Origin of the sequence: Arthrobacter bambusae (genome assembly GCF_030812595.1) — a bacterium.
GTDB lineage: Bacteria > Actinomycetota > Actinomycetes > Actinomycetales > Micrococcaceae > Arthrobacter > Arthrobacter bambusae_B.
On the sequence record NZ_JAUSSZ010000002.1, the window covers coordinates 228,827 to 286,497 of the forward strand.

At 64.0% G+C, this 57,671-nt stretch carries 49 protein-coding genes (2 of these 49 running past the window's edge); 28 read left to right on the top strand and 21 right to left on the bottom strand.

Translation table 11 applies throughout. The annotated features are described in order from the left end of the window. Together J2S96_RS04515 and J2S96_RS04520 are read left to right on the top strand one after the other, a co-directional pair. A protein-coding gene (locus tag J2S96_RS04515; protein ID WP_306860338.1) for a TIM barrel protein crosses the window boundary here: on the top strand, window positions 1-452 show its 3' portion. 379 nt of this gene lie to the left of the window's left edge; only the last 452 of its 831 coding nucleotides appear in the window; its start codon lies beyond the left edge, outside the window; its stop codon occupies window positions 450-452. Further along, window positions 449-1,480: a Gfo/Idh/MocA family oxidoreductase gene (locus J2S96_RS04520; protein ID WP_306860340.1), complete on the top strand. Its 1,032-nt coding sequence runs from the start codon at window positions 449-451 to the stop codon at window positions 1,478-1,480. Before J2S96_RS04515 ends, J2S96_RS04520 begins: the two co-directional genes overlap by 4 nt. Before the next feature lie 71 nt (window positions 1,481-1,551). On the opposite strand, the gene iolB is transcribed toward J2S96_RS04520, so the two are convergent. The 4 genes from iolB to J2S96_RS04540 form a co-directional block, all read right to left on the bottom strand. Next, window positions 1,552-2,451: a 5-deoxy-glucuronate isomerase gene (iolB, locus tag J2S96_RS04525; RefSeq protein WP_306860341.1), complete on the bottom strand. Its 900-nt coding sequence runs from the start codon at window positions 2,449-2,451 to the stop codon at window positions 1,552-1,554. Between the two features lie 17 nt (window positions 2,452-2,468). Then, window positions 2,469-3,209: a GntR family transcriptional regulator gene (locus J2S96_RS04530; protein WP_306860343.1), complete on the bottom strand. Its 741-nt coding sequence runs from the start codon at window positions 3,207-3,209 to the stop codon at window positions 2,469-2,471. Between the two features lie 225 nt (window positions 3,210-3,434). Continuing rightward, window positions 3,435-3,872: a hypothetical protein gene (locus J2S96_RS04535; RefSeq protein ID WP_306860345.1), complete on the bottom strand. Its 438-nt coding sequence runs from the start codon at window positions 3,870-3,872 to the stop codon at window positions 3,435-3,437. An 11-nt stretch (window positions 3,873-3,883) separates the two neighbouring features. After that, the gene (locus tag J2S96_RS04540; protein WP_306860346.1) at window positions 3,884-4,279 is read right to left on the bottom strand and encodes a cupredoxin domain-containing protein; all 396 of its coding nucleotides are present in this window, start codon (window positions 4,277-4,279) and stop codon (window positions 3,884-3,886) included. A 178-nt stretch (window positions 4,280-4,457) separates the two neighbouring features. Here J2S96_RS04540 and J2S96_RS04545 point away from each other — a divergent pair, with 178 nt between their 5' ends. Both J2S96_RS04545 and J2S96_RS04550 read left to right on the top strand, forming a co-directional pair. Continuing rightward, entirely contained in the window at window positions 4,458-4,793 is a 336-nt protein-coding gene (locus J2S96_RS04545; RefSeq protein ID WP_306860347.1) for a hypothetical protein, read from the top strand. 103 nt (window positions 4,794-4,896) lie between these two features. Beyond that, window positions 4,897-6,030 carry an LOG family protein gene (locus J2S96_RS04550; protein WP_306860349.1) on the top strand — a complete coding sequence of 378 codons (1,134 nt, stop codon included), beginning with the start codon at window positions 4,897-4,899 and terminating at the stop codon, window positions 6,028-6,030. A gap of 155 nt (window positions 6,031-6,185) precedes the next feature. Here the strand turns inward: J2S96_RS04550 and J2S96_RS04555 are convergent, their stop codons facing one another. The 10 genes from J2S96_RS04555 to J2S96_RS04600 form a co-directional block, all read right to left on the bottom strand. Then, window positions 6,186-7,001 carry an IclR family transcriptional regulator gene (locus J2S96_RS04555; RefSeq protein ID WP_306860352.1) on the bottom strand — a complete coding sequence of 272 codons (816 nt, stop codon included), beginning with the start codon at window positions 6,999-7,001 and terminating at the stop codon, window positions 6,186-6,188. A 121-nt stretch (window positions 7,002-7,122) separates the two neighbouring features. Beyond that, complete coding sequence (locus J2S96_RS04560) at window positions 7,123-8,379, bottom strand: aminopeptidase P family protein (RefSeq protein ID WP_306860353.1); 1,257 nt, start codon at window positions 8,377-8,379, stop codon at window positions 7,123-7,125. Window positions 8,380-8,410: 31 nt separating this feature from the next. Further along, a complete protein-coding gene (locus tag J2S96_RS04565; protein ID WP_306860355.1) occupies window positions 8,411-9,814 on the bottom strand; it encodes an MFS transporter in 1,404 nt (467 codons plus the stop codon). A gap of 276 nt (window positions 9,815-10,090) precedes the next feature. After that, window positions 10,091-11,065, bottom strand: a complete 975-nt coding sequence (locus J2S96_RS04570) for an ABC transporter substrate-binding protein (RefSeq protein WP_306860358.1) — start codon at window positions 11,063-11,065, stop codon at window positions 10,091-10,093. A gap of 43 nt (window positions 11,066-11,108) precedes the next feature. After that, the gene (locus J2S96_RS04575) at window positions 11,109-13,142 is read right to left on the bottom strand and encodes an ABC transporter permease (protein WP_306860360.1); all 2,034 of its coding nucleotides are present in this window, start codon (window positions 13,140-13,142) and stop codon (window positions 11,109-11,111) included. Next, complete coding sequence (locus J2S96_RS04580) at window positions 13,142-14,176, bottom strand: quaternary amine ABC transporter ATP-binding protein (RefSeq protein ID WP_306860362.1); 1,035 nt, start codon at window positions 14,174-14,176, stop codon at window positions 13,142-13,144. The genes J2S96_RS04575 and J2S96_RS04580 overlap by 1 nt, the downstream gene beginning before the upstream one ends. Beyond that, a complete protein-coding gene (locus J2S96_RS04585) occupies window positions 14,173-15,693 on the bottom strand; it encodes an aldehyde dehydrogenase family protein (protein WP_306860364.1) in 1,521 nt (506 codons plus the stop codon). Before J2S96_RS04585 ends, J2S96_RS04580 begins: the two co-directional genes overlap by 4 nt. 8 nt (window positions 15,694-15,701) lie before the next feature. Further along, window positions 15,702-17,444: a choline dehydrogenase gene (betA, locus tag J2S96_RS04590; protein WP_306860366.1), complete on the bottom strand. Its 1,743-nt coding sequence runs from the start codon at window positions 17,442-17,444 to the stop codon at window positions 15,702-15,704. A 54-nt stretch (window positions 17,445-17,498) separates the two neighbouring features. Continuing rightward, window positions 17,499-20,006, bottom strand: a complete 2,508-nt coding sequence (locus J2S96_RS04595; protein WP_306860368.1) for a GcvT family protein — start codon at window positions 20,004-20,006, stop codon at window positions 17,499-17,501. Window positions 20,007-20,138: 132 nt separating this feature from the next. Further along, on the bottom strand, window positions 20,139-20,489 hold the full coding sequence (locus J2S96_RS04600; protein WP_306860371.1) for a bifunctional 3-phenylpropionate/cinnamic acid dioxygenase ferredoxin subunit: 351 nt from the start codon (window positions 20,487-20,489) through the stop codon (window positions 20,139-20,141). A 249-nt stretch (window positions 20,490-20,738) separates the two neighbouring features. On the opposite strand from J2S96_RS04600, the gene J2S96_RS04605 reads away from it, so the two are divergent. The 4 genes from J2S96_RS04605 to J2S96_RS04620 are packed head-to-tail and all read left to right on the top strand — an operon-like array spanning window position 20,739 to window position 24,871. Next, complete coding sequence (locus J2S96_RS04605; protein ID WP_306860373.1) at window positions 20,739-21,935, top strand: NAD(P)/FAD-dependent oxidoreductase; 1,197 nt, start codon at window positions 20,739-20,741, stop codon at window positions 21,933-21,935. Between the two features lie 45 nt (window positions 21,936-21,980). Further along, window positions 21,981-23,117 carry an aromatic ring-hydroxylating oxygenase subunit alpha gene (locus J2S96_RS04610; protein ID WP_306860374.1) on the top strand — a complete coding sequence of 379 codons (1,137 nt, stop codon included), beginning with the start codon at window positions 21,981-21,983 and terminating at the stop codon, window positions 23,115-23,117. Window positions 23,118-23,177: 60 nt separating this feature from the next. Beyond that, window positions 23,178-24,266, top strand: coding sequence for an S-(hydroxymethyl)mycothiol dehydrogenase (locus J2S96_RS04615; protein WP_306860376.1), 1,089 nt, complete (start codon window positions 23,178-23,180; stop codon window positions 24,264-24,266). Next, window positions 24,263-24,871, top strand: coding sequence for an MBL fold metallo-hydrolase (locus J2S96_RS04620; protein WP_306860378.1), 609 nt, complete (start codon window positions 24,263-24,265; stop codon window positions 24,869-24,871). The genes J2S96_RS04615 and J2S96_RS04620 overlap by 4 nt, the downstream gene beginning before the upstream one ends. A 29-nt stretch (window positions 24,872-24,900) precedes the next feature. Here J2S96_RS04620 and J2S96_RS04625 read toward each other — a convergent pair whose 3' ends face one another. Further along, entirely contained in the window at window positions 24,901-25,725 is an 825-nt protein-coding gene (locus J2S96_RS04625) for an IclR family transcriptional regulator (RefSeq protein ID WP_306860380.1), read from the bottom strand. 103 nt (window positions 25,726-25,828) lie between these two features. Here J2S96_RS04625 and J2S96_RS04630 point away from each other — a divergent pair, with 103 nt between their 5' ends. Together J2S96_RS04630 and J2S96_RS04635 are read left to right on the top strand one after the other, a co-directional pair. Further along, window positions 25,829-26,566 (top strand): VOC family protein, encoded by a 738-nt coding sequence (locus tag J2S96_RS04630; protein WP_306860382.1) that lies wholly within the window; start codon window positions 25,829-25,831, stop codon window positions 26,564-26,566. Between the two features lie 303 nt (window positions 26,567-26,869). Then, a complete protein-coding gene (locus tag J2S96_RS04635; protein ID WP_306860385.1) occupies window positions 26,870-27,151 on the top strand; it encodes a hypothetical protein in 282 nt (93 codons plus the stop codon). 301 nt (window positions 27,152-27,452) lie between these two features. On the opposite strand, the gene J2S96_RS04640 is transcribed toward J2S96_RS04635, so the two are convergent. Continuing rightward, window positions 27,453-28,124, bottom strand: a complete 672-nt coding sequence (locus tag J2S96_RS04640) for a GntR family transcriptional regulator (RefSeq protein WP_306860387.1) — start codon at window positions 28,122-28,124, stop codon at window positions 27,453-27,455. 154 nt (window positions 28,125-28,278) lie between these two features. Between J2S96_RS04640 and glyA the strand changes: the two genes are divergently transcribed. The 7 genes from glyA to purU are packed head-to-tail and all read left to right on the top strand — an operon-like array spanning window position 28,279 to window position 37,080. Further along, complete coding sequence (glyA, locus tag J2S96_RS04645; RefSeq protein ID WP_306860634.1) at window positions 28,279-29,646, top strand: serine hydroxymethyltransferase; 1,368 nt, start codon at window positions 28,279-28,281, stop codon at window positions 29,644-29,646. Continuing rightward, complete coding sequence (locus tag J2S96_RS04650) at window positions 29,643-30,863, top strand: sarcosine oxidase subunit beta family protein (protein ID WP_306860389.1); 1,221 nt, start codon at window positions 29,643-29,645, stop codon at window positions 30,861-30,863. Before glyA ends, J2S96_RS04650 begins: the two co-directional genes overlap by 4 nt. 24 nt (window positions 30,864-30,887) lie before the next feature. Then, window positions 30,888-31,208: a sarcosine oxidase subunit delta gene (locus tag J2S96_RS04655; RefSeq protein WP_306860391.1), complete on the top strand. Its 321-nt coding sequence runs from the start codon at window positions 30,888-30,890 to the stop codon at window positions 31,206-31,208. Then, window positions 31,205-34,159 (top strand): FAD-dependent oxidoreductase, encoded by a 2,955-nt coding sequence (locus tag J2S96_RS04660; RefSeq protein WP_306860393.1) that lies wholly within the window; start codon window positions 31,205-31,207, stop codon window positions 34,157-34,159. Before J2S96_RS04655 ends, J2S96_RS04660 begins: the two co-directional genes overlap by 4 nt. After that, entirely contained in the window at window positions 34,152-34,805 is a 654-nt protein-coding gene (locus tag J2S96_RS04665; protein WP_306860395.1) for a sarcosine oxidase subunit gamma, read from the top strand. Before J2S96_RS04660 ends, J2S96_RS04665 begins: the two co-directional genes overlap by 8 nt. Continuing rightward, the gene (locus J2S96_RS04670) at window positions 34,805-36,178 is read left to right on the top strand and encodes an L-serine ammonia-lyase (protein WP_306860397.1); all 1,374 of its coding nucleotides are present in this window, start codon (window positions 34,805-34,807) and stop codon (window positions 36,176-36,178) included. The genes J2S96_RS04665 and J2S96_RS04670 overlap by 1 nt, the downstream gene beginning before the upstream one ends. Before the next feature lie 8 nt (window positions 36,179-36,186). Further along, entirely contained in the window at window positions 36,187-37,080 is an 894-nt protein-coding gene (purU, locus tag J2S96_RS04675) for a formyltetrahydrofolate deformylase (protein WP_370872999.1), read from the top strand. 111 nt (window positions 37,081-37,191) lie between these two features. On the opposite strand, the gene J2S96_RS04680 is transcribed toward purU, so the two are convergent. Further along, window positions 37,192-38,691: a PucR family transcriptional regulator gene (locus J2S96_RS04680; protein ID WP_306860401.1), complete on the bottom strand. Its 1,500-nt coding sequence runs from the start codon at window positions 38,689-38,691 to the stop codon at window positions 37,192-37,194. A 107-nt stretch (window positions 38,692-38,798) separates the two neighbouring features. On the opposite strand from J2S96_RS04680, the gene J2S96_RS04685 reads away from it, so the two are divergent. Together J2S96_RS04685 and J2S96_RS04690 are read left to right on the top strand one after the other, a co-directional pair. Further along, window positions 38,799-40,349, top strand: coding sequence for a purine-cytosine permease family protein (locus tag J2S96_RS04685; protein ID WP_306860403.1), 1,551 nt, complete (start codon window positions 38,799-38,801; stop codon window positions 40,347-40,349). Window positions 40,350-40,360: 11 nt separating this feature from the next. Next, entirely contained in the window at window positions 40,361-41,338 is a 978-nt protein-coding gene (locus J2S96_RS04690; RefSeq protein WP_306860405.1) for a polysaccharide deacetylase family protein, read from the top strand. A 157-nt stretch (window positions 41,339-41,495) separates the two neighbouring features. On the opposite strand, the gene J2S96_RS04695 is transcribed toward J2S96_RS04690, so the two are convergent. After that, window positions 41,496-42,356: a matrixin family metalloprotease gene (locus J2S96_RS04695; RefSeq protein WP_306860636.1), complete on the bottom strand. Its 861-nt coding sequence runs from the start codon at window positions 42,354-42,356 to the stop codon at window positions 41,496-41,498. A gap of 104 nt (window positions 42,357-42,460) precedes the next feature. Beyond that, a complete protein-coding gene (locus J2S96_RS04700; RefSeq protein ID WP_306860407.1) occupies window positions 42,461-43,624 on the bottom strand; it encodes a VIT1/CCC1 transporter family protein in 1,164 nt (387 codons plus the stop codon). 267 nt (window positions 43,625-43,891) lie between these two features. On the opposite strand from J2S96_RS04700, the gene J2S96_RS04705 reads away from it, so the two are divergent. After that, complete coding sequence (locus tag J2S96_RS04705) at window positions 43,892-44,080, top strand: hypothetical protein (RefSeq protein WP_306860409.1); 189 nt, start codon at window positions 43,892-43,894, stop codon at window positions 44,078-44,080. A gap of 131 nt (window positions 44,081-44,211) precedes the next feature. Here J2S96_RS04705 and J2S96_RS04710 read toward each other — a convergent pair whose 3' ends face one another. After that, the gene (locus J2S96_RS04710) at window positions 44,212-45,744 is read right to left on the bottom strand and encodes a sodium:solute symporter (protein ID WP_306860412.1); all 1,533 of its coding nucleotides are present in this window, start codon (window positions 45,742-45,744) and stop codon (window positions 44,212-44,214) included. Between the two features lie 305 nt (window positions 45,745-46,049). Between J2S96_RS04710 and J2S96_RS04715 the strand changes: the two genes are divergently transcribed. From J2S96_RS04715 to J2S96_RS04725, 3 genes are all read left to right on the top strand, one after another. Then, window positions 46,050-46,625, top strand: a complete 576-nt coding sequence (locus J2S96_RS04715; RefSeq protein ID WP_306860413.1) for a cupin domain-containing protein — start codon at window positions 46,050-46,052, stop codon at window positions 46,623-46,625. A 277-nt stretch (window positions 46,626-46,902) separates the two neighbouring features. Next, entirely contained in the window at window positions 46,903-48,315 is a 1,413-nt protein-coding gene (locus J2S96_RS04720; protein ID WP_306860415.1) for an ammonium transporter, read from the top strand. After that, complete coding sequence (locus J2S96_RS04725) at window positions 48,312-48,653, top strand: P-II family nitrogen regulator (protein ID WP_306860417.1); 342 nt, start codon at window positions 48,312-48,314, stop codon at window positions 48,651-48,653. The genes J2S96_RS04720 and J2S96_RS04725 overlap by 4 nt, the downstream gene beginning before the upstream one ends. 61 nt (window positions 48,654-48,714) lie before the next feature. Here J2S96_RS04725 and J2S96_RS04730 read toward each other — a convergent pair whose 3' ends face one another. Then, window positions 48,715-50,703, bottom strand: a complete 1,989-nt coding sequence (locus J2S96_RS04730; RefSeq protein WP_306860419.1) for an amino acid transporter — start codon at window positions 50,701-50,703, stop codon at window positions 48,715-48,717. A 319-nt stretch (window positions 50,704-51,022) separates the two neighbouring features. Between J2S96_RS04730 and speB the strand changes: the two genes are divergently transcribed. The 5 genes from speB to J2S96_RS04755 all read left to right on the top strand — a co-directional run. Beyond that, entirely contained in the window at window positions 51,023-52,087 is a 1,065-nt protein-coding gene (speB, locus tag J2S96_RS04735) for an agmatinase (RefSeq protein ID WP_306860421.1), read from the top strand. Next, entirely contained in the window at window positions 52,084-53,748 is a 1,665-nt protein-coding gene (locus J2S96_RS04740; protein ID WP_306860423.1) for a thiamine pyrophosphate-binding protein, read from the top strand. Before speB ends, J2S96_RS04740 begins: the two co-directional genes overlap by 4 nt. A 172-nt stretch (window positions 53,749-53,920) precedes the next feature. Further along, window positions 53,921-54,403, top strand: a complete 483-nt coding sequence (locus tag J2S96_RS04745) for a MarR family winged helix-turn-helix transcriptional regulator (protein WP_306860425.1) — start codon at window positions 53,921-53,923, stop codon at window positions 54,401-54,403. 11 nt (window positions 54,404-54,414) lie between these two features. Beyond that, window positions 54,415-56,472: an MFS transporter gene (locus tag J2S96_RS04750; protein WP_306860427.1), complete on the top strand. Its 2,058-nt coding sequence runs from the start codon at window positions 54,415-54,417 to the stop codon at window positions 56,470-56,472. Window positions 56,473-56,724: 252 nt separating this feature from the next. Then, window positions 56,725-57,671 carry the 5' portion of an ABC transporter ATP-binding protein gene (locus J2S96_RS04755; RefSeq protein WP_306860428.1) on the top strand. The gene runs 787 nt beyond the window's last position, so 947 of the gene's 1,734 nt are visible here — the first part of the coding sequence; its start codon is at window positions 56,725-56,727; its stop codon lies beyond the right edge, outside the window.

Sequence of the window (57,671 nt, forward strand, 5' to 3'; positions counted from 1 at the left end):
GGGAAAAGCACGGGGTGACGTTCTGCCTGGAGAATCTCAACACCGTGTTGGACCACCCGGGAATTCCGCTGGCCCGTGCCAAGGACACCTTGGCGCTGGTGGAGGCGGCCGCACACCCCAATGTGAAGATGATGCTGGATCTGTACCACGCGCAGCTGGGGGAGGGGAACCTCATTGAGCTGGTCCGCACCGCCTTGCCGCACATCGGCGAGATCCAGGTGGCCGACGTCCCGGGGCGCTGCGAGCCGGGCACAGGCGAAATCAACTACCGGGCCGTGGCCAAGGCGCTCGTGTCTGCCGGCTATGAAGGCACGGTCGGCATGGAGGCTTGGTCCAGTGGCGACGACATGGAGGCGCTTGAGGCGTTCCGCCAGGCCTTCACGCCAGAGGACGAGGCATCCGCGGGCACAGCCCGGAACAGTTCAGCTTTTTCAACGGAGGTAGCCCTATGAAGGACGTCGTTCTCGGGTTGGTTGGCGTAGGGCGGATCGGCGTCATGCACGCCAATAACATCGCCGCCCTCAACGGGGAATTGAAGGCCCAAGGTATCAACGTCGCGCTGCGGCTCACGGATGTCGCTGAAGAACACGCCCGTAACGTGGCGGCCGGCCTCGGCGCCGGATTCCTGCCGACGGTGGATGCCTTGATCGCCTCCGGAGTGGATGGACTGGTCATCGCGACCGGTACGGGCACCCATCCGGAACTGATAAAAGCGGGAGTTGACGCCGGTATCCCGGTGTTCTGCGAGAAACCCGTCGCCATGAATGTGGCGGATTCCCTGCCGGTGCTGGAACATATCCGTGCCAACGATGGTGTGGTGCAGATCGGGCACCAGCGTCGCTTCGATGCCGGTTACCTCGAGGCCAAGCGCGCCTACCAAGCGGGCGAGCTCGGCTGGATCCACTCGCTGCGGGCCGTGACTTGCGACATGACGCCGCCGCCTGTTGAGTTCCTGGCAACGTCCGGCGGGTTGTTCCGAGATTGCTCGGTCCACGACTTCGACATTCTGCGCTGGCTGACCGGCCGCGAGATCGTGGAGGTCTATGCCAAGGGTTCCAACAACGGTGATCCGGCCATCGGCGAAGTCGGGGATGTGGATACGGCCTTGGCTTTGGTCACGTTCGACGACGGGACGGTTGGCACAGTGTCCGCCACCCGCTACAACGGTGCGGGGCACGACGTCCGCCTCGAAATCCAGGGCTCCAAGCGTTCCCTCATGGTGGGCCTGGACGACAGGACAGCCATGGAGTCGGCAGAGGCAGGGATCGCTTTCCCGTCCGGGGAACCGCATAAGACCTTCGCTGAACGCTTCGACCAGGCCTACCGCTCGGAAATGGCGGCCTTCGTTGAACTGGTCCTGGGCCAGCGGGAAAACCCGTGCACACCGGAGGACGCCGTGGCGGCTTCCCGTGTGGCGGATGCCGCGCAGGAATCGCTGATGAGCGGGGCTCCAGTCAAGGTAGCGCTGGTGACCGCCTAACACCTCGAAGTTTGCTACGGATAATGCCCCTTGAACCCGGGTTCAAGGGGCATTATCCGTGCCCGAACTCGTTAGCCGCCAAATGGCAAACGGGGGTCGATGTCCTGTCCTGCCCAGCTCTGCCGCACCCATCCGTGGTGGGGGTCGTCGCTGATGAGCCATTCGCGCACGGGGCCCGGACCGGCCATGACGTTCAGGTAATACAAGTCGTAGCCGGGAGCGGCCATTGCGGGGCCGTGCCAGCCGTAGGGAACAAGAACTACGTCGCCCGTGCGCACTTCTGCGGCCACGTCGATAGGCCGCTTGTCCGAGGCGTAGACGCGCTGGTAGCCGATCGCGTCTGCACGTGAGGGGTCGGGGGCGCCGGAACCGTCAGCCACGCGGGTCTCGAAGTAGTAGATCTCCTCGAGCTGGGTTTCGCCGTCCTTTTCCTCGTCGTGCTTGTGCGGGGGATAGGAAGACCAGTTGCCGGCGGGTGTGAGCACTTCGCAGACGATGAACCGGTCCGCCTCGAGGGCGGCTGGAGTGCCGAAGTTGTGGACCTGGCGCGAGCAATTGCCGGCGCCGCGCAGTTCCACGGGGGTCTCCGCGGCGGTGACCAGCCGGGTGGGATACGACGCGTTGGCCGGGGCAGTGGCGACGGCGACGCGGCCGCCGTCGGGCGAACTGATGGTGACGGCAGCGTTCGTGCCGGAATACAGGACATCGCTGGGGCCATGGAAAACCGACGCCCGACCCGCAAGGGGATACTCGACGTCGTCGACCGTCACCGTAAAGGCGCCGTTGAGCGGCACGATGATCCGCTCTTCGGCTGCGGCGGGCAGCTCGACGGCGGTGCCCGCGGCGAGCGTGGCGACTTTCAGCCCCGTGTGGGCCCAACCGTCCACCGTCAGCGCGGAATCGGAGGTCCCGAGCGAGATGTCCCAATCGCCGTCGTTGGCGGTTCCCAATGGATAGACCCAATTGGCCATGACGTAATGTCCTTGCGTTAGCGCTGTACGAGTGTCATTTCAAAGCTGTAGGAATCGGCCCGGTACACGTGATGGCCGGTCTCCACCATGCGTCCGGTGTCGTCGACGGCGGTGCGCTCCATGGTGACCAAAGCCGATCCGGCTTCTGTCTCCAAGAGCGGTGCCTGGTAGTCGTTGGCGATCATGGCGCCGATCCGCTGGGAGGCGAGGCGGAAGTTGACCCCGCCGCGGCGAAGGATGGCGTAGAGGCCCTCTGTAGCCAGCATCGACTCGTCCATGCTGGTGATATCGTCGCGGACCCAGTTCTCCATGAGTGCCAGCGGTCTGCCGCCCACTTTGCGCAGGCGCGTGAAGTGGTAGACCTTGGAACCGGCCGGAAGCTGGAGAGCGGTCAGCGTGGCCGCATCGGCTTCCATGTGCGAGAAGCTAAGGACCTGCGTGGTGGGCTTCTTGCCATTGTTGCTCAGGTCGTCGTACAGGCTGGAGAGCTCCAAGGGCCGGCGGACCTGGCTCGACACCACCTGGGTGCCGACACCGCGCTTGCGGACCAACAGGCCCGAGCGGACGAGTTCATCCATGGCCTTGCGCATGGTGGGCCTGGACAGGTTGAGCTGCGCGGCGAGGTCTATCTCGTTGTCCAAGCGGCTCCCGGGCTCCAGCACTCCGCTGTGGATGGCTGCCTCAATGCCCTGGACCACCTGGTGGTACAAAGGCACAGGGGAAGAACGGTCGATAGTGAGGCCAAGTCGATTCGCCATTGCATGCTCCCTCGCGTTCCGGGACTGTCCCGGAAGTTGCATGCATGTCCGCTCATGTTCGCTTGATAGGACATACTGCTTTACTGATGATAGCAGGAGCATTGGGGTGGTCAAGGGTGCCGGGGGCGCGCCCCTGACTGCACGGGGTTCCTGCCGGACCGAGACACATGTCTGGACATCAGCAGCAAGGACGCAGCGAGGTGGTTCTTACGGCGTCGGACGCCTTCAGCGGCGCGGCCAGTGGGCCCGGACGCTTTGCCTGAAGAGCCCGACGGCGGCCAAGACGGCGCCGATGCCCTCGGCCACCGCGCTGAGGGCCTTCTCGAAGAACCACACGGGTTCGTACATGGCCGGAACCGGTCCGAGGGCCGGTATGTCGACGTACCGGTAAAGGAGGACTGCGACGAAGGCGCTGCCCGCCACGAGCAGGGCGGCAGCGTACGCCGGCCGGCTCCCGCGCACCAGGACGTACAAGGCGACCAGGAGAGCGGCCGCGGCTTCGAGGCGGAAAAGATTGCCTTGACCGATCCCGCCCGGGGCGGCCAGTTGATAGCCGGGGGCAAGATCGAAGTGCACAACCGCGTCGATGACCAAAGCCGCCGCAACAAGCAGCCGCAACGGGATATCCCTCGGTTTGCGCAGGGCGGGCTCCCGGATTGTCATATCGCGGGTTCTCACTTCACGACCAACATTCCATGCATGTTGGAGTGGTACGCGCAGTGGTAGGAATAGCTTCCCGGTGTGGTGGGTGCCGTGAACTGGGCTGTCCCGCCCCCGCCATCAACGGCCGCGTCGAACGCCTTTCCATCGTCCGAAGTGACGGTGTGGGCCTGGGCATCGTCGTTCTTGACGGTGATCTTGGCGCCAGGGCTGACGGATGCTGGCCCTTGGTAGCCGAAATCCTTGATGGTGATGGTGAGTTGTTGGGAGGTCCCCGGCGGTGCAGCGCTCGAGGAAGCCGGGCTCGATGCCGTAGCTTGGCCGCCGGTTCCGGATGCTCCGCAGCCGGTCAGCGCGATCAGGGCGGCTGTAGCGAGGACAACCATCATTGCTTTGGGATTCAGTCTCATGATTGCTTCCTGACTTCTCATCCGGCAGCCGGGAATTGCCTGCCACATTGATGAGACGTACCAAGGGGCAGCCAGGTTCAGTGAAATGGCTAGATTGATGTCTGCAAACCCGCTGCGACGGTGCGTTCCTAACGATCGTTTTCTAATTTAAAATGATCCGACTGGCAGAATTGGGGGAATGCAATTGGGCAGATTGTTTGAGGGACCGTGGGTGCTGGTCCTCGTCCCCATTGCTGTGGCCGTCGTTATCGTCCTGGTCGTTGTGAGCGCTGTCAACAAGTCGAGCCGCTCTGATCTTGCTGCGGGAATGAATCACCGCTCAACGGCAACAATATTTGGTGTAGTTGGCATATTTGTCTTGGGTATTGTCTTCGGCCCCTTGGCCATCGTTCAGGCTTCCAAGGCCGAGGCGCTCGGGGTTAAGGCGACCGCGGGAAAGGTTCTTGGATGGATCTGTGTGGGTGTGACTGCCTTGTGGCTTATTTTCATCGGTTCGGCGTTGGCATCGCGGTGAGCCCGCACGGGAAGGCGATGGGCTTGAGCTCCTGAGTTGGTAGGGTGCCGATCCGAGACCGATAGGTCCGTGGGACGGGAACCCCAGGGCTTACGCTGATGCCATGAGCCCGTCCGGCGCCTTGACCCCCAGCCCACGCACGCTCGACATTGAGAGCATCGCCAACTTCGACCGGCTGCTCGATTCCGGTGCGGTATCGATGCACGGCTGGCACGCGCAGTCGCTGGACCTGCGCGGGCGAAGCAGGGATTTGCAGAGCTTGGACCCCCAAGGCGCTATCTTCCTGGGCTGCACCTTCGACGACGGCGTGGAGGACTCCCTGCGCAGCCGCGGCGCGCTCATCTTTCCCAAGCTGCGCGGCGTGCCGTTCAACCCGTACCGCGGCAGCCTGTATAGCGCGGCGGAGTTGTATGAAGACATAGACTCCACCGAGTATGAATCCACATTGGATGCCAGGGTGTACCACTGGAGCATCATGCCCGGGCAACGGACCAGCCTCGACGCCACCCTCGCCGCCGCTTTGCACGACCATGCGATCGGGGCCGCACTCGATGATCTCTTGGGCAACGGCGATTTCGCCGGACGCAAGATCGTGGGCGTCATGGGCGGGCATGCCGCGCAACGGGGAACGCAGGACTTCCACGACGCCGCCCGCCTGGGCCGAATCTTGGCGCTGGCTGGTTTCACTGTGGCCACCGGCGGGGGCCCGGGTGCCATGGAAGCGGCCAATCTGGGAGCTTACGTGAGCGGCCTGCCCGACGACGACTTCACCGTCGCGCTGCAATCGCTCGCCTCCGTGCCGGGATTCCGCCCCTCGGTGACGGCCTGGGCGCGGGCGGCCGCCGCCGTCGTCGGGCATTATCCGAGAGGGACGAAGTCGCTCGGCATCCCCACGTGGTTCTATGGGCACGAACCGCCCAATCTCTTTGCCACCCACATCGCCAAGTACTTCGCCAACTCCATGCGCGAAGCGATCCTGCTGGAATTATGCAACGGAGGCATCGTGTTCCTCCCCGGCTCGGCCGGTACGGTGCAGGAAATCTTCCAGGACGCGTGCGAGAACTTCTACGGGGCCCCGGAAACTGTCACGCCCATGGTGCTCGTAGGGCGCGACCATTGGGAGCACAAGTATCCTGCGTGGCCCATGCTGCAAAGCCTTGCCGCAGGGAAGGTCATGGAGGACCGGATCTTCCTTGTGGACAGCGTCGAGGAAGCGCTCGCCGTCGTCGCGGGCTAACCCCACCCCCACCCGGCGGGACATGCCCAGCCTTGGCCCTGAACAATGGGCATATTACTGAAATGTCCATTCCTGGGGCTTGGCGCTGGACATGTCCCTCGGTGCAGGGGGGCTTGAGGGAACTCAGAGGCAATAGAACACAGGGGAGCGAGGGGTTATAGCGGGGCGCGGCCGCCCAGGCGCGTGGTGATTTTGCGAGCTGCGTCCTGGCATGCCTCGCCGAGGCTGGCAAGAGTATCTTGCGAGACCCGGAACTTGGGCGCGGGGATCAGCACAGAGGCCACAATGTCTCCGCGGTGGTCAAAGACGGGTGAAGCCACGCCCACTTCTTCGATGGATGTTTCACCGAAGTTGACGGCCCATCCCCGTTTCACCGACTCCTGGAGCCGGAGCAGGTAGGCCTCGAGCGCTTCTTCGTCGAGGCCAGGGAGTGTGATGGAGCCGCTACGGAGGAGCTTGCGCACGCGGTCTGCGTCCTCGGAGGCCAGGAAGACCTGCACCGAGGAACTGAGCGCTTCGTTGTAGCGGGCACCCAAGGGGGCAAGATGCTTGACCTGGTGGCGGCTGGCGATTTGTTCCACGCACATGGATTCGTTCCCGTTCCACACCATGAGCGCGCTGGTCTCGCCGGTCCGCTCGCTGAGTTCGCGCAGCACGGGATAGGCCACCCTCCGCTCTTCCAGTTCGGCGAGGAGTGGCCCGGCGAGGGCGATCATCCCCAGTCCCAGCCGGAAGCGGCGGGACTCGGGGTCGCGTTCCACCAAGTGTTCCTGTTCGAAGGTCGCCAGGATCCGGGAAACGGTGCTTTTGTGCAAGCCGATCCTGCCGGCGATCTCGGTGACACCCAGAAGGGGTTCCTCGGCGGTAAAGCTGCGCAGCACGGCGATGGCATTCTCAAGTACCGAAGCGCCTCTGGAATCGCCGTTGGCCGGGGTTTCGCTGGTGATTGCATGCGCTTCTGCTGGGGTCATGATGGTCACTATATGGCTCTTTTTATGGGGACATGCCCAGCCTTGGCCTAGAGCAAGGAGCATATGCCTAATATGTCCACTGCTCGGACGCAAGGCTGGGCATGTCCATTGGAGGTGGGTGCTAGGCCCCGATGATGTTGTATTCCGGGCCGAACGGGAACTTGGTGATGTTCTCGGCACCGTCTTCGCCGACCACCAGGATGTCGTGTTCCCGGTACCCGCCGGCACCCGGCTGGCCATCGAGAACCGTGATCATCGGCTCCATGGAGACCACCATTCCCGGCTCCAGGACCGTATCGATGTCTTCGCGCAGCTCCAATCCGGCTTCGCGGCCGTAGTAGTGCGAGAGGACCCCGAAGGAGTGTCCGTAGCCGAAGGTCCGGTTGGCGAGCAGCCCATGCGAAACGTAGATCTCGTTGAGCTCCGCGGCGATGTCCTTGCAGACGGCGCCGGGCTTGATGAGCTCCAGTCCGCGCTTGTGGACGTCCACGTTGATGTTCCACAGTTCAAGGGAGCGGGCATCGGGTTCGCCGTAGAACAAGGTGCGCTCCAGGGCCGTGTAGTAGCCCGAGGTCATGGGGAAGCAGTTCAACGACAGGATGTCGTGTTCCTGGACCTTGCGGGTGGTAGCCCAGTTATGGGCGCCATCGGTGTTGATGCCGGTCTGGAACCACACCCAGGTGTCGCGGATCTCGGAGTCGGGGAACGTACGGGCGATCTCGTGGACCATGGCTTCGGTGCCGATCAGGGCGACCTCATACTCGGTGATTCCGGCGGTGATGGCATTGCGGATCGCCTCGCCTCCCAGGTCGCCGATCCGGGCGCCGTGCTTGATGACCTCGATCTCCTCCGAGGACTTGATCATGCGCTGGCGCATCGCGGCCTGGGCGACGTCCACCAGCGTGGCGGATTCGAAGGCGGCCTGGATCTTGTTGCGGTTATCCAACGGAAGGGAATCGTCCTCCACGCCCAGGCGCCGGACGTTGATGCCGCGGGTGCGCAGCACTTCCCGGATGCCGTGGATGTAGTTGTCACGGCGCCAGTCGGTGTATACGAGGTTCTCGCCGTAGCTGCGCCGCCACGGCATTCCGGCGTCGATATTCGCGGTGACGGTGACCGTATCCTCTGCCGTGACCACCATGGCGTAGGAGCGGCCGAAATAGGTGAACAGGAAGTCGGAATAGTACTTGATGGAGTGGTAGCTGGTCAGGACAACGGCGTCGAGTTCCTCCTCGGCCATGATCCGGCGGAGGCCGGCAAGGCGTCGCTCGAACTCCGCGTCGGAGAAGGTCAGGGCGACCTTCTCTCCGTTGTTGAGGACCTTGAGGCGCTCGAGCTTGGAGACGTCGCTTACGGTTTCATTCTCGGTGATGGTCATGCGTGGTGTTCCTTTCATTGGGTGATTGTCTTCAGTCCTGCTGCAGCGGCTTCTTGGAAGTCTCCACGGCGAAGAGGACCGCGATGAGGGAGATGACGGCGGCCGCCACGAGGTACCAGCCGGGTGCCAGTTGGTTGTGGGTCAGGCCGATGAGGAGGGTTGCCATGAATGGAGCGGTGCCGCCAAACAGGGCGTTGGACAGATTGAAGCTGACCGCGAAGCCGCTGTAACGGACCCTCGTGGGGAAGAGCTCGGCAAGGAAGCTGGGCAGGGTGCCGTCGTTGAGGGTGAGCATGCCGCCCAAAAGGACCTGCACCAGGACAATGACAAGGAAGTTGCCGGTATCGAGGAGCATGAAGGCAGGAACGGTCAGCACCACGAACAAAACGGAAGCAGTCATGAGCATGCGCTTGCGGCCGAAGCTATCGGATGCGATCCCCGTCAAGAAGATGAATCCGATGTAGCTGACGAGGGCAATCGTGGTGGCCAGGAACGATTCGGCTGCACCGAAGTGAAGCTCCTCGGAGAGGTACGTCGGCATGTAGCTGAGGATCACGTAGAAGCCGACGGCGTTCAGCAGCACGGCGCCCGTCGCGATGACCAGTTGCTTGCGGTACGTCTTGAACATGGCGAAGGCCGGAGCCTTGACCGCGGTGTCTTTAGCGGCCATTTCGCGGAACGCCGGAGTGTCTTCGAGTTTGGTGCGGATGTAGCGGCCAATCAAGCCCATCGGAGCGGCCAGGAGGAAGGGCAGGCGCCAGCCCCATTCGCCGAGCTGCTCGGCGCTCAGGACCGAGCTGAGCAGTGCCGCCAGCAGGGATCCGAGCAGCAGGCCCGCCGCTGTACTTGCGGGTACGACGGCGGCATAGAGTCCGCGTCGATGGGCCGGCGCGTATTCCACCAGGAAGGCCGAGGCACCTGCGTATTCGCCGGCTGCCGAGAAACCCTGGACCACGCGGACGAGCAGCAAGAGGATCGGCGCCATGACCCCGATGCTGTTGTAGCCGGGAATCAGGGCGATGCAGAAGGTCGCCACGGACATCAGCACGATCGACAGGGAGAGCGCCCGTTTGCGTCCGAGCCGGTCACCGATGTGGCCCCAGATGAATCCGCCCAAGGGACGGACAAAGAAGGAGACGGCAAAGACGCCAAACGTGGCGAGCAGGGCGGTCTGCCGATCCGATGCGGGGAAGAAGACGGTCGAGATAATTCCGGCAAGGTAGCCGTAGACGGCGTAGTCGAACCATTCGACGAAGTTGCCGATGAAGCTTGCGGTGATGACGCGGCGGCGGGTGTCCTTGCCGGCTGTGTTGTTGGCCGGCTTTGACGCGCCGCCCGGGGTGGCTGTTGGGTCGGGGAGGCCGCCGGATCCGCCTTTGGATCCGGCATGAGCGCTTCCCTGGGTCGCTGCCACGGAGGATGTTTCGTTTTTCATGAATCCACCAAGAAATTTGGGGTTGCATTCAACGCAACGCTGTTGCGCCAGAATAAGTGTGTTCTGGATCACCGTCAAGAGTCTTCTTCTGAGTTCGAACCCGCGGTCGCTGAGGGTCGCAATGGGTAGCCGAAGCGACAACAAGCGAGCCGTGCTGCCACGGCACATGCAACAGCGTTGCGCACGGTGAGTAATGAGATTTATTCAGACGCAAACAAAGAAGCTCCCCGGATCCGTGGATCCGGGGAGCTTCCAGGTGTGGAGCTGGTTCAGGGGCTATTTGAGCCAGGCAGCCACCACATCGGGGTGGGCATCGACCCATTTCTTGGCGGCGGCGTCCGGCTTCATCCCGCCCTGGATGTCCGTTGCGACCGAGTTCTGGTCCGCGTTGGTCCACGAGAAAGCCTTGAGCAGTTTGGCGGCGGGCGAGCCGCTGTCCGCGAACTTCTTGGCCATCACTTTGTTCAGTTTGTAATCGGGGTAGTCACAGGCGACCTTTTCGGCGTCGGCATCGCAGCCCGGGGTGTAGGCGGGCAGGCTGACCTTCTTGAGGGGAACCTCGGAAAGGAACCATTGCGGTTCATAGAAGTACCCCAAGAGCGGCGTCTTGTTCTTCTCCGCCGAACGGAACGACTGGATCAAGGCTGCTTCCGAGCCAGAGAAGACCACTTTGTAGTTGAGGCCGAGGTTCTTGACGAGGGCTTCGTCGTTGGTAACGAACGCCGGGTCGCCGTCCAGTACCTGGCCCTTGCCGCCCGATTCGGATGTGGCCAGGAGGGACGCATACTTGTTCAGGTTCTTGCTGTCCAGGATGTCCGGGTACTTCTGGACCATCCATGGTGGGACATACCAGCCGATATGCCCTTCATTGCCCGTGGGGCCGGCATCCACCGCTACTTTCTGATCCGTGATGTACTGCTTTGCGAGGTCCTCGTGGCCCCAGTTCTCCAGGATGACGTCGACCTCGCCGGAGCCGAAGCCCTGCCAGGAAATCTGTTCCGACAGGTCCTTTTGTACGACGGTGCAACCGAGCTTGTTTTGGGCTACGTAGCTGTAGACGGCCGCATTTGCCGTGTAGCCCACCCACGCGTTGAGGGCCACGTTGACGGTTCCGCAGGGGGCGCTCGAAGCACCGGCCGCGGCCGCCTGATTTACTGTCGCGCCGCCGCAGCCGGCAAGCAAAAGGGCCGCGGCCACGGTTCCGGCGAGCGTGGGAATTGTTCGTTTCAACAGCAGTCCAGCTTTACTCATGGTGGGGTCTCCTTGGTGGGGCAGTGCGTGAGTGTCAGAGCCGTTAGTGGGCAGGTGATTTTGCTGAGGGGACTTTACGGACGGGGTGTGCAGCGGCAGCCTGCGTCATGCGGTCCAACAGGATGCCGAGGAAGACGATGGCCAGGCCTGCGGCGAGGCCCTTGCCGAACAGCGAACTTTGGACAAAGCCGGCGACGACGTCGTACCCGAGGCCACCTGCTCCGACCAGAGCACCGACGACCACCATGGCGAGGACGTAGATCAAGCCCTGGTTGGCGGCAAGGGCCAGGGATTGCCGTGCCATGGGCAGCTGGACCTTGGTGATGACCTGCCAGGGGGTCGAACCGCTGGATACCGCAGCTTCCATGACAGTCGGAGAAATTGCGGCGATGCCGTCGGCCGCGATCTTGATGGCCACGGGCGCCGCGTAGATGATGCCCGCGATGATGGCGGTGAACCGGGTTGCGCCGAAGAGGCCCAGGAACGGAACGAGGTAAACAAATGCAGGCATGGTCTGTCCCGCGTCAAGCATGGGCCGCATGAGCTGGTCCACTTTGTTGGACCTGCCCATGGCCACGCCGAAGATGACGCCCAGGACCATGACCACCGCGGTGGCAACGAGGGTCCCGGCCAGGGTGACCATGGCATCGCTCCACAGGCCCAGATAGATGATCACGGCCAAGCACGATGCCGCGACCGCAGCCAGCTTCCAGCCGCCGAGCGCAAAAGCCGCCACGACGATCACGGCGACCAGGAGGTAGAACGGGGTTTCCGTGAGAAGCGATTGGAAAGGATTGAGGATCCCGTTGGTGACTGCCTCGCGGAAGGACACTGTGAACAGGAAGAGGTTGGTCTGCAACCACTCGCTCGCGGAGCTCACTCCGCTGACGATGGCCGGGCCAACGTTGAGCTCCTTCGGGAAGGCAGCGGCCCAAAGCATCGTGCGGGACAACTGGACCGCGGCGAGTACCACCAGCAGCGTCGCTGCCAGCAAAATGTACCGGGTTCGCCGCGAGATCCGGCGTTTGCGGTTTGCTCCGGGTTCTGCACGCCGGCTGGCGGCCGTGGTCACCCGGTCCAGCACAATGGCCAGGAGGACGATCGACAGTCCGGCGTTAACCGCCGTGCCGACGTCGAGCGACTGAAGGGCGCGGATTACCACCTGTCCCAGCCCGGGTGCTGCGATCAGCGCCGCGATGGTCACCATGGACAGCGCAGCCATGGTGCTTTGGTTGATCCCCATCACGATGGTGCGCCGGGCGAGCGGGAGCTGAAGGGTGACGAGGCGCTGCCAACCGGTGGTTCCCAAGGAATCGGAGGCTTCGCGGGTGTTTTCCGGGATGCATCGGATGCCATGCGCCGTCAGTCGGATGACGGGAGGCGCCGCATAGATCACGGTGGCGATCACGGCGGAGGCGGGCCCGATCAGGAAGATGAGGGCCAGCGGTGCAAGGTAGACGAAGGTGGGCAGTGTCTGCATGAAGTCCAGGACCGGAGTGATCAGCTTGGCAACCCGGCCATAGACTCCTGCCAGGACTCCAAGGGGTATGCCGACAGCCAAGGTGAACAGCACGGCCGTGAGTACGAGGGCGAAGGTGTAGGCGGCTTCCGTGAACAGCCCTTGAAGGCCAAAGAACACGAAGACGGCTGCTGTCAGCAGCGCCACGCGGGCGTTGCCCACCGCGAAGGCGATCCAGCCAAGCAGCGCGACGGTTCCCAGCCAGCCGATTTCAGGCAGGCGAAGCCCGATGCTGCTGGCGGCGAAAATGCCGATGAACAGGTTTGCGACGGCGTCGACGGCGGCCCGGAGGGGCGTGAAAACATACTGGAAGACGGGATTGTCGGCCCGGTTTGAGGCTACCCAGGCATTGAATTGGTTGAGGGAGCGGTGGAGGTCGGTGAGCTCCGACGCCGGAAGCGTGAGGGTCGCCGTGCCGTGGAGGAACACGAATCCAAGGAGCCAGACGACGCCGGCCCCGCCCAGGAGCAGGGTGCGGCGGCTGAGCCGCTTGCGCGGTGCGCGGACGGAAACGGGGCCGGTCTGAACCGGGGCGCGATCGCGAACGAGTGTGGACATCACGCCGCAACTTCCGTGCTGCGGATGACGGACAAGATGCTGTCGCGGTCGATCTGGCCGGTGATCTTGCCGGAGTCTTCCACGAGGACGGGGCACGATGAGTTCATGACCGTGGGGATGGCGTCGCGGATAATTGTGCCTGCGCTCAGGACGGGAGCGTCAGCGGGAGTGCCGAATGCCAAGGGATCGGTAATCCACTTGAGCGTCAGGACATCGGCACGGGGTACTTCGGAGACGAAATCGGCGATGTACTTGTCCGCCGGTGATCCGACGAGGTCATCGCCGGTGCCGCACTGGACGGTCTCCCCGTTCCGCATGATCAAGATGCGATCCCCGAGTTTGAGCGCCTCGGACAGGTCGTGGGTGACGAACACCATCGTCTTGCCCATCTCTTTGTGCAGCCGGATGACCTCGGCCTGCATATCGCGCCGGATGAGTGGGTCCAAGGCCGAGAACGGTTCGTCAAAGAGGATGGTGTCCGGATCGCCCGCCAAGGCGCGGCCCAGCCCGACGCGCTGCTGCATCCCGCCGGAGAGCTGGTCCGGAAAGTGCTGTTCGTAGCCCTTCAGCCCCACGAGTTCGATGATTTCGCGGGACTTGGCGTAGCGCTCGTTTTTCGCCGTGCCGCGGATCTGCAGCCCGTAGGACACGTTGTCCAGGACGGTGCGGTGCGGCAGCAGGCCGAAATGCTGGAAAACCATGGACATCTTCCGCCGGCGCAGTTCCCGGAGCTCGGTGGTTCCGGCCTCCAGCACGTCTTTGCCGTCCACGAGGACGCTCCCCGAGGTCGGTTCGATCAGCCGGGTCAGGCAGCGGATGAGAGTGGACTTTCCGGACCCGGACAAGCCCATGACCACGAACACCTCGCCCTTGGCGACGTCGAAGTTCATGTCCCGCACGGCCGCATTGCAGCCGGTCCGTTCAAGCAATTCGGCCGAGCTCAAAGCCGAGAGTTCGGGGTCCTTGGGGATCTTTTCACCTCCGGGACCGAAAACCTTCCAGAGGTTGCGCACTGATATGTCAGGACTGCTCATTGCTGTACTCCTGCCGGTGAAGGCTCGAACCAATGGCTGGGCCCGGGGCTGATGTTTTGCCAGATGTGCTTTGTTTCTCGGTATTCGGCCAAGCCCGCTAGCCCCAATTCACGGCCGTTGCCTGACTGTCCAAAGCCGCCCCACTCGGCCTGTGGAACGTAAGGGTGGTAGTCGTTGATCCAGACCGTTCCGTGGCGCAGCGCTTCAGAGACCCGCTGGGCCTTCGAAGCGTCCGTTGTCCACACGGCACCGGCCAGCCCGTAGACGGTGTCGTTGGCCAGCCGGACGGCCTCTTCCTCGGTAGTGAACGTTTCCACGGTCATGACGGGGCCGAAGGATTCCTCCTGGACCACGCGCATCGAGGTATTGCACCCGTCCAACACGGTAGGCGGGTAGAAACTGCCGCTGGCCAGCTCCGGGCTGTCCGGAATGAACCCCCCGCACAACAGCACGGCGCCCTCCGCAACCCCGGCCCGCACGTAGGCGTGGACCTTTTCCCGGTGGGCCGTGGAGATCAGCGGACCCGTCTGGGCTTCCTGGTCGAAGGGGCCGCCCAGCCGGATCCCGCGTGCACGGCGGACCACTTCGGCCACGAACTCCTCGTGAATGGACTCTTCGACGATGAGCCGGGCCCCGGCCGAGCAGACCTGGCCGGAATTAAGGAAGACGGCAGTCAAGGCGTTGTCGATAGCGGCCTGCCGGTCGGCGTCGGCGAATACGACGTTCGGGTTCTTGCCGCCGAGCTCAAGTGCCACGCGCTTGACCGTCTGCGCCGCAGCCACCATGATCCGTTTGCCGGTTTCCAGGCCGCCCGTAAAGGAGACAAGGTCGACCCGCGGATCAGAGCTCAGTACAGCCCCTGCTTCCGGTCCCGTTCCCGTCACGAGGTTCGCAACGCCGTCGGGCACTCCGGCTTCCCGCAGCGTGTCCATGAGCAGGATGGACGTGGACGGCGTCAACTCGCTGGGCTTGAGCACAAAGGTGTTCCCGGCGAGCAGTGCCGGCGCAACCTTCCATGATGCCTGCAGGAGGGGATAGTTCCACGGCGTGATGAGGCCACAGACTCCCACCGGTGCGTGGACCACCCGGCTGATGGCGCCTGGCCGGCCTGTATCGATCACGCGGCCCGCGTCCGTGCCTGCCACGCTGCCGTAGTAGCGGAAGCAGGCTATGACGTCGTCGATGTCATATTCGGCTTCTATCAGTCGCTTGCCGGTATCAAGGGCTTCCGCCGCTGCGTATCCGGTCTTGTCCCGCTGCAGCAGCTCGGCCACGCGGAGCAGGATGGCGCCGCGTTCCAGTTCCGGCGTGCTTGGCCAGCGGCCGTCGTCGAATGCTTTCCGGGCGCTCGCCACCGCGGCCTCGGCATCGGCTGAGGTGCACTCCGCGACGTCGGCAACGTGCGTGCCGTCTGCAGGGCAGCTAATGCTGCGGATGCCTCCGCCGGACTCGCGCCAGGCGCCGTCGATGTAGCTGCCGCGGACCGTGTGGATCTGCGAAAGTTGTGGGCTGTTCATGCCGCTCCTTAGTTCCTTGCCGAAGTGGCCTCGGGCTTGCTTTCCAGGCTGTCCGGGACCGGCCCGTCTGCGCCCGGGGCCGCGCCGTGCCGGTAGAACTCGGCGGCGATCGGCGCGAGGGGTTCGCGGCCCTGGATCAAGTCCGCGGCTTTCTCGGCGAGCATCATGACTGGTGCGTAGATGTTGCCGTTGGTCACATAGGGCATTGCCGAAGCATCAGCCACGCGCAGGCCCGAGGTGCCGTGGACCCGCATGCTGAGCGGGTCCACCACGGCCATGGGATCTGTGGCCGGACCCATCTTGGCCGTGCAGGAAGGGTGCAGGGCGGTTTCCGCGTCGCGGGCAACCCAGTCGAGGATTTCCTCGTCTGTCTGGACAGTTGGACCCGGGGAGAGCTCGCCGCCATTGAAAGGCGCCATGGCAGACTGCTCCAGGATGTTCCGGGAAATCCGGATGGCTTCTACCCACTCGCGCCGGTCCTGGTCCGTGGAGAGGTAATTGAACTTCATGGAGGGGTGGACTTTTGGATCCGTGGAGGTGATCTTCAGGCTGCCGCGGGCGTCGGAATACATGGGCCCGATGTGCACTTGGTAGCCATGCTTTGCGTCGGCCTTCTGGCCGTCGTAGCGGACTGCCACCGGTAGGAAGTGGAACATCAGGTTGGGGTAGGCAACATCCTCGTTGGAGCGCACGAAGCCGCCCCCTTCGAAGTGGTTGGTGGCTGCGGGCCCCTTGCGTCCGAACAGCCACTGCAGGCCGATCCACGGATAGCGCCACAGGCTCAGGCTCGGCTGCATGGACACCGGCTGGGTGCAGGCGTGCTGGATGTAGACCTCCAGATGGTCCTGGAGGTTTTCGCCAACGCCGGGGAGGTCGACCACGGGCCTGATTCCGAGGGACTTGAGATGCGTGGCGTCCCCGATCCCGGACAACTGCAGGAGCTGCGGGGTGTTGATGGCTCCTCCGCACAGGATGACTTCCTGGGCGTCCACGCTGCGCTGCTTGCCGTTGCGTCGGTAGCTGACTCCCGTAGCCCTGACTCCGGTAGTACCAGTGCCGTCGAAGTTGATCTTGGATACGAGTGCCCGGGTCCGCACGGTGAGGTTGGGACGGTCGAGGTGCGGCCGCAAGTAGGCGCGGGAGGCGGAGAGGCGCTGGCCTTTGTGGACATTGCGGTCAAAGGGGCCGAAGCCCTCCTGCCGGTATCCGTTGACATCGTTGGTCCGTGCGAAGCCGGCTTGCTCCGCGGCGCGGAAGAAGGCTTGGAAGAGGGGATTTCGCGCCGGGCCGCGTTCGAGGACCAGCGGTCCGTTGTGCCCCCGCAGCTCATCGCCGGGATCGGCCGCGAGCGCGGTTTCCATGCGGTTGAAGTACGGGAGGCAGTGGGCGAAGTCCCACGTTTCCATCCCGGCGTCGGCTCCCCAGCGTTCGTAGTCCAAAGGATTGCCGCGTTGGAAGATCATGCCGTTGATGGAGCTGGATCCCCCCAGGACCTTGCCGCGGGTGTGGGCGATCCGGCGTCCATGCATGTGCGGCTCGGGGTCGGATTGGTAGCGCCAGTCGTAGAACCTGTTCCCGCTGGGGAAGGTAAGCGCGGCGGGCATCTGGATGAAGAGGTCCCAGGGATAGTCGCTGCGGCCGGCCTCCAGGACCAGGACGGTCTTGGTGCCATCGGCGCTCAGCCTGTCCGCCAGGACCGACCCGGCGCTTCCGCCACCCACAATGACGTAGTCAAACTTTTCGTTGGCCATTAGTTGAACTCCTTTGAAGTGATCCCCATTGCTGTGTCCGGTAGCCGGAGAGAGTTAGCCCCGCAGCTTTTCCATGGTCGGATCCACGAGGGGATCGGCGGAGATGGTGGCTGGAATCCGCTTGCCGAAGTATTCGATCTCGACGGCGTCACCCTCGCCCGCTTCTGCGGGCAGCCAAGCGTAGGCGATGGGCTTCCGGACGGTGTAGCCGTAGGCGGCGCTCGTAACGTAGCCGGAAGGCTCCCCCCGGAAATAGACAGGTTCCTTGCCCAGCACCACGGACGTGCCGTCGTCGACCGTCAGGCAGCGCAGCCGCCGGTTGACGGGCAGTTCGCGGCGGCCTTTGAGGGCCTCCGCGCCGACGTACCCTTCCTTGTCCTTGCTGACGGAAAAGCCAAGGCCGGCTTGGAAGGGCTCGTGCTCCGGAGTCATGTCGGTACCCCACAGCCTGTAGCCCTTCTCCAGGCGCAGGCTGTTGAACGCACCGCGACCGGCCGCGATGATGCCCTGCTCCTGGCCTGCCTGGAACAACAGGTCCCAGAGCCTTTGGCCGTTTTCCGCCGTCGTGTACAGCTCCCAGCCCAACTCGCCTACGTAGGACAGCCGCATCGCGGTGACCGGGATCCCGCCGATGCGGACCTTCTTGGTGCGGAAGTACTTCAGTCCCTCGTTGCTGAAATCGTCGTCGCTCACCTTGGCGATGACCTCGCGCGCGAGCGGCCCCCACAGCCCCACGCAACACGTGGAACCGGTGATGTCGCGGACCTGGACCCACTGGGTGACGTCCGCGGCTGTCTGTTTGCGGGCTTCGGTGGTGAGGTAGTCGAAATCGATGTTGCCGTTGGCGCCCACCTGGAACGTGGTCTCATCCAGCCGGGCCACTGTAATGTCGCTCCGGATGCCGCCATCCTCGTTGAGGAGCAGGCAGTACGTGACCGCACCCGGCTTCTTGTCGACTTTCCCGGCGCTGAGGTGCTGCAAGAGGGTTACGGCGCCCGGACCGGAAACCTCCAGCCGCTTGAGCGGCGTCATGTCGTAGAGCGCGACGGCGGTGCGCGTCTTCCATGCTTCGGCGGCGGAAATGGGGGAGTGGAACATGGCGGCCCAGGGCTCACGCTCGGGCGCACGCCACCCTTCCGGGAGCTCTTCGAGCAATGCGCGGTTTGCCTCGAACCAATGCGGACGCTCCCAGCCGTGGGCTTCGAGGAAAAACGCCCCGAGCTCCTTTTGACGGGCATTGAACGGGCTCACGCGGAGTTCGCGAGGGGAGACGCGCGGCTGCAGCGGGTGCAGGACATCGTAGATTTCCACGAAGTTCTGCTGGGAGGTTTCGCTGACGTAGCTCTCCGCGGTCTGGATTTCCTCGAAGCGGGAGACTTCGCATTCGTGGAGCGGAATCCGCGACTGGCCCTCGATGAGGCGCTCCGCCAGGGCTCGGGCCACGCCGGCGGAGTGCGTCACCCATACGGCCTCGGCCACGAAGAAGCCGTCAACGTCCTTGGACTCGCCCACCAGCGGACCGCCGTCGGGAGTGAACGAAAAGATCCCGTTGAAGCCATCCGCAATCCCGGCCTCGGCAAGTGCCGGAAGGAGCTCCTTGGAGTCCTCCCAACTCGGCAGGAAGTCTTCTTCGGTGAACGGCAATCGGGACGGCATGCGGTGCTCGGACATGTCAGCCGCGGCAACCTCGGGCAGCTCCCGGAGGTCCACGGGCATCGGTTTGTGGGCGTAGGAGCCGATGCCCATCCGGTCTCCGTGCTCTCGGTAGTAGAGGTCCTTGTCCTGGTGGCGGAGGATGGGCATCCACGCGCCGTTGCCCGGGTCAAGCAGCCGCGAAGCATCGTTCCGGCCGACGAGCTCGGGCACGGAGGTGGTCTTGACGTACTGGTGGGCCAAGGGCAGGAGCGGCACGGACATGCCCACCATGGCACCGATCCTGGGTCCCCAGAACCCGGCGCAGGAGACCACGATGTCGGCCGGGATCACGCCGTCGGGAGTCTCGACGCCCGTGACCTTGCCTCCGGCCTGTTCAATGCCGATGACGGGAGTGGAACCTCGGAACGTGACGCCCGCGGCGCCCGCCTTCGCGATGAGCAGGCCCACGGCGCGGGCCGCTGAAGCCAGGCCGTCCGAGGGGACGTAGAGACCGCCGAGTACCTTTTCCTGATCGAGCAGCGGGTAGTGCTTGGCGCACTCGTCGGGGTCGATGAGCCGGCCTTCAACACCCCACGACGCCGCGTAGCCCAGCTTGCGCTTGAGGTCCTCCAGGCGTTCGGGTGTGGTTGCCACCTCGAGACCGCCGACCTGGTTGAAGCAGGAGACCCCGGAATCGCTGAGCGAGAGAAGCTTGTCCACGGTGTAGGACGCGAATTGGGTCATGGCCTTGGAGGCGTTGGTCTGGAACACGAGGCCGGGGGCGTGCGAGGTTGAGCCGCCCGCCAATTTCAATGGTCCCTGCTCGAGCACGGTGATGTTGGTCCAGCCGCGGGTGGACAGCTCGTCCGCGAGATTGGCGCCGACGATGCCGGCTCCGATGATGACGACGCGGGGTGTTGTGGACATGCGTGTTGCTCCTGGAGTGAGTGGCGTGGAAGTTTGGCGCTCCGGACGGTCGGCATGGCTAGCGGAAGACGACGGTCCTGTAACTGTTGATCAGCACCCGTGCTGGCAATGCCGGAACAACGGGGAAGGGCCCTAGACGTGGCCGTCGACGGTCAAGCCAGGTGGAAGGTTGGGGGTGTCTTCGGATTCTTTGACCATGATCTGGCCATCCACTACGAGGACTTCGTGGACCCTGACGGGCAACTTGGCGGGAGGCGCGTCGGCGGCTCCCGTGCGGAGATTGAACTTTGAAGCATGAAGGGGGCACTCCACCCAGCAGTCCTCTACCCAGCCGTCGGCGAGGGAGGCGTCTTGGTGGGTGCAGGTGTCGTCGAGTGCGAAGAGTTCGCCCTCTTCGGTGTGAAACACGGCAATGGGCGGAGACGTCTCGAGTCGAATCGCGTCCCCCGGAGCCAACGAGCTGAGCGGGCAAGCACTGTGCATCTCACGAACCTTCTTTCACCGGACTGGTCAAAACCTGTGGAGCGGTTGTCTCATGATCAACGCTGATCACAATACGCAACAGAGTGATCGACATCACAGCACCTTGTCAAGGGGTTCAATTTCTTACGCAGATTCCTTGACATGGGATGTGAAGTAGGTCACGCTGTTTCGCATAATGAAGCCTGTTGCAGATCGCGCAATAAACGTATTGCGCAATAAGCAGGCGAACGGCTCTGCGAGGAGGAAGCCATGGAGACATTGGCGATCGTGGGTGCATCACTGGCGGGACTTTCTGCCGCCCGCGCGGCCCGGGCGCAGGGCTTTTCCGGGCGGCTGCTTATCATCGGCGATGAGCAGCACCGCCCCTATGACCGCCCGCCCCTGTCCAAGGAGTTCCTGGCAGGGAAGATCGGCATCAAGCATGTCATGTTGGAAGACGGGGAGGCGGGAGGGGATGACCCGCTCCAGGCCGAATGGCTGCTCGGCTCGCCGGCACGGAGCTTTGACGCCGCCACCAGGACCATCACCCTGGGCGACGGGCGCACTGTGGCGGCTGACGGCGTCGTGATTGCCACGGGAGCCTCGGCCCGCACATTGCCCGAACTTGCGGGCCTTGCCAATGTTTTTACCTTGCGGACTCTCCAAGATGCCCAGGACCTGGCCCCGGAGCTCGTTGCCGGCGGCCGCTTGTTGGTTGTGGGCGCCGGCTTTATCGGGGCCGAAGTCGCGTCAACAGCCAAAGGCTTGGGGATGGACGTGACCATCATCTGCAAGAGCGAAGTGCCGCTCAGTGCTCCGCTGGGTCCGGAGATGGCTGCCGTCATGGCAACGCTCCATGGGATCAATGGCGTGGAGCTGATTTGTGACACGGGAATCGACTCGTATTACAGCTATGAGGGAAATGTGACCGGTGTCCGGCTCAGCGACGGACAGTACCGTTCCGCCGACGTCGTGCTCCTCGGAATCGGCGCGGTCCCCAACGTGGGATGGCTGACCGATTCGGGCGTGGAGCTCGACGACGGCGTGGCGTGCGATTCGATGGGACGGACGAACGTCCCCGGCGTGGTCGCCGTGGGGGACTGTGCGGCCTGGTTCGACGAACGAAACGGCCGGCGCCACCGCGTAGAGCATTGGACCGGAGCCCAGGAACGCGCAGCGCTGGCCGTGGCCGCGCTCCTGGACCACTCTGCGGCTCCTCTTCCTCTCAATGTGCCGTACTTCTGGTCCGAGCAGTACGGAGTGACGCTGCAGTTCGCCGGCCACGCGCGGGACGCAGAACGCGTCGAGATCGAGGCGGGGCAGCTCGAGAACCACAGCTTCCTGGCCGTGTACTACCGGGGCGTGGAACCGGTGGGCGTTCTGGGCGTGAACCAGCCGCGCCTGTTCACCCGCTGGCGCCGGCAACTCAACGCACGCCACGCCCCGCCAGTCCTGGCAACCCCTTAGGCACCCTCAAGCCCCACCCGCTTTCATCACTGAATAGGAGTCAGCATGACCACTGAAGTTGTTTCCCCCAGCCTGATCCCCACTCTTCCCGGCCACACTTATGTCAGCGAAGACATCTTCCACGCCGAGCAAGAGCACATCTTCGAACAAATGTGGTTCTGCGCGGTGCGGACCGCCGATCTGGAAAAGGCCGGCTCATTCAAAACAGTGCAGATCGGCCGCGAGAGCGTGCTCATCAACCGCACCCGCAAGGGGGAAATCCGCGCGTTCTACAACATCTGCCGGCACCGGGGCGTGAAGCTGTGCATGGAGGAATCCGGCGAGGCCAACCGCTCCTTCCAGTGCCCGTACCATGCCTGGACTTACGACCTTGAGGGAAAGCTCATCGCGGCCCCCAACCTCACCAAGATGCCCGATATTGACCGCAACGAATACGGACTGGTCAAGGTCCATGCCCGCGAATACATGGGCTACGTTTGGGTTTGCCTCGCCGACGAGCCACCGTCGTTCGAAGAAGACGTCATGGGGGCGATCGAGGAGCGCCTCGGAGACCTGCGGGCCGTTGACGACTATGACATCGCCAACCTGAGCCTTGGCCGCCGCATCAAGTACGACGTCAAGGCCAACTGGAAGCTCATCATCGAAAACTTCATGGAGTGCTACCACTGCGCCACGATCCACCCCGAGCTCACCGAAGTGCTGCCCGAGTTCGCCGACGGTCTGGCGGCGCAGTATTTCGTGGGCCACGGAGCCGAGTTCGGTGACGACATCAAGGGCTTCACGATCGACGGTTCCGAGGGGCTGGACCGAATTCCCGGAGTGGGCGATGACCAGGACCGCCGGTACTACGCAGTGACCATCAAACCGAATGTCTTCGTCAACCTGGTTCCCGACCATGTCATCATCCACCGCATGTTCCCGCTGGCAGCGGACCACACGATCGTCGAATGCGATTGGCTGTACCTGCCCAGCGTGGTGGAATCCGGCAAGGACGTGAGCGCTTCGGTGGAGCTTTTCCACCGGGTCAACGAGCAGGACTTCGACGCCTGCGAACGCTGCCAGCCAGCCATGGGTTCCAAGATCTATGCCAAGGGCGGCGTCCTGGTGCCCAGCGAGCACCACATTGAGGCGTTCCACAGCTGGGTCACCGGCAAGATCGCTGATGTCCCCGTTGAAAGCTAGCCTGAAGTATGTCTGTCGTTGCGACGAGCTAACGGGAACCAAGGAAAAGGGACGCAGCCAATGGTTTACAAAGTAAAAGCGGTCATCGCCAAGGAGAAGAACGCTCCGGTCTCGTTGGAGACCATCCTGGTGCCGGAACCCGGTCCGGGTGAAGCGCTGGTGGACATCCTGACGTGCGGCGTCTGCCACACCGACCTGCACTATAAGCAGGGCGGCATCGGTGAAGACTTCCCGTACCTGCTGGGCCACGAGGCAACCGGGGTGGTTAGTGCCGTTGGCCCCGATGTAACCTCCGTGGCACCCGGTGACCGGGTGATCCTGAACTGGCGGGCCGTGTGCGGCGAGTGCCGGGCTTGTGCCAAGGGCCAGCCGCAGTACTGCTTCAACACTCACAACGCTACCCAGAAGATGACCCTCGAGGACGGCACGGAACTCAGCCCGGCCCTCGGGATCGGCGCGTTCGCGGAAAAGACGCTCGTGGCCGCCGGGCAGTGCACCAAAGTGGATCCCGACGTCGATCCGGCCGCCGTCGGGCTGCTTGGTTGCGGCGTGATGGCGGGAATCGGCGCCGCCATCAACACCGGTGAAGTCAAGCGGGGCGAGTCCGTGGCCGTGATCGGTTGCGGTGGTGTTGGCATCGCTGCCATCGCCGGGGCAAAGCTCGCCGGCGCCACGACGATCATTGCGGTGGACATCGACGCCAACAAAATCGGGATGGCCACGTCCCTGGGAGCAACTCACGGTGTCAACTCCAGCCAGGAGGACCCCGTTGAGGCGATCCGGGCACTGACCGGCGGCAACGGTGCGGACGTGGTGATCGAAGCAGTCGGACGCCCGGAGACGTACAAACAGGCCTTCTACGCGCGCGATCTCGCCGGCCGGGTTGTGCTGGTAGGGGTCCCGACGCCGGACATGAAGCTCGAGCTGCCCCTGCTGGATGTCTTTGGCCGCGGCGGTTCGCTGAAGTCCTCCTGGTACGGGGACTGCCTGCCTTCCCGGGACTTCCCGATGCTGGTCCAGCACTACAAGCAAGGCAACCTGGACCTGGACGCGTTCGTGTCCGAACGGATCACCATCGACCAAGTGGAAGAAGCGTTCGCCAAGATGCACGAAGGCAAAGTGCTCCGTTCGGTGGTGGAGATCGGATGAGCGTCACCATTGAAAACCTCGTCACCTCGGGCACTTTTTCGCTCGACGGCGGCACCTGGGACGTGGAGAACAACGTCTGGATTGTCGGCAACGACGACGAATGCGTGATCATCGATTCGCCACACGATGCCGCGGCGATCATCGACCAGGTCCGCGGCCGAAAGGTGCGCGCCATCCTGCTCACCCATGCGCACAATGACCACATCGGAGCAGCGCTCGACGTGGCGAAGGCCGTGAACGCGCCGATCCACCTGCATCCCGAAGACATGGTTCTGTGGGAGCAGGTGTATCCGGATGTCCGGCCTGACCGTCACATTGCACATGGCGACATCTTCGAAGTGGCGGGCACGGCCCTGCAGGCCATCCACACGCCGGGCCACTCACCGGGCTCTACGTGTTTCTACCTGGAAAGTGAACGGACGGTGTTCACAGGCGACACCCTCTTCAACGGCGGTCCGGGAGCGACGGGCAGGTCGTTCAGCGACCATCCGACCATCCTGGCCTCGATCCGGGAGCGCCTTCTGACGCTACCGGGGGAAACCGTGGTCCGGACAGGTCATGGCGGGGACACCACCATCAAGGCCGAGGAGGAAAACATCGCCTAGGCGGCGCGGGACCGCCAGATTGGCGGTCCCTAGGCGCCGCTGGCGGCGGTGTAGCCCATCTTGACGCTGATTGAATACCCGGCTTGCTTGAGCGCATCAAGCAAGCCGGGTATTTTTTCCGGTTCGAAACGGAAAGCCGGGCCGGAAAGGCTAATGGCTCCGATCACCGTGCCGCTGTGGTTGCGGATCGGAACGGCGACAGCGTTGAGCCCGCGTTCGAGTTCTTCATACGTGGCGGCGTAACCGGCCTCCGCAATGACCGGCATTTGCCGTTCCAGTTCCTTGCGGTCGGTGATGGTTTGTGGCGTGTACCGCGCCTGGCCGGCTTCCCTGAGGACGCGGTCACGCGTCGCAGGCGGCAGGGCGGCTAGCATGACCTTGCCGCTGGACGTGGCGTGGAGGGGGGTCAGCCCACCGATCCAGTCCTGGGTGCCGAGCGTGTTGGGGCCAATGGCCTGGTCCACATTGACCGCGAAATTCGACCGCAGCACCGCCAGGTTGGCCGTCTCGGCGAACTTCTCCGCCAGGGCTTCGAGATCTTCCCGGGCCTCCCTTACCAAGCTGAGACGGGCCGGAATGGCACTGGCCAGGCGCAGGATATTGAAACCAAGCTGGTATTTTCCGCGCTCATGATTCTGCTGCACCATTCCCCGGGCGTCCAGGGCGCTCAGCAGTCGCGACGCCGTTGACTTGTGGACGCCCATTTCCTCCGCGATTTCACTCACCCCGGCGTCGCCGTTGCGGGCGATGATTTCGAGCACGGTGATGGCCCGGTCCACGGACTGTACGCCGGCGTGGTGTGCGCCGGCGTGATCGGTATCGGGGTCGTTGGCGAAGCTTGCATCAGCGTCCATGTGGTTCATCGTCTCAAACGCGGTCAAGTGAGACGCGCCTCCTGGCTTCGTGTCCTGGGACGCTGCCCCCTATCCGGTCTGCCTGGTTATAGGATCGGGCGGTATGGCACTGCGGCTTGTTCAGGTGAATTTCAAGGCCCGGGACGACTCGGCGCTCGGGCGGTTTTGGGCGGAGGCTCTCGGCTGGGGCGTTTCGAGCGAAGGACCCGGCGTGACCAATGTTGAACCCAGGGGCTTCGCAGGGCCGGACCCGGCCACCGTCTGTGTTGATGTGGTCATGGTCCCGGACCCTGAGACAGTGCGGTACCGGGCGCACCTTGATCTCGCCACCACGTCTGCGGCCCATCAAGCGGAGCTCGTGGCGCGCCTGGTGAAGCTCGGCGCGACGCCCGCAGACATTGGCCAGGGCGATGTGCCGTGGACGGTCCTGGCTGACCCCGAGGGCAACCTGTTCTGCGTGTTGGAGCCTCGGCCAATCTACCGGGACACCGGGCCTATCGCGGCGGTGGTGGTCAGCTGCGCGGATCCGCGGGACATGGCCCGGTTCTGGGACGGGGCGACGGACTGGACCCTGCATGAGTTGACCGATGATCTTGCGAGGCTGCGTTCAGCCAAGGGCGTGGGACCATACCTGGAGTTCGTGCGCACGCCCGCGGCGAATGACGTGTCCGGCCGCGTCCATCTCGACCTCAGGCCGTACCCCGGCGACGATCAAGCCGCAGAGGTGGCGCGGCTGCGCGCCCTGGGTGCTACCGACGCCGACGTCGGCCAGGGCGACGTGCCGTGGGTGTGCCTCGCCGACACGGAGGGCAACGAATTCTGCGTCCTCACCCCCGGGTGACACAGAGCCGCGGCTTAACGGCTCGCCGAACCAGCAGGGTTCTTTGTGCGTCTCGTCGCTAACACTCAAATATGGGCGATTTGCCACTCATTTTGATCCGGACGACCACTCAGTGCAGTTTTCCCTTGTTAGCGTTTGCGATGAAGGCCACCGTCGCGCCGTCAGGAACCGGGTGTATCTGTTCTTTCGATTACCCAAAAGGAACATCGATGAGGCCTTCGTGAGGCGGGTCGTCGACCACGCCCATGACAGTTTCACGATTGGGGACCAAATGAATATCGGTGGAAAAGGAGATGATCAATCGTGCAGCCCTTGGTAAGAAAGCGCTCAGGCGTTGCGCTCTCCAGGTTTTTCCTGCTGGGAGGGGCCATCTTGTTGATTTTGCCGCTCTATCCATTCACAGCTATCTCTGCTGTCCTGTCCGGTTCTGCCCTCTTTCTTGCAGCCGGAGAAGCCCCAAGTCGGAACCGCACCCTCACCTTGGCCGCTGCCGTTGTGCTGCTGGGAATGGTCATCCTCTTGACGCTCCTGAGCCTGCAGACAGGAACCATTGGCCCCCACGGTGGCGAGGTCTTGAAAGCTTAGCTCCCGCCCTTCAACGCTCTCCGGCCATCGACCGCCGTAAGCCGTTCCTTCTTGGGCGGCGTCGTGCCACACTTGATGGACTATCGAGTGACTGGGGGGATCCGGGTCAGGAGATTGGTATGTGTGTTGTGATGCAACGCCGCCCCTCGGGCCGCCGACTGGTGGCGATCGAGCCATGATTATCGGTTGGGCTTATTTCATGGCGGGAGTGATGACGGTTGATGCACTCTTGCTGGGGCTGCTGCTGTTGAACGTGAAGTGGTCCAAGCTCTGGAAGAGATGACGCCGTAGGTCCCCGAACCTAAAGCACCTTGCGGATCGTTTCCTCGAAACTCACCACGTGGTGCAGGGCCAGCGCGGCCGCCCGGTCCTCATCGCCGTCGGCGATTGCGGTGAGCAGTTCAGCGTGCTCTGCGACGTGCCCGGTCACGGACGGCATCTTCTCCAGCATGTGGCACCAGATTCGGGTTGCCAGGTTGTCGTAGCGGATCAGCACGTCCTCAAGGTGCGGGTTGGCCGCGGCCTTGTAGATTAGCCGGTGCACTTGGATGTCGTAGCGCATCAGTTCCTGCTGGCTGGCGTCGTGGGCCTCCAGGGCGCTGATTGCTGCGGCGACCTCGCGCAGTTCTTCGCGCAGCCTCGGGCTGGCCATGCGGGCAGCCCGCCGTGACGCCAACGGCTCAAGCAGCTCACGGATTTCGGAGACGTCCGCCAACTGGGTGATGTCTACGCCCGTGGCAAAGGTTCCGCGTCGGGGATACGAGACCACAAGGTGGTCGCTTTCGAGGCGCTTGATGGCCTCGCGCACGGGTGTGCGTCCGATGCCGAGTTCCGTGGCGATCTGCCCGTCGTTGATGGGGTCTCCGGGTTTGATGTCCAGCATGATGAGCCGGTCGCGCAGAAGCAGGTAGGCGTTTTCCGCCAAGGACGTTCCCTGCGTGCCCGTGTCCAGAGCTTCCAGTGCAGTGCTCATGTGCCCTCTCCCGTTTGTCACAATTCCAAGTCTGGCGGATCAGTCGTTGCCGGACTGTTGACGGTTGTGTGATCTCCAACATACTATGGCAACAGTTCTAATATATCAGTTGCTGATTAGTCAGTAAACACAAGTATCTCAAAAGGAGAACATGATGGTTGAACCGCTGATCCGCCCGCTCGCCCAGGCGGACCCGGAGGTTGAACAGGCGATCGCCCAGGAACTCATCCGCCAGCAGTCCACGCTGGAAATGATCGCCTCCGAAAACTTCGCCCCTGCAGCCGTCATGCAGGCACAGGGCTCGGTCCTGACCAACAAGTACGCGGAAGGCTACCCGGGCAAGCGCTACTACGGTGGCTGCGAGCACGTGGACGTCATCGAGCAACTGGCCATCGACCGTGTCAAGGCCCTCTTCGGCGCCGAAGCCGCAAATGTCCAGCCGCACTCGGGCGCCCAGGCCAACGCCGCTGCCATGTTCGCCCTCCTCGAGCCCGGTGACACCATCATGGGCCTCGACCTCGCACATGGTGGCCACCTGACCCACGGCATGCGCATCAACTTCTCAGGCAAGCTCTACAACGTCATCCCGTACCACGTCAGCGAATCCGACCTCCGGGTGGATATGGCCGAGGTTGAAGCCCTGGCCCTCGAGCACCGCCCGAAGCTGATCGTTGCCGGCTGGTCCGCGTACTCGCGCCACTTGGATTTCGCCGAATTCCGCCGCATCGCCGATCTCGTGGGCGCCTACCTTATGGTGGACATGGCCCACTTCGCCGGCCTCGTCGCCGCGGGCCTGCACCCCAACCCCGTGCCCTACGCCGACGTCGTGACCACCACAACCCACAAGACCCTCGGCGGTCCGCGCGGCGGGGTGATCCTGTCGAAGGAACAATACGCACGCAAGATCAACAGCGCGGTCTTCCCCGGCCAACAGGGCGGCCCGCTGGAGCACGTGATCGCGGCCAAGGCCGTGGCGTTCAAGATGGCGGCAGAGCCCGAGTTCCAGGAACGGCAGGTGCGGGTGCTCGAAGGCGCCAAGCTCCTCGCCGAACGGCTCCTGGAGGAAGATGTGGCCGCCGCGGGAATCTCGGTGGTCAACGGAGGCACCGATGTCCACCTGGTCCTGGTTGACCTGCGCCACTCCGATCTGGACGGCCAGCAAGCCGAGGACACGCTGCACCGCATCGGCATCACCGTGAACCGTAACGCCGTCCCGTTCGACCCCCGGCCGCCGATGGTTTCGTCCGGGCTCCGGATCGGTACCCCGGCACTCGCCGCACGCGGCTTCGGTGCCAAGGAATTCGCCGAGGTAGCGGACATCATTGCGACGGCGCTGATCGCCGCCGCTGGCAAAGCCGCCGGGGCCAGCGGCAGCCTGGGTGACCAGGCCGCCGTCGAACTCCGTGCAAGGGTTACCGCGCTCGCCGAACAATTCCCGCTATACCCGCATCTTTCCCGGACCGGCAGCAACAACGACGCCGCCGCCGAACTTGAGGCAGAAATGATTGGAGCAGCCCAGTGAGCGCAGACCAACTCCCCGAACACCCGGATTTCCTGTGGCGTAACCCGGAGCCCAAAGCTTCCTACGACGCCGTGATCGTGGGCGGCGGCGGCCACGGCCTGGCCACGGCGTACTTCCTGGCCAAGAACCACGGAATGACCAACATCGCCGTCCTGGAGAAGGGCTGGCTGGCCGGCGGCAATATGGCCAGGAATACCACCATCATCCGTTCCAACTACCTTTGGGACGAGAGCGCTGCCATCTATGAGCACGCGCTGAAACTCTGGGAGATCCTGCCCGAGGAGCTCGAATACGATTTCCTCTTCAGCCAGCGCGGCGTCATGAACCTCGCCCACACCCTGGGCGACGTCCGCGAAAGCGTCCGCCGCGTCGGCGCGAACAAGCTCAACGGGGTCGATGCCGAGTGGTTGGACCCGCAGCAAGTCAAGGAACTCTGCCCCATCCTCAATATCAGCGACAACATCCGCTACCCGGTCATGGGCGCCACGTACCAGCCCCGGGCCGGCATCGCGAAGCACGACCACGTCGCCTGGGCCTTTGCCCGCAAGTGCGATGAACTCGGAGTGGACATCATCCAGAATTGCGAAGTGACCGGCTTCGTCAAGGACGGCAACCGGGTGGTCGGCGTGAAGACGAACCGCGGCACCATCAACACCGAAAAGGTCGGCCTCGCGGCCGCGGGCCACAGCTCGGTCCTCGCCGAAATGGCAGGCTTCCGCCTCCCGATCCAATCCCACCCGCTCCAAGCACTGGTCTCCGAACTCCATGAGCCCGTCCACCCCACGGTGGTCATGTCCAACCACGTACATGTGTACGTTTCCCAGGCACACAAGGGCGAACTGGTCATGGGTGCCGGCGTGGATTCCTATAACGGCTATGGCCAGCGCGGCTCCTTCCATGTGATCGAGCACCAGATGGCTGCCGCCGTCGAGCTCTTCCCGATCTTTGCCAGGGCCCACGTGCTCCGGACCTGGGGCGGAATCGTGGACACCACCATGGACGCCTCGCCGATCGTCGGCACTACTCCGGTGGAGAACATGTTCGTCAACTGCGGTTGGGGCACGGGTGGCTTCAAGGGCACGCCGGCTGCCGGCCTGACCTTCGCCCACACCATCGCCACAGGTACGCCGCATGAGCTCAACAGGCCTTTTTCGCTGGAACGCTTCGAGACCGGTGCCCTGATTGACGAACACGGCGCCGCCGCCGTCGCCCACTAGCCGCAGCCCTTTAGGAGACCAACCATGCTGCTCATCAGCTGCCCCAATTGCGGGCCACGAGACGAAACAGAATTCCACTACGGCGGGCAGGCCCACGTGGCCTATCCGGAAAACCCGGATGCCCTGACGGATCGGGAGTGGGCCGAGTACCTTTTCTACCGCGACAACACCAAAGGCAATTTCGCCGAACGCTGGGTACACAGCACGGGTTGCCGCAAATGGTTCAACATGCTCCGTGACACCGTCACCTACGACATCAAGGCCGTATACAAAATGGGCGAACCGCGCCCGGACCTGACAAGCGCACGGCAAGACGCCACCTCCCCGGAAGGAGCAAGCAAGTGACCCTGCAGAACGCCCGCCTCTCCACCGGCGGCCGCATCGACCGCAGCATCTCCTGGCGGTTCACCGTGGACGGCCAGGAGTACAGCGGCCACCCGGGAGACACCGTGGCCTCGGCGCTGCTGGCCAACGGCCGCGTCAGCGTGGGCAACTCGCTGTACGAGGACCGTCCCCGCGGCATCATGTCGGCCGGCGTGGAAGAATCCAACGCCCTGGTCAAGGTCGCGCCGCGCTTCGCCGGGCACGTCGCCGAGTCCATGCTTCCGGCCACCATGGTGTCCCTCGTGGACGGGCTCAGCGTTGAGTTCCTGAACGGCCTTGGCAAGCTCGACCCCGCAGACGACCGCGCCGAATACGACAAGAAGTACGTCCACACCGACGTCCTGGTGGTCGGCGGCGGCGTTTCCGGCCTGGCGGCAGCCCGCGAGGCGGTCCGCACCGGCGCCCGGGTCATCCTGATCGACGACCAGCCCGAACTCGGCGGCTCACTCCTGTCCGGCTCCACAGCCCCGGAACTCGTCGAGGTGATCGAAGGCAAGCCGGCCCTGGAATGGATCGCCGACGTCGAGGCCGAGCTCGTCTCGGCAGCCGAATGCACCGTCCTCAACCGCACCACGGCCTTCGGCTCCTACGACTCGAACTATGTGATCGCGGCACAGAACCGCACGGACCACCTTGGCAGCCCGGCCGCGGACGGCGTCTCCCGCCAACGCATTTGGCACATCCGTGCCCAGCAGGTGGTTCTGGCGCCCGGCGCCCATGAGCGTCCGCTTGTCTTCGAGAACAACGACCGGCCCGGCATCATGCTGGCCTCGGCGGTCCGTAGCTACCTCAACCGCTACGCAGTCGTCGCCGGACGGCGTGTGGTCATCGGCACCACCAACGATTCCGCCTACTTGTTGGCCGCGGACCTGCTGGCCGCTGGTGTCAAGATCGCCGCCGTCGTCGACGCCCGTCCGAAGCTCAGCGGCAAGGCGGCAGAGGCCGTCGAGAGCGGCATCCGCGTCCTCGTCGGCAGCGCAGTCGCCGATACCTCAGGTGCGGGGGAGAACGGTCGGATTGACGGCGTCACCATCCGCAGCCTCAACGACGACGGCGAAGTGACCTCCGGCGTCGAACGGCTCGGTTGCGATCTGCTCGCGGTTTCCGGCGGCTGGAGTCCTGTGGTTCACCTCCACAGCCAGCGCCAAGGCAAATTGCGCTGGGACGACGACCTGGCTGGCTTCGTGCCGAACTCCGTGGTCAAGGACCAGCACGTTGTAGGCGCCGGGCGCGGAAGCTACGAGCTCGCAGATTGCCTCGGGGAAGGCGTCTCCGCCGGTGCCGCAGCGGCCATCGCCGCGGGATTCAGCTCCCGGACGGTCCCCGCCGAGACGAAGGCGCCCGTTGCCTCCGCCCCGACCCGCCAGTTGTGGCTGGTCCCTGGCCAGAGCGGAAACGCGGGGGAGTGGCACCACCACTTCGTCGATTTCCAGCGCGACCAGTCCGTGGCCGACGTACTCCGTTCCACCGGGGCCGGCATGCGCTCAGTGGAACACATCAAGAGGTACACCTCCATCAGCACCGCCAACGACCAGGGCAAGACCTCCGGCGTCAACGCCATCGGCGTGATCGCGGCAGCTCTCAAGCAAGCCGGGGCGGCCGGCGAAGCCTCCCGCGGCATCGGCGACATCGGCACCACCACCTACCGCGCACCCTTCACCCCGGTGGCCTTCGCGGCGTTGGCGGGACGCCAGCGCGGGGAGCTTTTCGATCCTGCCCGCGTGACCTCCATCCATCCCTGGCATGTTGCCCAAGGTGCCCTCTTCGAGGACGTAGGCCAGTGGAAGCGCCCCTGGTACTACCCCCAGGCCGGCGAAGACATGGACGCCGCGGTGCTCCGCGAATGCGCCGCAGTCCGGGAGTCGGTGGGTTTCATGGACGCCACCACGCTGGGCAAGATCGAGATCCGGGGCCTGGATGCCGGAGAGTTCCTGAACCGCATCTACACCAACGCGTTCAAGAAGCTTGCCCCCGGCTCGGCACGTTACGGGGTCATGTGCACCCCGGACGGCATGATCTTCGACGACGGCGTGACCCTGCGCCTCGACGAGGGCCGCTACTTCATGACCACCACCACCGGCGGCGCCGCCAAAGTCCTCGACTGGCTCGAGGAGTGGCACCAGACAGAGTGGCCGGAACTCGACGTGGTGTGCACTTCGGTGACCGAACAGTGGACGACGATTGCCGTCGTCGGGCCCAAATCGCGCGCCGTGATCGCCAAAGTTTCTCCGCAACTGGCGGCGGACGGTGGCCTGGACCCCGAAGCGTTCCCGTTCATGACATTCCGCGAAACCACGCTTGCATCCGGCGTCCAAGCCCGGATCTGCCGTATTTCGTTCTCCGGCGAGCTGGCCTACGAAATCAATGTTCCATCCTGGTACGGGCTCAACACCTGGGAAGCGGTCGCGGCCGCCGGTGCCGAGTTCAACATCACCCCGTACGGCACGGAAACCATGCACGTGCTGCGTGCCGAGAAGGGCTACCCGATCGTCGGCCAGGACACGGACGGCACTGTCACTCCGCAGGACGCCGGGATGGAGTGGATCGTATCCAAGGCGAAGGACTTCATCGGCAAGCGTTCCTACAAGCGCGAAGACGCTGCCCGCACTGACCGCAAGCACCTGGTCAGTGTCCTGCCGGCGGACGGCTCGTTCCGGCTTCCGGAAGGCACCCAGCTCGTGGAAAAGGGAATCCCGGTCAACCCCGCATACGGCCCCGTCCCGATGCAGGGCTTCGTGACCTCGAGCTACCACAGTGCCGCGTTGGGCCGCTCGTTCGGCCTGGCACTGATCACCAACGGCCGCAACCGCATAGGCGAGACCCTGGTGGCCTCCGTCGGAGACCAGTTGCTGGATGTCGTTGTGGGAGAAACCGTACTTTTCGACGCTGAAGGGACCCGTAAAGATGGCTGAAACAGCTACACCCGCAGAAACCGCCAAGTCCGCGAACCCCGAGATGCTCCGTGCGGCACGCCGCAGCCCGGCCTCGCACCTGGCATCCACGTTCGAGTCCGGGTCCGTGGACGGAACCGTGGCATTGAAGGAGATCCCGTTCCAGACCATGGTGGGCGTCCGGGTTGACCGGGCGTCCGACGCCGGAGCCCGCCTCGCGTCCGTGACCGGCGGCCTGCCGGCTGTATGCGGTGAAACCATCCGGAATGAAAGGTCCACCACTTTGTGGCTGGGGCCGGACGAATTCCTGGTGGTCGCACCGGAAACGGCCCACGATTCGCTCGGCGGAGACCTTGTCCGCGCATTGGTCGAGGCCTTGGGCGAGCACCCGGGCCAGGTGGTGGACTTGTCCGCCAACCGCACCACCTTTGAGCTGTCGGGAATCCGCGCCCGAGACGTCCTGGAGAAGGGGTGCTCGCTGGACCTGCACCCCCGGGAGTTCCGCACCGGCACCGCTCTCGCCACGGAAATCGGCAACATCCCGGCGATCCTTTTCAAGACCGGAGAGGACCGCTTCAGGATTTTCCCGAGGGCCTCCTTCGCCGACTTCCTGGGCCGCTGGCTGCTCGACGGCATGAGGGAATTCGCCTCTCCTGAGGTCCCCTGATGGCACTGAGCGTGCTTGACCTGTTTTCCATTGGCATCGGGCCGTCGTCTTCCCACACGGTGGGCCCGATGCGGGCGGCAAAGCAGTTCACCGATGGCCTGGAATCCTCCGGTCAACTCGCGGCCACGGTGCGCGTCCAGGCGGAGCTTTTCGGCTCGCTGGGCGCCACCGGCCGCGGCCATGGCTCGGACAAGGCCGTGGTCCTCGGGCTTCAGGGCAAAGCGCCGGAAACGGTGGACACGTCCACTGCAGACGACCAGGTTGCCGCGGCCGCCTTGGACGCCGAATTGCGGATCGGCGGGCATCACCGCGTCGACTTCAACTGGGACGAGGACCTGGTTTTGCACCGACGCAAATCCCTGCCCGCGCATCCCAACGGCATGACTTTCCGGGCGCTCGACCACGCCGGGGAAGTTCTGCACGAACGCAGCTACTATTCGATCGGCGGCGGTTTCGTGGTGGACGGCGATGCTTCCGGAAGCGACAAAGTAGTCGCCGACAGCACAGTCCTGCCCTATCCCTTCACCACGGCGGACGAACTCCTGGCGATCTGCGCACGGGAGGGCATGTCCATTTCCGACGTCATGCTCGCCAACGAGCTCGTATGGAGGAGCGAAGCCGAACTGCGCGAGCGATTGCTGCAGATCTGGGCCGTCATGCGCGAATGCGTGGACAACGGCTGCGCCGCGGAAGGCTTCCTTCCGGGAGGCTTGAACGTGAGGCGACGGGCGCCGTCGTTGTTCAAGACGCTGACGGCGGACACTGGCGTGACCGATCCGCTCCGGGCCATGGAATGGGTCAACCTGTTCGCGCTCGCCGTGAACGAGGAAAACGCCGCGGGCGGCCGCATCGTCACGGCACCTACCAACGGGGCAGCCGGCATTGTGCCGGCGGTGCTGCACTACTACACGAAGTTCGTGCCGGGAGCCGACGACGACGGCGTGGTCCGCTTCCTGCTCGCGGCGGCCGCCGTCGGGATCCTGTTCAAGATCAACGCGTCCATTTCGGGCGCAGAAGTCGGCTGCCAAGGCGAAGTGGGCTCTGCCTGTTCCATGGCCGCCGCAGGCCTTTGCGAGGTCCTCGGCGGCACTCCCGAGCAAGTGGAGAACGCCGCGGAAGTGGGCATCGAACACAACCTCGGCCTCACGTGCGATCCCGTAGGCGGACTGGTGCAGATCCCCTGCATCGAACGCAACGCCATCGCCAGCGTCAAGGCCATCAATGCCTCCCGACTTGCCCTGCACGGCGACGGCAGCCATAAAGTGTCCCTGGACAAAGCCATCAAAACCATGCGAGAGACAGGAGCGGACATGAAAAGCAAATACAAGGAGACCTCCCGCGGAGGCCTCGCCGTCAACGTAGTGGAGTGCTAGCAATGACTATGACCCAAAATGAGCCCGTTGCGTCGGCGCTGCCGGCCACCACCGTTGAGCATGTCCTGACGCTCGACTGCCCGGAAACACGGGGGATCGTGCACGCCGTCTCCGGCTTCCTCCTGGAGCACGGCTGCGACATCATCGAAAGCAAGCAATTCGACTCCCAACTGGACCGCCACTTCTTCATGCGTGTCCATTTCGCATCGGAAGGGGACGAATCGACGATTGACGCGCTGCGGGAAGCCTTCGCCCCTGTTGCCGAGAAGTTCGGCATGCGCTGGGAGCTCCAACGTCACGGTGCCAAGCGGCGGGTGCTCATCATGGTCTCGAAGTTCGAGCACTGCCTCAACGACCTCCTCTTCCGGGCCCGCGTCGGGGAACTACCCGTCGAGATCGTCGGGGTAGTCTCCAACCACCCGGACCACAGGCGGACTGTCGAATGGCACGGCATCCCGTTCTTCCACGTGCCCGTCACCCCGGACACCAAACCGGCGGCGGAGGGACAACTGCTTGACCTCATCGATCGCCTGGACGTCGAACTGGTGGTCCTGGCCCGTTACATGCAGGTCCTCAGCGACGATCTCGCGCGGAAGCTCGATGGCCGTGCCATCAACATCCACCATTCGTTCTTGCCCAGCTTCAAAGGTGCAAAGCCTTATCACCAGGCTTATGCACGAGGCGTCAAGACCGTCGGGGCAACAGCGCACTACGTCAACGGTGAGCTGGACGAGGGGCCGATCATCGCCCAGCAAGTGGTGGAAGTTGACCACACCTTCGGTCCGGACGACCTGGTGGCAGCCGGGCGCGATACTGAATGCAAAGCACTCAGCAACGCCGTCCGCTGGCATTGTGAAGGCCGGGTGATCCTGCAAGGCAACAGGACCGTAGTCCTTAAGTAGCTTCCCTCTCTCCATTTCGACGGTTCCCTGCGCACACGATGTTTCGAAGCATCGAGTTTGCAGGGAACCGTCGTTTTGGCGTTTTGGCGTTTTGGCGTCTGGCCGCGGCAGCTAGAGCCGGGCCAGGCGGGTTGCCAGGTGAAGCGCGACCAGCCGGCCCGTTCCCCTCGGATCCCCTCCGCACAGCTCGAAAATCCGCTGGAGCCGGTGGTGCATCGACTGCCGTTCCAAATGCAGTTCCCGTGCCGCCTGTGCCGTGTTGCACCCGGTATCCAGCCACACCGCCAACGTTCGCAGCAGCTCCGAGCGCCGCAGCTCGTCATGCTCGACGACGGCGCCGAGTTGCCGCCGCACAAACTCCTCGCGGGTCGCGGCGTCGAGGCTTCCTTCCGCCAGGCGCTCAACCGCGAAGTCCTCGGCATCCACCACGCCATTCCCATCTCCGGATCCCGGGCCGGTTCCTGCACCCGGCATGAGCTCAAGCGTCCGCCGTGCCTCTGCCAGCGACCATGGGGCCTCGCCGATTCCCTGCGCCATCGGTCCCACGGCGATGACCGAGCCGCCGGGGATCTCCAAGGCCGCAAGCTCCCGGATGAGGGCGATGCGCGAAGCCACGGCCGTGACGTGGGGGAGGGCGGCCAAGGCGATCAATTCGGCGTTGTCCGCATAACTCGCACTGTGCGGAACCGCGTCATGCAGGATGCCGTCGAGCTGTGTCCGGAGCTGTCCAGCCGCCGCGGAACGCACCACGACGGCGGTTACCGGACTGCTCGCGGCAAACCCCGATGCCGGTCCCAATTGCTGGAGGCGCCATGACTGGGTGCCCGAACTGATAGCCCGCATGAGCTCGATGCCGGCAAGTTCCTTGAGTCCGGGTGGCATGCGTTGCAGCAATGCCAAGCCGAGGATATCGACGCACCTCTCGCTCGCCACCCGCGCAAGGTTGGCATCGCCGTCGTCGGGCACTTCCAACTCCAGGCGGGCGGCCAGCACACCACGGACTGGCACATCGACAGTAGTGATATTTCCGGGGCCGGGCCGGCCGGCGAGGGTCGCGCTTCCCAAAGTGATGCCCGACGGCGAGACGAGCCTCGCGCTGGAACCTGTTCGGCTGGCCAGCACGGCGAGGAGCTGATCCAGTCCGCCACCGTGCGCGAGTTCCGCCGCCATGGCATGGCTCGTTTCGTCGCCGAACTGCAATTGCGCCACCGATTCGCTGACCAGGAGCGAGTTGATGGCTTGCATGATGCCCACGAAGGGGGCCACTTTGCACAACTCGATGATAGGCAGCCCGGCCGTTCGGCCGGCGTCGAGCATGGACTCCGGTATTGCCGGCAGCTCGGGACCCGTTTCGATGGCCAATGCGGCGATCCCGCGGGCCGCCAGTTGGCGGACATAGTCCACGCGCCGCTCGTCTGACGCAGTGGCGAGAGCCTGCCCACCGCTCAGGAGCAGTTCTCCGCCTCGCAGCAAGGGAGCGATGTCCAGCACTTCGCTCGAGTGGACCCAGCGGAGCGGCCGGGTCAGCGCCTCGGGCACCTCCGTCCGCAGGACTGGTTCAGCGGCTTTCAGGCTTTCATGTTCCAACGCGTCGGCGAGGAGCAGTGGCATGACACTCCGTAACTAATTTTAGGTATTTATCATACACATCGTATCTTGTTGCTGTGATGTGGGGCACATAAATTGAAGGGGTCCCTTTCCTACACGGAGGATCCCCAATGCACGAGAACTTATCCACTGCGACGCCGGGGGCTGCAACGGCGCAGACCGACGTCGAACAGAATTTGCAGTCCATTCCCGAATCAGCCCGCACCCGCAGCGTAGCGGGGCAATTCTGGATCTGGGCAGGGGCAAACCTTGCCCCCATCAACTGGGTCCTCGGGGCCCTCGGCGTCCAGCTTGGACTGGGCTTTGCCGACACGGTGACCGTCCTGGTGGTGGGAAACCTTATCGGCATGGCGCTCTTTGGCCTGTTTGTCCTGTTGGGACAAAGGACTGGTGCCACCGGCATGGTCCTTGCCCGGGCTGTCTTCGGCCGCCGCGGCAACTACCTCCCGAGCGCCATCCAGGCACTCCTCGGAATCGGTTGGTGCGCCGTCAACACCTGGATCATCCTGGACCTCGTGATGGCACTCCTCGGCAAGCTCGGCCTGGTCGACCCGGAGCAGCCCAACATCGGTCCAAAAATCCTGGTTGCTTTCCTGATCATGTCCGCCCAGGTCACCATCGCCTGGTTCGGCTACAAGGCCATCGCGGCTTTCGAGAAATGGACCGTGCCGCCCACCATCTTGGTGCTGATCGCCATGTCTGCCGTGGCGTGGTTCGGCATGAACATCGATTGGGGCTACGCGGGCCCTCCCGGTGCCGTCCTTGAAGGCGGCGCACGGATCGCGGCCATGACCACCGTCATGACGGTCATCGGGATCGGCTGGGGGATCACCTGGTTCACCTATGCGGCGGACTATTCGCGCTTCGTCAGCAAATCCGTTCCCCGGCACAAGGTGTACCTCGCCTCGGTCTTCGGCCAGTTCCTCCCGGTAGTGTGGCTCGGCATCCTCGGCGCCAGCCTGGCAACGAAAAGCGGAACGGCCGACCCTGGCCACCTCATCGTCGACAACTTCGGCGTCTTGGCGATCCCGGTGCTCTTCCTGGTGCTGCACGGCCCCATCGCGACGAACATCCTGAACATCTACACCTTCTCGGTGGCCGCCCAGGCCTTGGACATCAAGGCCAAGCGCCGTTCCTTGAACCTCTTCGTCGGGCTCCTGGCCTTGGTCGGCGTCGTGTTCTTCATCCTGCAGTCGGACTTCGCCTCAACTCTGAGCACTTGGCTCGGTGGCCTCGTGGCCTGGGTTGCCGCGTGGGGAGGCATCATGCTGGTGCATTACTTCTGGGTGGACAAGCGTGGCCCCGCGGGTGTCGAGCGCCTTTTCGACCCCGTGGGCACCCGGCGGCTCCCGGCATTCAACTGGGCCGGGATCACCGCACTCTTGGTGGGCATCTTTGCCACGTGGCTCTTTATGTATGGCGTCCTACCCATCATGCAGGGTCCCGTCGCCACGGCCATGGGTGGAATCGACCTGTCCTGGCTGGCAGGCGGACTCGTCGCCGCGGCCGTTTACGGTGCACTGGGCCCGCGGGTCCATGCCCGATACCTTCCGTTGCCAGCCGCAGCCGGGGCGCAATCCGCAGCTGGGACGCAATCCGCAGCCGGGGCGCCGTCGCAGCCCCTTGCGGAAGGCGCCGTCGCCAATCTGGTCAACGACTGAGAGGAACTCCCATGACCACCAACGCTTTTCCTGACGAGGCACACCGGATCACGTGGCCTGACAATTTCAAGGCCGCTGCGTCGTTCACGTTCGACGTCGACGCCGAATCCTGCACCATCGCCCACGATCCCACGAGCACTCGGCGCATGTCCCTCATGAGCCACCAGTCCTACGGCCCAAGGGTCGCCGTTCCGCGACTCCTGGAGATCCTCAAGCGCCAAGAGATCCAAGGGACCTTCTTTATCCCGGGGTTCACGGCGGAGAGCTACCCGGACGTGGTCCGGCGGATCGTCGACGGCGGCCACGAAGTCGCCCACCACGGTTACCTTCACGAACCCATGCAGGGAATCGACGCCGCCACCGAGGCCAGCTACCTGGACCGAGGGCTCGAAGCCCTCGCGAACGTAGCCGGGGTCAGGCCGGTCGGCTACAGGGCACCGTGGTGGGAGCTGAACTGGCATTCGCCGGCGCTGCTCGCAGACCGGGGCTTCCTCTATGATTCAAGCCTGCTCGACGGCGATGCGCCCTACCGCATGGCGGTCGCCCAACGCGATTCCCGGGACATCGATTCACGGGACATCGATTCACAGGACATCGTGGAGATCCCGGTGGATTGGGCCCTGGACGATTGGGAGCAATACGCGTTCTACCCTGGTGTCACAGGAAGCGGCGTCATCGAGAGTCCTGCCAAGGTCCTGGAGATGTGGACTTTGGAAGCCGAGGCCCACCATGCCCAAGGCAGTTGCTTCGTCTTGACCAACCACCCCTTCATCTCTGGCCGTCCATCCAAGGCCGTCGCCCTGGAGCAGCTGATAGCCCGCGTCAAGGCCATGGAGGGCATGTGGGTCACCACTTTGGAACGGATCGCCGAACACACCAAGGCCACGGTCAACGAGATCCACAGCCATGCCCGGATAGAGATCCCCAGTTATCCAGGCGCAGGTGCCAGCTTCGAGCCTGCCGCGCTACGGGAGGCAGCCCTCATCTAGGAGCATGCCCAACCTTGGCCTCAAGCACTGGACATAATGCCAGGAGTCCGTTGAGCATGCCCAGCCTTGGCCTCGAGCACTGGACATAGTACTGATATGTCCACCGCTGGGGCTGAAGGGTGGGCATGTCCGGTTGGGCGTGCGGGGCGGAACGGGGCTAGAGATCGCTCCGGCACGGGGCGGTGTGGAGTTTGTAGAGTCCGTTCAGGTCTCCGGCGGCCAAGCCATCGGGGGCGCCGATCTCCGGGTACATCAGCTGGATGGGATCGTCCACATGGTCAAGGCCCACCACATGGCCGAGTTCGTGCTGGATGACCGCGGAGACGTAATGGGCGCCCCCGGGGGCATCCAGCAGTTCCGTGATTTGCGGTGCGTCCAGGTCCAGGCTCCCCGAGACGTAGCTCTTGGGTCCCATGCCGAAGCTGTACATGGTGCTGCCGCCGGTGCCAATGACGGATCCAACCAACCCCGGTGCCGCCTCGGGGGTGGTCCAGGAAATCAGCAGTGGTGCCCAACGATCTCCGTAGAGCGCGGGCTGGTACGGCTTGCGCTTCTCGGCGGGTTTTTCCGTGGCGGGGCCGTCGTTAACGAATTTGAGGCCGGTGGCGGCAGCGATTTTGGCGACGGCGTCGGCGATTAGCCCCTGTGATCCGGCCGGGGCGAGGGCTTCGTTGACCACATAGTGCACTGGCCTGCACGGAGAGTAGCCCACAGGTGTGCCGTCAGCGTTGGTGGCCAGGAACTTGTAGGAGCTGCTGGCCACGGCGGGCTTGGCGGGGGAGCCGAGCGGATGTCCGGCTTCCTCCAAGCCAGGCGGCGGAGTGTCCGGCGCACGGGCAGCCTTTGGGGTGGGCTGCCCGGGAGCCGCCTGACCCGGGCCGTTGGCTGTGGCACGGGCAGAGGGAGCGAGGTTCGGAAGGAACCCCGTGATGGCGGGGTCCCCCCGGAGGAAACCACTGGCAAGTACTGCTACGGCCGCAACGACCGTAACCACCATCACGTTTCGGAACAGCGCCACCGCGGTATTGGCGCGCTTGTGCGGTGGGCTGCCGTCGTACCCGTAGTTTGAATGCAAGTCTTCCCCCAAGTCCTTGATCCCGGCGCCCCAGCGGGCCGGCGCTACTAACCGATGACAGCGCCGAAGACGAGTCCGAGCCCATACGTGGCTGCGGCCGCCCCGAGACCGATGGCGAGTTGCCGGAGGCCACGGGTCAGCGGCGAGGTTCCGGACAGCAAGCCGACGACGGCGCCTGTCGACAGAAGCGCGATGCCCACCAGCGTACCGGCCACAGCCAGCGCCGCGAAGCCCGTCATGCCGAAGATGAACGGCAGGATGGGCACGATGGCGCCCGAAGCAAAGAAGCAGAAGCTCGAGATTGCCGCGCCCCAAGCGGAGCCTACGGCCTCGTGCTCATCGACGGTTTCTTCCACTTCGGGGTGGAGCGAGAGGCTGGGATCGCAATCGCAGCTGTACAGGCCCATGCGTTCGGCAGCCCGGTGTTCGGCGGCTTCGCGGGACATGCCCCGGGCCAGGTACACCAGGACCAGTTCATTGTGTTCGATGTCCAGGGCCGGGGCTGCTGTCAGCGTGGCCTGGGTGGGGCGGGTGGCCCTGAGGAGTTCGAGCTGCGAGCGGACCGAGACATATTCGCCGGCACCCATGGACAGGGCGCCCGCGAGCAGGCCAGCGATACCGCTGAACAGGACCACGGTTGCGGGGACGCCGGTGGCCGCCATGCCCATCACGAGGGAAAGGTTGCTGACCAGGCCGTCGTTGGCGCCGAATACGGCGGCCCGGAAGGTGCCGGACAACCTGTTGCGCCCACGCGTCGCCAAACCGCGGACTACTTCTTCGTGGATCTGTTCGTCCGCGGCCATGGCACGGGTCGCTGCCAGATCCTTCGTATAAGGCGAGCGCCCTTCCGCCCGTTGGGCGAGCGCCAGTACGAACACTGACCCGAAATTCCGGGCCAGGAAGCCGAGCATTTGGCTTCGGATCGAGGCAGCCTTCGGCATGCCGGCATGTTCGCCGAGGAGCTTGAGCCAGTGTGCCTCGTGGCGACCTTCGGCGTCTGCGAGGGCCAGGAGGATTTCGCGTTCCTCGCCGTCGCGGCGCTGCGCCAGTTGGCGGTACACAGCGGCTTCGGCCCGCTCGTCCGCCAGGTACTGCCGCCAGCGCTTGATGTCCGACGACGACGGGGGGGTCTTGGTGGCTGCTGTGTCTTGCGACCGACTGCTTGAGTCCGAGGGGTTGTCTGAGTGCGAGGGTTTTGTGTGCGGTTGCACCGGGACTCCTGGGTTGCTGGGGCGGGCTTCATCGCCTCATTGCAGCTCCACTTTATCGCCAATTTCCGCGCTTTTTCGGCTGGCAATCCTCACTGGACTTTTTAGGCGCGCCTCAAAAGCGGGAGTCCCAAAGGAGGTCTTGACCGCCGCACGGGGCAGTGCTGGGATGGATGGACAGGGTCCACGAAGTGGCGGGGGTGGCGTGGCGACCGGCTGCCTGACCTGCCTCGCGATGGGCTCAGCGGCACGTCGAACGGAGGTTGCACCATGGACAGCACCGAAACCCACGCCCGCCACCCGGACCGTCCCACGGTCGAGTCCGATCCGGCCTACGACTACGGCGAGGACCTCGAGGTGGACGAGGACCTGGAAGAGCAATCCGAGGTTATCGACGACGACGAACGGCCCGTTCCCCTCGACGTCGACGAACACCGTGAAGCTGAAGAGATTGAGTAGCCAGGCCCGCTGAATCCGGGTGTCCGTGGGTACAGCCTGGGCACGGGGTGGCGGGTCTTAAGCGGGAGCGGCGCCGCATCTTCTCGAAGGAGAAGGTGCGGCGCCGCCGTCGTACTTGATGCTATCGATGCTTAGTGGCTGGCCACCGGGTGGACATCCAAGGCGAGTTCCTCCACGGCCGTTCCGGCAACTCGGCGGTCCCAGGCTTCGCGCACCGCGGGTTCGGTTGGCGGCGTCAGCACGGAGATCACAACGTAGACCAGCAGCGAGGCGCCCAGGCCCCAGTAGATGGGATCGTTGGCGTAGACGCCGTCTTCGCTGGGGATGATCCCCGTGGCGTAAGCGATCAGCAACGCCAGGGTCAGCACCGAGCCGACGGCCATGGACCAGGCCGCGGCCATACCGGTTCCGCGCTTCCAGACCAAGCCACCGAGGATGGCAACCAGGAGGCCGCCCACCAGGATGTCGTACGCGATGGTCAGCGCCACCACGACGTCTTGCGCCGCCATGGAGATCAGCACGGCCAGGATGCCCAGTCCAAGGACCCAGTAGCGGTTGGCCTTGACGTCGTGCTCGGGGTTCTCGGTGTCGTTGGTGTTGATCGTCTTGCCGAACCAGCTGGCCACGAACGGGACCACGTCGGCGCGGGCAACGGTGGCGGCGGCGATGAGGGCTCCGGAAGCGGTGGACATCATGGCCGCGACCGCGGCGGCCATGACGAGGCCGCCGATGCCGATCGGCAGGATGTGGGTGGCAACCTCGGCGTACACAACGTCCTTGCCAAGGGCCTTCACGTCGATGTTGGGCAGCGCCACGCGGGCGGCAAGTCCGATCAATGCGCCGGCGACGCCGTACAGGACACAGTAGATTCCGGCAGTGGCGCCGCCCCAACGGGCCACCTTGGGGGTCTTGGCGGTGAAGACGCGCTGCCAGATGTCCTGGCCGATCAGCAGGCCCAGGGTGTAGACCACGAAGTAGGTGATGATGGTCTGCGCTCCGATTCCGTCCAACTGGAAGAAGCTGGCGTCAACGCGGGCACGGATGCCGTCGAAGCCGCCCGCGGCGTTGAGCACGAACGGGAGCATGAGGAAGAAGATGCCGACTGTCTTGATGATGAACTGCACCTGGTCGGCGAGGGTAATGGACCACATACCGCCGATGGTGGAGTAGACCAGGACAATTGCGCCGCCGACGGCGATGGCAAGCCAACGCTCCCAGCCGAAAAGGACAACGAAGATGGTGGCGTAGGCGCCCGTGGACGTGGCGCACAGCATGAGGGTGTAGGCGAGCATGACGATGCCGGAGGTCTGCGTGGCGCGCTGGCCGTAACGCAGGCTCAGCATCTGGGAGACCGTGTAGATCTTCAGCCGCTGGATGGTGCCGGCGAAAAGCAGGCTCAGGAGGAGCACGCCCGAGCCGATGGCGACTACCAACCACATGCCGGATACGCCGAACTTGTAGCCGAGGCCGACGCCGCCAACCGTTGATGCACCGCCGAGGACGACCGCGGCCATGGTTCCTGTGTAGAGCATCGGACCGAGGCGGCGCCCTGCCACCAGGAAGTCGCTGTTGTTCTTGGTGCGCGACTTGCCCCACCAGCCGAAGGCCAGCATGGCGAGCAAATACACCACCACGATCGCAATATTGATGAACGAAGAGTCCAAGGTGGCTCCTGAGGGTGACTGCGCAGAGCGCTTGGGGGTTCCGACGCCGGTTCGCTGGGTTTGGCTGCGGGTTGCGGAAGGTCTCTGCGCTGGTGAGTGGGGAGATGTAGTCTGTGACATGTGACTCACAAACAACACTTGTTGCCTATGAGAATACGTAGTGATGCGAGTAACAGTCAAGGCCCGGATCCGCACAGTGGTCACATTGGCGGTCCCCAAGCTAGCCATAAGGCCCTGCCAAGCGGGCCGTCCGGCTACTATTGCTGCAATGACAGGGCCGCGAATATGGCCTGAAAGGTTCGTGAATGAAGGCTCTCCCCGTTGAACCGAGCAACGTCCCCGTTGCCATCGGTTCCAGAATCCGCGCCGCCCGCCAATCGCAGCGGCTCACCATCGAGCAGGTCGCCGACGCCACCGGCCTGACCAAAGGGTTCCTGAGCCGTGTGGAGCGTGACTTGACATCGCCGTCGGTCGCTTCCCTTGTGACGCTTTGCCAAGTTCTTTCGGTGTCCATCGGAGACCTTTTTGCCGCACCGGAGACGCACCTGACCCGGCGGGACGATGGGCCCCGCATTTCGCTCGGCGGCCAGGGAATCGTGGAGCGCCTCCTGACTGCCAGATCGGAACGGAGGCTGCAGATCCTGCAGGCCACCATCGAGCCGGGCGGCCGGGGAGAAGCCGAGCTCTACGCCGTGGATTGCGACGTCGACGTCCTGCATGTAGTCAAGGGCCGCATCAAGCTGATCCTCACCAACGACGAGTACGAACTCGAAGAAGGGGACACCCTGTCCTTCCCGGGCCGCGAACCCCACACCTGGGTCAATCCCACGGACGAGCCCGTCGAGGTGCTCTGGATACTGGTGCCTGCAGCCAGCCGCTGACGCGATCCTCCCGCGGCCGGACGACACCGACACGCCGGGTGTAACACGCCTGAAACCGGACTGACTTCTGGATTTAACCCACAGGCCTTCGGTGTTACGTGCCTGAAACGATCCGTGCTGAACGCCGAAACAGGGCGACTGTAGCTTCGAGTCAAGGCAACTCGTCAAGGTCGGCACCGCGGTTGGTAATTCCCCAGGTACCAGGACCTGTTCGTTTTAAAAATGGTCTCGCCGTGCGGGCGCCATGGAGCGCCGTATATGCAGGAAGGCTCCCGAAATGAACCCAGCATTTTTCAGCGTAGGGCTGGACGTCAACCCCCAGACCCTCGATCCGGGCTCCACAGCCTGGATGCTTGCAGCATCTGCCCTCGTCCTCCTCATGACGCCAGGTTTGGCGTTCTTCTACGGCGGCCTGGTCCGGATGAAGTCCGTCCTCAACATCATGATGATGAGCTTTGGCGCCATGGGTGTGGTCGCGGTCGTCTGGGCCTTGTGGGGCTACGGACTCGCGTTCGGGCCTGATACCCTCGGCGGCTTCATTGGAGACCCCTTCGCGAACTTCGGACTCACCGGCTTGGCCTCCGTGATTGGCGGGAAAGCGCCCGGGCTGCCGGACATGGTCTTCATAGGATTCCAAGCCACCTTCGCCATCATCACGGTCGCCCTGATCAGTGGAGCCGTAGCCGAACGTGTTCGTTTCGGCCCGTGGCTCCTGTTTGCCGGCCTGTGGGTCACCATCGTCTACGCGCCTATTGCCCACTGGGTCTGGGGTGGCGGGCTCTTTGGATCCACAGGCATCATCGGCAGCAAGATTTCAGCCCTCGACTTTGCTGGTGGCACAGTCGTTCACATGAATGCGGGCATGGCCGGGTTGATGCTTGCAGTAGTGCTCGGCAAACGGCTCGGCTTCATGAAAGATCCCAACATCCGGCCGCACAACCTCCCCTTCGTGATGCTCGGGGCCGGCCTGCTGTGGTTCGGCTGGTTCGGCTTCAACGCCGGTTCTGAACTGGCTGCCGACGGAATTGCAGCCCTTGCCTGGACAAACACCCTTCTGGCAACGAGCGCCGCGCTCCTGGGCTGGCTGCTCATTGAACGGCTCCGGGACGGCCACGCGACATCGCTCGGCGCGGCATCAGGCGCCGTCGCGGGCTTGGTGGCAATCACCCCCGCGTGTGGGTTCGTGGACCCCGTGGGCGCCATCATCATTGGAATCGCCGCCGGGGCAGTCTGCGCACTGGCCATCGGGCTCAAGTTCAAAATCGGCTTGGACGACTCCCTCGACGTGGTTGCTGTCCACTTTGTCGGCGGCCTGTGGGGGACCTTGTCCCTCGGTTTCTTCGCCGTACCCTCGGCCAAGACTCAAGGCGGCCTCCTCTACGGCGGAGGCCTGACCCAATTCTGGCCCCAAATACTGACGGCCATGATCGTTACGGTATGGACGGCGGTCATGACCACGCTGATTGGCCTCGCCATCCACAAGACGGTGGGCATGCGCGTCAAGGAGCACGAAGAGCTGGCGGGCATCGACATCACGGAGCACGCGGAAACCGCCTACGAGTTGGCCATGGTGGGCGGATCGTTCAATCCCGGAGAACCACAGAACGGCAAGTCCGCCCCGAGTTCCAGCGGAGAGGAAGCCAGCTCTGACGGGAAAACAGATCGGATCCACAGCAAGGCGTCGACGTGAAGCTTGTCACGGCCATCGTGAGGCCGGAGCGGATCGATAAGGTCCGGGAAGCCTTGGAACGCTTTGGAGTCAACGGGATGACGGTAAGCCACGCGAACGGCTACGGCCAACAACGTGGCCACGTGGAGGTATACCGGGGCGCGGAGTACAGCTCCGATCTCCTGCCCAAAATCCGGGTGGAAGTCCTGGCCGCTGACGATCTGGTGGACGGAATAGTGGAAGCCATCATCTCCGGTGCCCGTACCGGCCAGTTCGGGGACGGCAAGATCTGGACCGTCGCGGTCTCCCAGGCGGTGCGCGTCCGGACCGGGGAGCGTGGCGCCTCCGCGATCAGCTAGGAAGACTGTGTTGGTGCCGCACCTTTCGATAAGAGGGGGAGCGGCACCAACACTGCCATGTTCAGCCGACGTGCACCCACGGCCTGCGGGTGATGTCCGGTTCGGCTTCGCGCAGCACTTCGCGGGTTACCGGGGCGATCTCGCCCTCGCCGAAGAAGAGGAACTTGCTCAGGTTGGCGATGGGATTGCCTTCGGTCCAGCGGAAATAGATATGCGGCATGAGTCCGGTGACGTCGCGGATGTGAAGCAGCACTGCGGCCAGGGTATTGGGCACGTTGTTGCTGTGGATCTCCAGGATCTTGAAGCCGTGCCGGAGCTTGCCTTCCACCAGGAGTTCCTGCTCGAAGTCGGAGCTGTCATCCACGATGATCTCGATGAAGATCGCGTCGCTGTCTACTGGCAAGTGGTTTGCCTGCTGGGCGTGCTGCAGCTTCAACTGGTACCGGTCCGCGCTCAGTCGCTTAGGCTCATGCGCGATGATCCGGATGGGGCCTTCCTCGTTGGAGGCCGTGAATTCGAGGGCCATTTGGTCCATCTTGATGTGTGTGGCCCTCAGCTCGAAGGAGCGGCGTACCCTCGACGCGAAGCTCACCAGGACAATGCCGAGGATGAACAGGGCGGCGATCCTGATGCCGTCCGGGCGCTCCACCACATTGGCCACGGTGGTGTAGGCGAAGACGACGGCCACCACGCCGAAAGCGAGGGTCTTGGCCTTCTCCTTCTTCCTGCGTGCGGAGAGGGTTACCGCGATCGACGCCGAGGTCATGAGGACCAGGACGCCGGTGGCGTAGGCGCCGCCTTGGGCTTCCACATTTGCCTCGAAGACCAAGGTGATGATGAAAGCTACCGCGGTGAAGACCAGGACCAAGGGCCGCACGGCTTTGGTCCACGCCGGGGCCATGCCGAAGCGGGGCAGGTAGCGCGGCACGAGGTTCAACAAGCCGGCCATGGCAGAGGCGCCGGCGAACCACAGGATGGCGATGGTGCTCATGTCATAGAGCGTGCCGAAGCCGTCGCCCAGGAATTGGTGCGCAAGGAATGCAAGGGCGCGTCCGTCCGCTTTTCCTCCCGGCTGGAATTCGGCGGCGGGAATCAGGAACGTGGTGATGAAGCTCGAGGCCACCAGGAAGGCGCTCATGATGAGTGCCGCCGTCGTGAGCAGTTTGTGGGTGCCGCGGATGCGGCCAACGGGATGCTCCTCAGTATCGCTGGGGCTGCCCTTGATCTGCGGCATGACTGCGACGCCGGTTTCGAATCCTGAGAGGCCCAGGGCAAGTTTCGGGAAGACCAGAAGCGCGATGCCCACCATGATTAAGGGGTTTCCGTGCTGCTGGTTCAGTGCGGCCCACCAGTCGGTCACCACATGTGCCTCGGTCACTACGTGCACCAAGCCGACCGCGACGACGACGGTGTTCAGCGCCAGGTAGATGCCCACCAGCACGACGGCGACGTTGATGGCCTCCTTGAATCCCCTGAGGAACACCACGCCGAGGCCTGCGATGAGGGCCAAGGTGATGGTGATTTCCTGCCCGTGGAGCCATTCCGGCGCAAAGGGGTTTTCGATGGCATGGGCGCTCGCGTCGGCGGCCGAGAGGGTCATGGTGATCATGAAGTCCGTGGCGGCGAATCCCAGCAAGGCAAGCACGAAGAGCTTGCCGCCCCAGCGGGGGAGGAGCCGCTCGAGCATCGCGATGGAGCCTTCGCCGCGAGCGCTTTCGGCGGCGACCCGGCGGTAGACCGGCAGGGCGCCGAGCAAGGTGACGGCGACCAGGACGATCGTGGCCAGCGGTGAGACGATACCGGCCGCGAGGGCCGCAATGGCGGGCTGGTAGCCGAGGGTGGAGAAGTAGTCGACGCCGGTGAGGCACATGACCTTCCACCAGGCCTGGGGCGTGTGGTCTTCGTCAGGCTTGCCGTGTGGACCCTGGCGCTTCCCCGACGTCTCAGGCATTCCGTCGAGCAGCCATCGCTTGAATTGGCTTTGGTTGGTTTCGCCCGCGGGGTTGCGCCGGTCAGTGGGTTCGGCAGGCGGCCTGGTCAGCGTTGTCACGTGGTCCTTTCACGCAGCCTGGAAGCTGCTCCTGATGGAGCGTACGGGTGCGTCCGGGAGCGGATGGCCGTCTTTATGGAATCTTTACGCCTCCTGTGAGGGGAGTCACCTCGGTGCACGACGCATTTGATGTAGTTGTCGTGTGAGCGACATTGCGGAGCGAATGGAACCCCGATGTCGGGGTCGGCAGCGTCGTCTTTCGGGGAGTTGCCTGCTTTTTGCTGGCGTAAACAAGTGATGCATATAAGGCAACTTTGAGTGTATGATTGGTGTCACAGTCACGGTCCGACCCCACCTATCATCAAAGGAGTGGCGCATTTTGGAAGAGCTTCGTATTGAGGCCAATGGCAACCTTGGTCCTATTGATTCGGCCCGAATCCCGCGCTATGCCGGTGCTGCCACGTACGCCCGCTTGCCCCGTTTGGACCAAGTCTCCAAGGCTGACGTGACGGTGGTCGGCGTCCCCTTCGACTCCGGAGTTTCCTACCGCCCGGGCGCCCGCTTCGGTGCCAACCATGTCCGTGACGCCAGCCGTTTGCTGCGCCCGTACAACCCGGCCTGGGACGTCAGCCCGTTTGAGAACATCCAGGTTGCCGATGCCGGCGACATGGCTGTGAACCCGTTCAACATCAATGAAGCCATCGAGACCATCCAGCAGAACGCACTGGACTTGACGGCCAACGGAAGCAAGCTCGTCACGCTCGGTGGCGACCACACCATCGCCCTGCCCCTGCTCCGCGCGGCCGCAGAACGCGCCGGTGAGCCCGTTGCCATGCTGCACTTCGACGCCCACCTCGATACCTGGGACACGTACTTCGGCGCCGAGTACACGCACGGCACCCCGTTCCGGCGCGCCGTTGAGGAAGGCATCCTCGACACCGAGGCGATCAGCCATGTCGGTACCCGCGGCCCGCTTTACGGCAAGAAGGACCTCGACGACGACCACCGCTTCGGCTTCGGCATCGTCACCTCGGCGGACGTGTACTACCAGGGCGTCCTGGAGACCGTGGCCAAGATCCGGGACCGCATCGGCAACCGCCCGCTGTACATTTCCGTGGACATCGACGTCCTCGATCCGGCCCACGCTCCTGGCACCGGCACGCCTGAAGCCGGCGGCATCACCAGCCGCGAACTCCTCGAAATCATCCGCGGATTCCGTGGCATGAACCTTGTGGGCGCAGACATCGTCGAGGTCGCACCGGCCTATGACCATGCTGAGATCACAGCTGTGGCGGGCAGCCACGTTGCCTACGAACTCGTGACCCTCATGGCCGACAACGCCGTTGAAGGCAATCGGCACGGCGCGCCGAACGGCTACGCCGCCCAGGCCCTTGGCCAGGAATCCCGGCGTCCTGCCGGTTTTGCCCCGGCGGTCACGAAGTGACGGACCAGCGCAATGGTGGGGACCTCGTCGTCGAGACCCTCGAGGCGCTCGGTGCGAAGACGGTTTTCGGAATCCCGGGCCAGCACGCCCTCGGCCTGTTCGATGCGATGGGCCGTGGCAATCTGCACTTCGTGTCCTCCCGTGTGGAGAACAACTCGGCTTTCGCTGCGGACGGTTATTCCCGTGCGACGGGCGAGGTCGGGGTGCTCTTCCTGTCCACCGGTCCGGGCGCGTTGACGTCCCTGGCCGGTTTGCAGGAAGCGTATGCGACCGGCGTGCCGATGGTGGTCGTGGCGAGCCAGATCCCCTTGGAAGGTTTGGGCGCGCGCCGCAAGGGCATGCTGCACCAGCTCGATGACCAGAAGGCCTCGGCCGCCAACGTCACCAAGAGCCAGCGCCTCATCCAGCACGCATCCGGGATTCCCTCGGCCATCCAGGATGCCTGGACCGAGGCCATTTCCTCCCCGCAGGGTCCGGTGTGGATCGAGATTCCACAGAATGTGCTCCTGGACCCCATCATGGTCCCGCCGGTGGAGGACGCCCTCGCTGAAGCGGCCGACAACCCGCCGCGCGTTGAGCTGATCCGCGAAGCCGTCAAATGGCTCTCGACGGCGGAGCGTCCGGCGATCATCGCCGGTGGCGGCACGCGCCGTGGCCGGGCCGAGAAGTCGCTGCTTTCGATCGCCGAGAAACTTCGTGCGCCGGTGATCTGCACGCCTGGCGGCAATGGTGCTTTCCCCTGGACCCATGAGCTGAGCCTGCAGTCCTGGATCGAAGACCGACACATGACGGACGTCCTCGAGGACGCCGACGTGCTGATCGTCATCGGCTCCTCCCTCGGCGAAGTCACGTCGAACTACTTCACCTTCGAGCCGCGCGGGCGCATCATCCAGATCGACGCCGAACCCCGGGTCCTGGAGTCCAACCGGCCCGGCCTGGGCATCCGCGCCGACGCCGGCCAGGCCCTTGCGGCCCTTGATGCTGCCTTGGACGAGGCGTTGTCGGCGTCGGCGACGGCACCGAACTGGCATGGCGTCACACCGGAAGACATGGTCAAGGCGTCCCTCGCCAAGGTCATGGCACGCCTCGAAGAGCAGGACCTCGGCAAGGAACTGAAGTTCATGGCCGATATCCGCGAAGCCGTTCCGGCAGACATGCAGACCTTCTGGGACATGACGATCTCCGCGTACTGGGCATGGAGCTGCTGGGATTCCCGTGAGGGCCAGTTCCACTCGGCACAGGGCGCCGGTGGCCTCGGCTACGGTTTCCCGGCGGCCATCGGCGGTGCCGTGGGGCTGGAAACCGTCGGCAAGCCGAGCCGAGTTCTCGCTGTATCCGGCGACGGCTCCTCGATGTACTCGATCTCCGAGCTCGCCACCGCCAAGCAGCACAACGTCCCGGTCACGTGGCTGATCGTGGACGACGGCGGCTACGGCATCCTGCGTGAATACATGGTGGGTGCCTTCGGCAAGGCTACGGCCACCGAGCTCGCCCGTCCGGACTTCGTGAAGCTCGCGGAGGCATTCGGCGTGCCGGCCCGCAGGGTTGCCCCGGAGGACATCGGGGACGCGCTCCGCGAAAGCTTCGCCGCGGACGGCCCCAACGTCGTCGTGGTTGAAACCCTCCTGAAGATGTTCGGCCCAACGCACCTGGGCGACTAAGTCACCTCCCTATCCAGCGCGAGCTGGCAGCACCTGCCCTCAAAACCCGTTTTTGAGGGCATCAGCTGCCAGCTCGCGCTTGGTGTTTAACGCACCTCACACATCATTAGTTTCCCAAAGCAATCAAATAGGCGTATAGTTGCTTTAGGCAAACAAAAGTGAGGTGTCTTCCATGGCTGTCGCATCCAGCACGGCAACCGAACTCGTCCATCAGATCTTCGATCTCCAGAGGGTTCTGCGTTGCATCGTGACCGCAAACATCGCGAAGGATGCCGACGTCGGCTTCGCCTTGCAGGGCGTCATGCGCTTCATCGGCGAGGGGGAGTCCCGCGCCACGAAGCTCGCATCCCGGCTCGGCGTCAGCCCTCCGGTCCTCAGCCGGCACATTGCCGAACTGGAGGAACTCGGCTTGGTGGTCCGACGCCCGGATCCCGCGGACGGCCGGGCGCAGCTCGTGGCCCTTTCGGAAACGGGCGTAGAAAAGGTCCGCCAATTCGAAGAACAGCGCAGCCTCAATTTGCGGGCATACCTCGAAGAGTGGAGCGAGGAGGACGCCTTGGAAGCAGGGCAAGTCCTGGAGAAATTGACTGCATCACTCAACCACTCAGTCCGGGCAACGGCGGCCGGCTCCCACCACTCGAACCACAAAGCTTAGGAGCAGCAGCAATGGCAACCCGAATACAAGAACGTTCGACGGCGGTGCCGGCGTCATCCGCGCCCATGACGCACCGCCAGATCATGGAGGCCTTGACGGGCCTGCTCGCGGCATTCTTCACCGCGATCCTCAGCAGCACCATCGTGGCCAACGCCCTGCCGACCATCATGTCGGACCTGCATGGCACCCAGACCGACTTCGCCTGGGTCATTACGGCCGCATTGCTCGCCAACGCCGCCACCACGCCTATTTGGGGCAAGCTCGCGGACCTCTTCGATAAGAAGCTGCTGGTCCAGCTGAGCATCGTGGTCTTCGTGGCCGGCTCGGTCATGGCAGGGTTCTCCCAAAGCATTCCCTTCCTGCTCACCGCACGCGTGATCCAAGGCATCGCCCTAGGTGGCCTCACCGCCCTGGCCCAGGCCATCATCGGCACCATGATTCCGCCGCGGGACCGTGGCAAGTACTCCGGCTACATGGGCGCCGTCATGGCGGTCGGTACCGCCGGCGGCCCGCTGTTGGGCGGTTTCATCGTTGACAGCCCGCTCGGCTGGCGCTGGACGTTCTTCGTCTGCGTGCCGCTCGCGGTCATTGCGCTCATCCTGCTCCAGGTGACCCTCAAGATCCAGCACGTCAAGCGCCCTGCCAAGATCGACTGGCTCGGATCCCTCCTCCTGACCTCCGGCGTGAGCCTGCTGCTCGTGTGGGTGTCCTTCGCCGGCAACCCGGACTACTACGACTGGATCTCCTGGCAATCCGCGCTTATGGTTGGCGGCGGCGTACTCCTGCTGGCGCTGCTGGTGCTCGTGGAGTCCAAGGTGGCGCAGCCCATCATCCCCCTGAAGATCATCTCCGAGCGCACCACCGCGCTGGCGATCCTCGCCTCGGTTGTGGTCGGCATCGCGATGTTCAGCTCCTCGACCTTCCTCGGCCAGTACTTTCAGGTAGCCCGCGGCGCCACGCCCACCGAGGCCGGCCTGCTGACGCTGCCCATGATTGCCGGAAACCTGATGGGCTCCGTCGTCTCGGGCCAGTTGATCAGCCGATTCGGTAAGTGGAAGCGGTTCCTTGTGGCGGGAACGGTATTGCTGGCCGGCGGCCTCGCCTTCACCGGCACCATCGACCACACCACCGAACTCTGGATCACCTGCTGCTACACCGCCGTCTTCGGCCTGGGCCTTGGCCTGCTGATGCAAAACCTGGTCCTCGCGGTGCAGAACACGGTCCGTGCCCAGGACATCGGTACGGCCAGTGCATCCGTCGCATTCTTCCGCTCCTTCGGCGGTGCGATCGGCGTGTCCGTCCTTGGTGCGATCATGGCGAACCACGTCAAGGATCTGGCCACCCAGGGACTCGCGGCGGCGCACATCCCGGTGAAGGGCGGTTCGAGCGATGCGAGCATGGACCTGACGGACCTGCCGGCGCCCATCCGCGACATCATGCGTGCCGCCTACGGCGACGCTACCGCGCAGATCTTCATGATCGCAGCGATCATCGCCATTGTCGGCTTCCTCGCGGTGCTCTTCATCAAGGAAGTTCCGCTGCGGAAAACCGTGGACGCAACGCCTGCGAAGGACCTGCTCGCCAACGCTTCCGGCGAGGCCGCGATGAGCCTCGATACCGCCGCACTGCCGGTGATCGGGGACGGCGATGTCCTTACCGAAGCAGGGCAGCTTTCAACGCCCGACGACGGCGGCACCCCCTTGGGTGCCAGCCGAGCCCGGGCGGCAGCAGAAAAAGAGCACGATGAGCTGGACCTTGAGTTTGCCCGGATCCTGACCCAGGAACGGCCGGACCCTGCCGCGGGCCTGCGCGAGGTCCAGGACCAGCTTGCCCGCACACAGCGGCTGCTGGCCGAGCAACAGCTTCAACTGAGCAGGTCGCAGCGCGAGCTCCAGGTGCGCGTCCAGGAACAGCAGGCCACCGCCGTCGAGCAGGCCCGGATCGCCGAGGAGTTGGCTGCGCTGCGCAAGGAACTCAAACGGGAGCGCCGCCGCCAGGAAAGGGCTGCGTTGCTGCTCCTCGCCGGCGACGCCCCAAGGACCGGGGAAACCGGGCGCCACGCCGGCTAGGGAGATCCAGGCGGGCAACCACATGCCGAATGCCTGACGGGAGCCGCTGCAGCGAGTTTGTAATCGCTGCAGCGGCTCAGCTACGCCGTAAGGATGATATCCGGCTAGCGATATTTCGTTGAGGCAACGGATTTCGTAGAGTTGAGCGACTGATACTGTCAGCGCCTGCTGTTATCCATGTATCGACTCATACATGTATTAATTCACGCGCATATCAATTCTTTCGCGCACTCTCATTAAGGATCCGTGGGCATGCTTGTCACCCTGATACGGCGCTACTCCAAGCCGTATTTGCCGCAGATACTAGCGGTCATCATCTTCCAGCTGGCGTCTACCATTGCCACCCTTTACCTTCCAAGCCTCAACGCAAAAATCATCGATGAAGGCGTCTCCCGAGGGGACACCAACTACATCTGGCAAACCGGTGCCCTGATGCTCGTGGTCGCGCTCGGCCAGGTCATCGCGGCCATCGCGGGAGTCTACTTCGGATCCCGTGTGGCCATGGCCATGGGCAGGGACCTGCGCAGGGACGTCTTCCGCAAGGTCAGCAGCTTCTCGGCCAAGGACGTCAACACCTTCGGCGCACCCACGCTGATCACCCGCGGCACCAATGACGTCCAGCAAGTCCAGATGCTCATGCTGATGGGCCTGAACTTCATGGTTTCCACGCCCATCATGTGTGTCGGCGGCATCATCATGGCCCTCCGTGAGGACCTCAGCCTCTCCTGGCTCGTCTGGGTCTCGGTGCCCGTCCTCGTGGCCGTGGTTGGTTACCTCGTGGTCAGGCTCATGCCGCTCTTCCGTTCCATGCAGAAGAAGATCGACGCGATCAACGACGTCCTGCGCGAACAGATCATCGGCATCCGCGTGGTCCGGGCCTTCGTTCGTGAGCCCTACGAGGCCAAGCGCTTCGGCGACGCCAACAAGGACCTCACCCTGGTCTCGGTCAAGATCGGCAACCTTTTTGTCCTGATGTTCCCGGCCATCGGAATGATCCTGCACCTTTCCACAGCGGCAGTGCTGTGGTTCGGCGGCCACAGGGTGGATGCGGGCAACATGCAGGTGGGCTCCTTGACTGCCTTCCTGCAGTACCTCCTGCAGATCCTCATGGCCGTCATGATGGGTACTTTCATGGCCATGATGATCCCGCGGGCGTCCGTCTGCGCGGACCGCATCGGCGAGGTTCTCGGCGTCGAACC

Coding starts and splice junctions, on each gene's coding strand:
- J2S96_RS04520 (WP_306860340.1), top strand. CDS start 449: ATGAAGGACGTCGTTCTCGGGTTGGTTGGCGTAGGGCGGATCGGCGTC.
- iolB (WP_306860341.1), bottom strand. CDS start 2,451: ATGGCCAATTGGGTCTATCCATTGGGAACCGCCAACGACGGCGATTGG.
- J2S96_RS04530 (WP_306860343.1), bottom strand. CDS start 3,209: ATGGCGAATCGACTTGGCCTCACTATCGACCGTTCTTCCCCTGTGCCT.
- J2S96_RS04535 (WP_306860345.1), bottom strand. CDS start 3,872: ATGACAATCCGGGAGCCCGCCCTGCGCAAACCGAGGGATATCCCGTTG.
- J2S96_RS04540 (WP_306860346.1), bottom strand. CDS start 4,279: ATGAGACTGAATCCCAAAGCAATGATGGTTGTCCTCGCTACAGCCGCC.
- J2S96_RS04545 (WP_306860347.1), top strand. CDS start 4,458: ATGCAATTGGGCAGATTGTTTGAGGGACCGTGGGTGCTGGTCCTCGTC.
- J2S96_RS04550 (WP_306860349.1), top strand. CDS start 4,897: ATGAGCCCGTCCGGCGCCTTGACCCCCAGCCCACGCACGCTCGACATT.
- J2S96_RS04555 (WP_306860352.1), bottom strand. CDS start 7,001: ATGACCCCAGCAGAAGCGCATGCAATCACCAGCGAAACCCCGGCCAAC.
- J2S96_RS04560 (WP_306860353.1), bottom strand. CDS start 8,379: ATGACCATCACCGAGAATGAAACCGTAAGCGACGTCTCCAAGCTCGAG.
- J2S96_RS04565 (WP_306860355.1), bottom strand. CDS start 9,814: ATGAAAAACGAAACATCCTCCGTGGCAGCGACCCAGGGAAGCGCTCAT.
- J2S96_RS04570 (WP_306860358.1), bottom strand. CDS start 11,065: ATGAGTAAAGCTGGACTGCTGTTGAAACGAACAATTCCCACGCTCGCC.
- J2S96_RS04575 (WP_306860360.1), bottom strand. CDS start 13,142: ATGTCCACACTCGTTCGCGATCGCGCCCCGGTTCAGACCGGCCCCGTT.
- J2S96_RS04580 (WP_306860362.1), bottom strand. CDS start 14,176: ATGAGCAGTCCTGACATATCAGTGCGCAACCTCTGGAAGGTTTTCGGT.
- J2S96_RS04585 (WP_306860364.1), bottom strand. CDS start 15,693: ATGAACAGCCCACAACTTTCGCAGATCCACACGGTCCGCGGCAGCTAC.
- betA (WP_306860366.1), bottom strand. CDS start 17,444: ATGGCCAACGAAAAGTTTGACTACGTCATTGTGGGTGGCGGAAGCGCC.
- J2S96_RS04595 (WP_306860368.1), bottom strand. CDS start 20,006: ATGTCCACAACACCCCGCGTCGTCATCATCGGAGCCGGCATCGTCGGC.
- J2S96_RS04600 (WP_306860371.1), bottom strand. CDS start 20,489: ATGCACAGTGCTTGCCCGCTCAGCTCGTTGGCTCCGGGGGACGCGATT.
- J2S96_RS04605 (WP_306860373.1), top strand. CDS start 20,739: ATGGAGACATTGGCGATCGTGGGTGCATCACTGGCGGGACTTTCTGCC.
- J2S96_RS04610 (WP_306860374.1), top strand. CDS start 21,981: ATGACCACTGAAGTTGTTTCCCCCAGCCTGATCCCCACTCTTCCCGGC.
- J2S96_RS04615 (WP_306860376.1), top strand. CDS start 23,178: ATGGTTTACAAAGTAAAAGCGGTCATCGCCAAGGAGAAGAACGCTCCG.
- J2S96_RS04620 (WP_306860378.1), top strand. CDS start 24,263: ATGAGCGTCACCATTGAAAACCTCGTCACCTCGGGCACTTTTTCGCTC.
- J2S96_RS04625 (WP_306860380.1), bottom strand. CDS start 25,725: ATGGACGCTGATGCAAGCTTCGCCAACGACCCCGATACCGATCACGCC.
- J2S96_RS04630 (WP_306860382.1), top strand. CDS start 25,829: ATGGCACTGCGGCTTGTTCAGGTGAATTTCAAGGCCCGGGACGACTCG.
- J2S96_RS04640 (WP_306860387.1), bottom strand. CDS start 28,124: ATGAGCACTGCACTGGAAGCTCTGGACACGGGCACGCAGGGAACGTCC.
- glyA (WP_306860634.1), top strand. CDS start 28,279: ATGGTTGAACCGCTGATCCGCCCGCTCGCCCAGGCGGACCCGGAGGTT.
- J2S96_RS04655 (WP_306860391.1), top strand. CDS start 30,888: ATGCTGCTCATCAGCTGCCCCAATTGCGGGCCACGAGACGAAACAGAA.
- J2S96_RS04665 (WP_306860395.1), top strand. CDS start 34,152: ATGGCTGAAACAGCTACACCCGCAGAAACCGCCAAGTCCGCGAACCCC.
- J2S96_RS04670 (WP_306860397.1), top strand. CDS start 34,805: ATGGCACTGAGCGTGCTTGACCTGTTTTCCATTGGCATCGGGCCGTCG.
- purU (WP_370872999.1), top strand. CDS start 36,187: ATGACCCAAAATGAGCCCGTTGCGTCGGCGCTGCCGGCCACCACCGTT.
- J2S96_RS04680 (WP_306860401.1), bottom strand. CDS start 38,691: ATGCCACTGCTCCTCGCCGACGCGTTGGAACATGAAAGCCTGAAAGCC.
- J2S96_RS04685 (WP_306860403.1), top strand. CDS start 38,799: ATGCACGAGAACTTATCCACTGCGACGCCGGGGGCTGCAACGGCGCAG.
- J2S96_RS04690 (WP_306860405.1), top strand. CDS start 40,361: ATGACCACCAACGCTTTTCCTGACGAGGCACACCGGATCACGTGGCCT.
- J2S96_RS04705 (WP_306860409.1), top strand. CDS start 43,892: ATGGACAGCACCGAAACCCACGCCCGCCACCCGGACCGTCCCACGGTC.
- J2S96_RS04715 (WP_306860413.1), top strand. CDS start 46,050: ATGAAGGCTCTCCCCGTTGAACCGAGCAACGTCCCCGTTGCCATCGGT.
- J2S96_RS04720 (WP_306860415.1), top strand. CDS start 46,903: ATGAACCCAGCATTTTTCAGCGTAGGGCTGGACGTCAACCCCCAGACC.
- J2S96_RS04745 (WP_306860425.1), top strand. CDS start 53,921: ATGGCTGTCGCATCCAGCACGGCAACCGAACTCGTCCATCAGATCTTC.
- J2S96_RS04750 (WP_306860427.1), top strand. CDS start 54,415: ATGGCAACCCGAATACAAGAACGTTCGACGGCGGTGCCGGCGTCATCC.